General features: G+C 62.6%; 50 protein-coding genes (2 of these 50 only partly in view). 15 read left to right on the top strand and 35 right to left on the bottom strand.

Annotation, left to right across the window (positions count from 1 at the left end; genetic code table 11):
• Positions 1-1,180: the 3' portion of an MFS transporter gene (locus DNK10_RS19650; RefSeq protein ID WP_131192727.1), read on the top strand. The gene continues 47 nt to the left of window position 1, outside the view; the window shows 1,180 of its 1,227 coding nt (coding positions 48-1,227); the start codon falls outside the window, past its left edge; the stop codon is at positions 1,178-1,180.
• Positions 1,181-1,333: 153 nt separating this feature from the next.
• Here DNK10_RS19650 and DNK10_RS19645 read toward each other — a convergent pair whose 3' ends face one another.
• The 4 genes from DNK10_RS19645 to DNK10_RS19630 all read right to left on the bottom strand — a co-directional run bounded on the left by DNK10_RS19645 (position 1,334) and on the right by DNK10_RS19630 (position 4,994).
• Positions 1,334-2,776 (bottom strand): aminotransferase-like domain-containing protein, encoded by a 1,443-nt coding sequence (locus tag DNK10_RS19645; protein ID WP_131180406.1) that lies wholly within the window; start codon positions 2,774-2,776, stop codon positions 1,334-1,336.
• Between the two features lie 227 nt (positions 2,777-3,003).
• Positions 3,004-3,813: an OmpA family protein gene (locus DNK10_RS19640; RefSeq protein WP_131192726.1), complete on the bottom strand. Its 810-nt coding sequence runs from the start codon at positions 3,811-3,813 to the stop codon at positions 3,004-3,006.
• Positions 3,810-4,082: a DUF4398 domain-containing protein gene (locus tag DNK10_RS19635; protein WP_165496017.1), complete on the bottom strand. Its 273-nt coding sequence runs from the start codon at positions 4,080-4,082 to the stop codon at positions 3,810-3,812. Before DNK10_RS19635 ends, DNK10_RS19640 begins: the two co-directional genes overlap by 4 nt.
• A gap of 90 nt (positions 4,083-4,172) precedes the next feature.
• Entirely contained in the window at positions 4,173-4,994 is an 822-nt protein-coding gene (locus DNK10_RS19630) for a substrate-binding periplasmic protein (protein WP_131180409.1), read from the bottom strand.
• 99 nt (positions 4,995-5,093) lie between these two features.
• Between DNK10_RS19630 and DNK10_RS19625 the strand changes: the two genes are divergently transcribed.
• Positions 5,094-6,047, top strand: coding sequence for an alpha/beta fold hydrolase (locus tag DNK10_RS19625; RefSeq protein WP_131192724.1), 954 nt, complete (start codon positions 5,094-5,096; stop codon positions 6,045-6,047).
• 90 nt (positions 6,048-6,137) lie between these two features.
• Here DNK10_RS19625 and DNK10_RS19620 read toward each other — a convergent pair whose 3' ends face one another.
• Both DNK10_RS19620 and DNK10_RS19615 read right to left on the bottom strand, forming a co-directional pair.
• The gene (locus tag DNK10_RS19620) at positions 6,138-6,623 is read right to left on the bottom strand and encodes a PaaI family thioesterase (RefSeq protein WP_131192723.1); all 486 of its coding nucleotides are present in this window, start codon (positions 6,621-6,623) and stop codon (positions 6,138-6,140) included.
• A gap of 59 nt (positions 6,624-6,682) precedes the next feature.
• On the bottom strand, positions 6,683-7,429 hold the full coding sequence (locus DNK10_RS19615; protein ID WP_131192722.1) for a sulfite exporter TauE/SafE family protein: 747 nt from the start codon (positions 7,427-7,429) through the stop codon (positions 6,683-6,685).
• Between the two features lie 88 nt (positions 7,430-7,517).
• On the opposite strand from DNK10_RS19615, the gene DNK10_RS19610 reads away from it, so the two are divergent.
• Positions 7,518-8,420: a LysR family transcriptional regulator gene (locus tag DNK10_RS19610; protein WP_131192721.1), complete on the top strand. Its 903-nt coding sequence runs from the start codon at positions 7,518-7,520 to the stop codon at positions 8,418-8,420.
• Between the two features lie 165 nt (positions 8,421-8,585).
• Here DNK10_RS19610 and DNK10_RS19605 read toward each other — a convergent pair whose 3' ends face one another.
• Positions 8,586-9,515 (bottom strand): electron transfer flavoprotein subunit alpha/FixB family protein, encoded by a 930-nt coding sequence (locus DNK10_RS19605; protein WP_131192720.1) that lies wholly within the window; start codon positions 9,513-9,515, stop codon positions 8,586-8,588.
• Complete coding sequence (locus tag DNK10_RS19600; RefSeq protein WP_131192719.1) at positions 9,516-10,265, bottom strand: electron transfer flavoprotein subunit beta/FixA family protein; 750 nt, start codon at positions 10,263-10,265, stop codon at positions 9,516-9,518.
• 320 nt (positions 10,266-10,585) lie between these two features.
• Here DNK10_RS19600 and DNK10_RS19595 point away from each other — a divergent pair, with 320 nt between their 5' ends.
• Positions 10,586-12,250 (top strand): electron transfer flavoprotein-ubiquinone oxidoreductase, encoded by a 1,665-nt coding sequence (locus DNK10_RS19595; RefSeq protein ID WP_131192718.1) that lies wholly within the window; start codon positions 10,586-10,588, stop codon positions 12,248-12,250.
• Positions 12,251-12,304: 54 nt separating this feature from the next.
• Here the strand turns inward: DNK10_RS19595 and DNK10_RS19590 are convergent, their stop codons facing one another.
• From DNK10_RS19590 to DNK10_RS19580, 3 genes are all read right to left on the bottom strand, one after another.
• Entirely contained in the window at positions 12,305-12,871 is a 567-nt protein-coding gene (locus tag DNK10_RS19590) for a DUF1285 domain-containing protein (protein ID WP_131192717.1), read from the bottom strand.
• 52 nt (positions 12,872-12,923) lie between these two features.
• Complete coding sequence (locus DNK10_RS19585; RefSeq protein ID WP_131192716.1) at positions 12,924-13,529, bottom strand: DUF4823 domain-containing protein; 606 nt, start codon at positions 13,527-13,529, stop codon at positions 12,924-12,926.
• Positions 13,530-13,635: 106 nt separating this feature from the next.
• The gene (locus DNK10_RS19580; protein ID WP_131180419.1) at positions 13,636-14,274 is read right to left on the bottom strand and encodes a TetR/AcrR family transcriptional regulator; all 639 of its coding nucleotides are present in this window, start codon (positions 14,272-14,274) and stop codon (positions 13,636-13,638) included.
• Positions 14,275-14,348: 74 nt separating this feature from the next.
• On the opposite strand from DNK10_RS19580, the gene DNK10_RS19575 reads away from it, so the two are divergent.
• Positions 14,349-15,482, top strand: coding sequence for an aminotransferase class V-fold PLP-dependent enzyme (locus DNK10_RS19575; RefSeq protein ID WP_131192715.1), 1,134 nt, complete (start codon positions 14,349-14,351; stop codon positions 15,480-15,482).
• A gap of 302 nt (positions 15,483-15,784) precedes the next feature.
• Here the strand turns inward: DNK10_RS19575 and DNK10_RS19570 are convergent, their stop codons facing one another.
• From DNK10_RS19570 to DNK10_RS19510, 13 genes are all read right to left on the bottom strand, one after another.
• Entirely contained in the window at positions 15,785-16,567 is a 783-nt protein-coding gene (locus tag DNK10_RS19570) for a TatD family hydrolase (protein WP_131192714.1), read from the bottom strand.
• Positions 16,568-16,649: 82 nt separating this feature from the next.
• Entirely contained in the window at positions 16,650-17,006 is a 357-nt protein-coding gene (locus DNK10_RS19565; RefSeq protein WP_131180422.1) for a PilZ domain-containing protein, read from the bottom strand.
• Between the two features lie 34 nt (positions 17,007-17,040).
• A complete protein-coding gene (locus tag DNK10_RS19560) occupies positions 17,041-18,027 on the bottom strand; it encodes a DNA polymerase III subunit delta' (RefSeq protein WP_131192713.1) in 987 nt (328 codons plus the stop codon).
• Entirely contained in the window at positions 18,020-18,652 is a 633-nt protein-coding gene (gene tmk, locus DNK10_RS19555) for a dTMP kinase (RefSeq protein ID WP_131192712.1), read from the bottom strand. Before tmk ends, DNK10_RS19560 begins: the two co-directional genes overlap by 8 nt.
• Positions 18,649-19,710 (bottom strand): endolytic transglycosylase MltG, encoded by a 1,062-nt coding sequence (gene mltG / locus DNK10_RS19550; RefSeq protein WP_131192711.1) that lies wholly within the window; start codon positions 19,708-19,710, stop codon positions 18,649-18,651. Before mltG ends, tmk begins: the two co-directional genes overlap by 4 nt.
• Positions 19,711-19,713: 3 nt before the next feature.
• Complete coding sequence (gene pabC, locus DNK10_RS19545) at positions 19,714-20,526, bottom strand: aminodeoxychorismate lyase (protein WP_131192710.1); 813 nt, start codon at positions 20,524-20,526, stop codon at positions 19,714-19,716.
• Positions 20,526-21,770 carry a beta-ketoacyl-ACP synthase II gene (gene fabF / locus DNK10_RS19540; RefSeq protein WP_131192709.1) on the bottom strand — a complete coding sequence of 415 codons (1,245 nt, stop codon included), beginning with the start codon at positions 21,768-21,770 and terminating at the stop codon, positions 20,526-20,528. The genes pabC and fabF overlap by 1 nt, the downstream gene beginning before the upstream one ends.
• 217 nt (positions 21,771-21,987) lie before the next feature.
• Positions 21,988-22,224 (bottom strand): acyl carrier protein, encoded by a 237-nt coding sequence (gene acpP, locus DNK10_RS19535; protein ID WP_003245177.1) that lies wholly within the window; start codon positions 22,222-22,224, stop codon positions 21,988-21,990.
• 191 nt (positions 22,225-22,415) lie between these two features.
• Positions 22,416-23,159, bottom strand: a complete 744-nt coding sequence (gene fabG / locus DNK10_RS19530; RefSeq protein WP_042556697.1) for a 3-oxoacyl-ACP reductase FabG — start codon at positions 23,157-23,159, stop codon at positions 22,416-22,418.
• 14 nt (positions 23,160-23,173) lie between these two features.
• The gene (fabD, locus tag DNK10_RS19525; protein ID WP_131192708.1) at positions 23,174-24,112 is read right to left on the bottom strand and encodes an ACP S-malonyltransferase; all 939 of its coding nucleotides are present in this window, start codon (positions 24,110-24,112) and stop codon (positions 23,174-23,176) included.
• 105 nt (positions 24,113-24,217) lie between these two features.
• Positions 24,218-25,228 carry a phosphate acyltransferase PlsX gene (gene plsX, locus DNK10_RS19520; protein ID WP_131180430.1) on the bottom strand — a complete coding sequence of 337 codons (1,011 nt, stop codon included), beginning with the start codon at positions 25,226-25,228 and terminating at the stop codon, positions 24,218-24,220.
• 3 nt (positions 25,229-25,231) lie between these two features.
• Positions 25,232-25,414 carry a 50S ribosomal protein L32 gene (gene rpmF, locus DNK10_RS19515; protein ID WP_025167420.1) on the bottom strand — a complete coding sequence of 61 codons (183 nt, stop codon included), beginning with the start codon at positions 25,412-25,414 and terminating at the stop codon, positions 25,232-25,234.
• 12 nt (positions 25,415-25,426) lie between these two features.
• Positions 25,427-25,954, bottom strand: coding sequence for a YceD family protein (locus tag DNK10_RS19510; protein ID WP_131180431.1), 528 nt, complete (start codon positions 25,952-25,954; stop codon positions 25,427-25,429).
• A 111-nt stretch (positions 25,955-26,065) separates the two neighbouring features.
• On the opposite strand from DNK10_RS19510, the gene DNK10_RS19505 reads away from it, so the two are divergent.
• The 4 genes from DNK10_RS19505 (at position 26,066) to DNK10_RS19490 (ending at position 30,420) form a co-directional block, all read left to right on the top strand.
• Entirely contained in the window at positions 26,066-26,644 is a 579-nt protein-coding gene (locus DNK10_RS19505) for a Maf family protein (RefSeq protein ID WP_131180432.1), read from the top strand.
• A gap of 275 nt (positions 26,645-26,919) precedes the next feature.
• Positions 26,920-27,864 carry an aliphatic sulfonate ABC transporter substrate-binding protein gene (locus DNK10_RS19500; RefSeq protein ID WP_425273872.1) on the top strand — a complete coding sequence of 315 codons (945 nt, stop codon included), beginning with the start codon at positions 26,920-26,922 and terminating at the stop codon, positions 27,862-27,864.
• Positions 27,865-27,963: 99 nt separating this feature from the next.
• On the top strand, positions 27,964-28,887 hold the full coding sequence (locus DNK10_RS19495; RefSeq protein ID WP_131192706.1) for a sulfurtransferase: 924 nt from the start codon (positions 27,964-27,966) through the stop codon (positions 28,885-28,887).
• A 231-nt stretch (positions 28,888-29,118) separates the two neighbouring features.
• Positions 29,119-30,420, top strand: a complete 1,302-nt coding sequence (locus DNK10_RS19490) for a YeeE/YedE family protein (protein WP_208738840.1) — start codon at positions 29,119-29,121, stop codon at positions 30,418-30,420.
• 529 nt (positions 30,421-30,949) lie between these two features.
• Here the strand turns inward: DNK10_RS19490 and recD are convergent.
• Genes recD through recC form a run of 3 tightly spaced genes read right to left on the bottom strand, consistent with a single transcriptional unit; the run spans position 30,950 to position 40,064 of the window.
• Entirely contained in the window at positions 30,950-32,974 is a 2,025-nt protein-coding gene (recD, locus tag DNK10_RS19485; RefSeq protein ID WP_131192704.1) for an exodeoxyribonuclease V subunit alpha, read from the bottom strand.
• Positions 32,971-36,621 (bottom strand): exodeoxyribonuclease V subunit beta, encoded by a 3,651-nt coding sequence (recB, locus tag DNK10_RS19480; protein WP_131192703.1) that lies wholly within the window; start codon positions 36,619-36,621, stop codon positions 32,971-32,973. Before recB ends, recD begins: the two co-directional genes overlap by 4 nt.
• Positions 36,618-40,064: an exodeoxyribonuclease V subunit gamma gene (gene recC, locus DNK10_RS19475; protein ID WP_131192702.1), complete on the bottom strand. Its 3,447-nt coding sequence runs from the start codon at positions 40,062-40,064 to the stop codon at positions 36,618-36,620. Before recC ends, recB begins: the two co-directional genes overlap by 4 nt.
• A gap of 454 nt (positions 40,065-40,518) precedes the next feature.
• Here recC and DNK10_RS19470 point away from each other — a divergent pair, with 454 nt between their 5' ends.
• Positions 40,519-40,794, top strand: a complete 276-nt coding sequence (locus tag DNK10_RS19470; RefSeq protein WP_131192701.1) for a 2-hydroxyacyl-CoA dehydratase — start codon at positions 40,519-40,521, stop codon at positions 40,792-40,794.
• Positions 40,787-41,065, top strand: a complete 279-nt coding sequence (locus tag DNK10_RS19465; protein WP_131192700.1) for a LasR-specific antiactivator QslA — start codon at positions 40,787-40,789, stop codon at positions 41,063-41,065. Before DNK10_RS19470 ends, DNK10_RS19465 begins: the two co-directional genes overlap by 8 nt.
• Before the next feature lie 378 nt (positions 41,066-41,443).
• Here DNK10_RS19465 and DNK10_RS19460 read toward each other — a convergent pair whose 3' ends face one another.
• From DNK10_RS19460 to DNK10_RS19425, 8 genes are all read right to left on the bottom strand, one after another.
• The gene (locus DNK10_RS19460) at positions 41,444-42,220 is read right to left on the bottom strand and encodes a hypothetical protein (protein ID WP_131192699.1); all 777 of its coding nucleotides are present in this window, start codon (positions 42,218-42,220) and stop codon (positions 41,444-41,446) included.
• Positions 42,221-42,598: 378 nt separating this feature from the next.
• Complete coding sequence (locus tag DNK10_RS19455; RefSeq protein ID WP_208738839.1) at positions 42,599-43,627, bottom strand: alpha/beta hydrolase; 1,029 nt, start codon at positions 43,625-43,627, stop codon at positions 42,599-42,601.
• Positions 43,618-45,009, bottom strand: coding sequence for an MmgE/PrpD family protein (locus DNK10_RS19450; RefSeq protein ID WP_131192698.1), 1,392 nt, complete (start codon positions 45,007-45,009; stop codon positions 43,618-43,620). The genes DNK10_RS19455 and DNK10_RS19450 overlap by 10 nt, the downstream gene beginning before the upstream one ends.
• Positions 45,010-45,172: 163 nt before the next feature.
• Positions 45,173-45,481 carry a DUF4387 domain-containing protein gene (locus DNK10_RS19445; protein WP_131180441.1) on the bottom strand — a complete coding sequence of 103 codons (309 nt, stop codon included), beginning with the start codon at positions 45,479-45,481 and terminating at the stop codon, positions 45,173-45,175.
• Positions 45,474-46,877 carry an acyclic terpene utilization AtuA family protein gene (locus tag DNK10_RS19440; RefSeq protein WP_244216288.1) on the bottom strand — a complete coding sequence of 468 codons (1,404 nt, stop codon included), beginning with the start codon at positions 46,875-46,877 and terminating at the stop codon, positions 45,474-45,476. The genes DNK10_RS19445 and DNK10_RS19440 overlap by 8 nt, the downstream gene beginning before the upstream one ends.
• 89 nt (positions 46,878-46,966) lie before the next feature.
• Entirely contained in the window at positions 46,967-47,962 is a 996-nt protein-coding gene (locus tag DNK10_RS19435; protein ID WP_131192696.1) for a phosphoglycerate dehydrogenase, read from the bottom strand.
• 44 nt (positions 47,963-48,006) lie between these two features.
• The gene (locus DNK10_RS19430) at positions 48,007-49,407 is read right to left on the bottom strand and encodes an OprD family outer membrane porin (protein WP_131192695.1); all 1,401 of its coding nucleotides are present in this window, start codon (positions 49,405-49,407) and stop codon (positions 48,007-48,009) included.
• Positions 49,408-49,499: 92 nt separating this feature from the next.
• Complete coding sequence (locus DNK10_RS19425) at positions 49,500-50,792, bottom strand: CitMHS family transporter (protein WP_131180444.1); 1,293 nt, start codon at positions 50,790-50,792, stop codon at positions 49,500-49,502.
• A 186-nt stretch (positions 50,793-50,978) separates the two neighbouring features.
• Here DNK10_RS19425 and DNK10_RS19420 point away from each other — a divergent pair, with 186 nt between their 5' ends.
• The 4 genes from DNK10_RS19420 to DNK10_RS19405 all read left to right on the top strand — a co-directional run.
• Entirely contained in the window at positions 50,979-52,166 is a 1,188-nt protein-coding gene (locus DNK10_RS19420) for a citrate synthase (protein WP_131192694.1), read from the top strand.
• Between the two features lie 380 nt (positions 52,167-52,546).
• Entirely contained in the window at positions 52,547-53,629 is a 1,083-nt protein-coding gene (locus tag DNK10_RS19415) for an AbrB family transcriptional regulator (protein ID WP_131180447.1), read from the top strand.
• A 300-nt stretch (positions 53,630-53,929) separates the two neighbouring features.
• Positions 53,930-56,902, top strand: coding sequence for a xanthine dehydrogenase family protein molybdopterin-binding subunit (locus DNK10_RS19410; RefSeq protein WP_131192693.1), 2,973 nt, complete (start codon positions 53,930-53,932; stop codon positions 56,900-56,902).
• Positions 56,899-57,671, top strand: partial view of an FAD binding domain-containing protein gene (locus DNK10_RS19405; protein ID WP_131192692.1) — the 5' portion only. Its footprint extends 55 nt past the window's final position; 773 of the gene's 828 nt are visible here — the first part of the coding sequence; the start codon lies at positions 56,899-56,901; its stop codon lies beyond the right edge, outside the window. Before DNK10_RS19410 ends, DNK10_RS19405 begins: the two co-directional genes overlap by 4 nt.

Below are 57,671 nucleotides of genomic sequence, written 5' to 3'. Positions count from 1 at the left end.
TGACCAGGCCAGTCCTCTGGTCATGCGCGTGATCGGCGCCTGCGCCCTGGCGCACCTGATCAATGACCTGATTCAGGCAGTACTGCCTTCGATCTACCCGATACTCAAGGCCAATTACGGGCTGACCTTCACCCAGGTCGGGCTGATTACCCTGGTGTTCCAGCTCACCGCTTCGCTATTGCAGCCCTGGGTTGGTTATCACACCGATCGCCATCCCAAACCCTGGCTGCTGCCTGCCGGTTCGCTGTGCACCCTGGTGGGCATTCTGCTGCTCGCCTTCGTCGGCAGCTTTCCGGCAATTCTGCTGGCCTCGGCTCTGGTCGGCATTGGTTCCTCGACCTTCCATCCGGAGGCCTCGCGGATTGCACGGCTTGCCTCGGGCGGCCGCTTCGGCCTGGCGCAGTCGACCTTTCAGGTTGGTGGCAACACGGGGAGCGCCTTCGGCCCGTTACTGGCAGCGGCCATCGTCATTCCATACGGCCAGGGCCATGTGGCCTGGTTCGGCCTGTTCGCGGTATTCGCGATACTGGTGCTCTATGGCCTGAGCCGCTGGTACCGCAATCACCTCAACCTGTTCAGGCTCAAACAGGGTGGCCAGGCCACTCATGGGCTGTCGAAACGGCGGGTAACTGCAGCCTTGGTGGTGTTGGCGCTGCTGGTCTTTTCCAAGTACTTCTACATGGCCGGCTTCACCAGCTTCTTCACCTTCTACCTGATCGAGAAGTTCGGCGTCTCCATCGCCAATTCTCAGATGTACCTGTTCCTGTTTCTCGGCTCGGTCGCTGCGGGTACTTTCTTCGGCGGGCCGATTGGCGATAAGGTCGGGCGCAAGAAAGTGATCTGGTTTTCCATTCTCGGCGCGGCTCCCTTCACCCTGGCGCTGCCCTACGTCGACCTGTTCTGGACCGGCGTACTGAGCATGATCATCGGCTTCATTCTCGCCTCGGCCTTTTCGGCCATCGTGGTCTTCGCCCAGGAGCTGATGCCCGGCAACGTCGGCATGATCGCGGGCCTGTTCTTCGGCCTGATGTTCGGATTCGGCGGTATTGGCGGCGCATTCCTGGGCTATCTGGCGGATATCCACGGCATCGAATACGTATTTTTCCTGTGTTCGTTCCTGCCGTTACTGGGAATCCTGACGATCCTGCTGCCTTCTACCCGGGCGAATAGCGGCGCATGAAACTGTTTCATCGGACATGCGCAGGGTATCGCTCGCGATCTCGGCAGACGCAATCGCCGGATCGCGACGCTCGATAAAGAGGTGGCTGTCGTCTGCCTCCTGGCGGAGCCGGACGACGGCTATATCATCGCACGGCAGGCTCGCTGCAGAGCCCTAGAACCCGCTGGTTGCCGCCTCCTGACAGAGCTGGCTGGCCAGCATGCCCAGGGTCATCAGCGCGCGCTCCGCTTCGCGGTTCCACGGAATGCCGCAGTTGAGGCGCACACAGTGGTTGAACTGCTCGGTGTTACTGAAGATCAGCCCCGGCGCAATGCTGATGCCCTGCTGCAAGGCGCTGACGTGCAGATCCTTGGTATTGACCCGCGCCGGCAGGCTGACCCAGAGAATGAAGCCTCCATTGGGCCGGGTGATCTGCGTGCCTTCGGGAAAATACTGCTGCACTGCCAACTGAAAGGCGCTGAGGTTCTTGCGGTACTCCTGGCGGATATGCCGCAGATGGCGGTCATAACCACCATTCTCCAGATACGCCGCCACGGCCATCTGGGTGACGCTGCACGCCGAGTGGGTGGTGAACATCTGCAGGCGCTGGACTTCGTCTTGATACTTTCCGGCGATGATCCAGCCGATCCGCACGCCAGGCGACAGGGTCTTGGAAAAGCTCGAGCAGTACACCACGCGTCCTTCCAGATCCCCAGCCTTGAGTGCCTTGGTACGCCCCTGCTCGAACATCAGCTCGCCATAGATATCGTCCTCGACGATCTGGATGTCGAAGTCGCTGGCCAGGCGCAGCAGCTGTTTCTGCCGAGCCTCGGGAATGGTACCGCCCAGTGGATTGCTCAAACGCGCGGTCAACACCAGTGCCTTGATGGGCCACTGGCTGGCAGCCAGTTGCAGGGCTTCGACACTGATGCCAGTGGTGGGATCACTGGGGATCTCGATGACCTTGAGGCCAAGCAGATCAGCCAGTTGCAGCAAGCCGTAATAGGTCGGCGACTCGGTGGCGATCAGGTCGCCCGGACGCGTCAGCACGCGCAGACACATCTGCAGCGCGTCCACACAGCCGTGAGTGATCACCACCTCCGAAGGGTCGACCAGCACGCCAGCGTCGCGCATACGGATCGCCACCTGCCGGCGCAGCGGCTCGAAACCCGGGCTGAACATGTAGCTGAAGGCCCGCGGGCTCTGGAAGCGGGTAACCTTGGCCAACTGCTGGTGCAGCGCTCGAACCGGGAGGTAGTCGACATGAGGCACTGCCGCGCCGAGCGGAAATACGCCCTCGCGACGCGCTTCGCCGAGCACCTGGTTGATGATGCTGCTGCGCGTCACCAGGCCGGGTCGTTCGACTCGGGCGATATCCGGGGTATCGGCGGTCAGCGCGGGCGTCTGATGGACGTAGAAGCCGGACTGCGGTCGCGCACGGATCAGGCCGAGATCCTCCAGGTTGGCGTAGGCTTGCAGCACCGTGGCATGGCTAACGCTGAGCTGGGCACTCATTTTGCGCACCGAAGGCACCCGCTCGCCCGGCTGATAAACGCCACGGCGGATATCGTCCGCCAACTGCTGAGCGATGCGCTGATAGAGCAACAGATTGGTCATGGCCGCCTCATCCCGGTACTGAACCATAACAGTAGCCCAACTAAATGTTTCTGTACCGGTACAGCCCTGAAATATCTCGACGATACAGCCGTTCGTCAGGCAAGAAAAAATTTCCGGGAGAGATTCTTGACGTCGCTTGCGACGGTTAGAAGGGCGGCCGCCAGGGATGGCAGACCATAAAACCCCCGCCCTGCAATGCAGTAGCGGGGGGTTCCTGGTCGACAGGCTTAGCGAGTGGCGCCCAGGCGCCCCTGCTCATCGGAAAACACGATCTCGACCCGGCGGTTCTGTGCCCGCCCCTTGGCCGAGGCGTTTTCCGCCACGGGGAAGCTTTCGCCAAAGCCCTGTACCTCGATGCGCTTGGCATCGATACCCAGGTCGGTCAGCGCATCGGCTACGGTCTGGGCGCGGGCCCTGGACAGTTGCAGATTTTCCTCGCGCCCGCCGCTGCTGTCGCTGTAACCCTCGATACGCACGATGCGACGCGGGTTCAGTTGCAGAAACTGCACCAGCTTCAACACGGTGCGGTTGGCGCTGGTCTTGAGCCGTACTTCACCGGCATCGAACAGCACATCACCCAGGGTCATCACCAATCCGCGATCCGTCTGCGCGGTCGCCAGGCTGACGATCCGCTCCTCGAGCCAGGCGTTCTGTTCCTGCACACTGATCAGCTTGGCTTCACGCAACGCCAATTGCAGGCGCTGACGCTCGAGTTCCAATCTGGCCGCACGTTCCTGATCCAGCGCGAGCTGAGCGTGCTCACGGGCGATCTCGCTGTAGCGTTGACTCAGGTAGGCGTAATGGGCCACATCGTCGGCGCTGCCCCAGTAGCCTGACAACCGTTCGGCACGCCCCAGAGACTCGCCGGCACGGATTACGTCCTTGGGCGCACTTCGCAGCACCTGGGGATCTTCCTTGACCGACTGGTAGCTGGCACGGGCAGCCTCCAGCGCGGCATTGTGCTCATCGTTGAGCCCGGCACAAGCCGTCAGGCAGACACCCATCAGCGCCACGGCGCCTACACGCAGGGGGCTCATGGCATTGCTCCAAGCTGATCGCGCAGTCGTTCGATATGACGATTCAATTCCACCAATTGCGCCTGACTACGCAGAGTCAGCACGCGGGCCTCGGCCAGACGCGCATCCAGCTCGGCCTGCTCGGCCTGAATACGCGCGGCACGATACGACTCCTCGTCCATGGCCGTGCGCGCCTGGGCGAGCTTGTCTTCGGCTTGGCTCAGTTCGGCGACAGTTTCGTCCATTGCGACGGTGCGAGCCTGCTCGACCATCTGTTCGGTCAGGCGCATCTGTTCGGAAGGAGCCGGATCGCTGGCACAGCCCTGAAGCAACAGCAGCGCCAGAGCGGCGCCGGTATATCGATAGATCACAGATATGTCCTACTCACTGGCGGCCGGTTGCGGCTGTTGTTCATTCCAGCGCTGCAAGTTGCGTTGCAGAAGGGTTTGCGGCACGCCGGTGGCGGTGAATTCTGTCATTTTCTTGGCCAGCTGTCCGCGCAGCCAGGCATCGTTGCAGGCCGAGTTGTGCGACAACGCCAAGTGCAGCCCTTCACTGGAAATCGGCGGGTCGAGCACCTGCAGATCGTCCTGCAAACCCAGGGTCGAGGCCAGCGCCTGCCCCGGGTAGCGCTCATAGAGCACGTAATCGGTACGGCCCAGAAGCAGCTTCTGGAAAGCCTGGGTCAAGCTGGAAACGCCTTCGAGGGTGAGGTTGGTCTTGGCATAGGCATCGAACGTCTGCCCGAAGCTGTTGTTGACCAGGGTATCGCCAGTGCGCCCCTGCAGATCCGCCCAACCGGCATACGGAAAATCACTGCCCTTTCGCACCCAGACCACGCTTGGCGTCGATAGATAGGCCGGGTGAATAAAGTCCATGCTCTCCAGGCGCGGCACTGTCAGAAAGGCACCGGCCAGCATGTCGATACGCCCGGTACGCACGTCTTCCTGAGCCCGCGACCATGGCCCGGCGTAGACGACTTCGATACCGACACCGAGCTCCTCGGAAACCGCCTTGAGCAGGTCGACGGTAGCACCTATCAGCTGCCCCGGGTTTTGCGGGTCACGCCACAGGTACGGCGGGTACTCGGGATTCCCGGTCGCGATCAGCCGCTCGCACTTGCCGGCGGCCTGCGTACCACTCGCCAACATCAATCCAGCAAGCAACCACAGACCTGACCTGACTAAACCTCGCTCAAGCATTGACACTCTCTCGATTCAAATACCGGCCAGCCCTCCATCGGAGGAAGATTCATGACATGCTAGCTCATACGATCTGGATAATCAGCGACAAGACGCAGCATGAAGAAAATGATTCTCGCCGTATTAGTCCTGCTGGCCATCGCCGCGGCGTCGATTCTTTATCTGTCGCCAGCGGCACAATTGGCGGGTTACCAGCACGTTGAGCAATGGCGCGCCGGGCTGCATGAACGCCGCGCCAACGTGAACGACCTGGATATCAGCTATTACGAGGGCGGCCCGCAAAACGCCGAGACCGTGCTGCTGGTTCACGGTTTCGGTGCCGATAAAAGCACCTGGCTGTGGTTCGCCCGGGAGCTTACCGAGCGCTACCACGTCATTGCCGTGGATCTGCCCGGTTTCGGCGCCAGCGACAGGCCCCACGGCAGTTACGATGTCGGTACCCAGAGCGAGCGCCTGGCAGCGTTCATCGATGCGCTATCGATAAGGCGGCTGCACCTGGTCGGCCACTCCATGGGCGGGCATATCGCAGCGCTCTACGCGGCTCGCTACCCGCAGCAGGTCGTCAGCCTCGCCCTGATGGCCAATGCCGGCATCACGGCACCGCAACGCAGCGCTTTCTTTCAGCGTATGGAAGAGCAAGGCGACAATCCCCTGCTGGTGGAAAGCCCGCCACAGTTCGATCAGTTACTCGACTGGCTGTTCGTTGCGCCGCCACAACTTCCAGAGCGCCTCCACCAGTACCTGGCGCAACGCGCCGTCGACGACGGCGCGCATCAGCGGCAGATTTTCGACCATCTGCAACAACGCTATCTGCCCCTGGAACCCGAATTACCACGAATCAACGCACCGACGCTGCTGCTCTGGGGGGATCAGGATCGCATCCTGGACGTATCCAGCGTCGAGGTGATGAAACCGCTGCTGGCCGATGTCAGCGTGGTGATCATGAAAGGCTGTGGCCACACGCCGATGTTCGAATGTCCGGAGGAAACCGCCGGGCACTACCGGCAGTTCATCGATGCCCAGGGGTTACCAACGTCGGGCAACGCTCAGTAGCCTGTAACGCCCGCAGCCTGACCACACCCAGCACCTCGAAGGAATCACCCTCCGGCAAGCCGAGCTGTGCGTTACCAAACGGTGCGTCGCTCATCGCCCGTGCGCACTGTCGCCACGCAGGGTCATCACCGCACTGGCAATGTTCGCAACCACCTTGCCGTCCTCTGTCCGCACCTCGCAGCGGTAATGGCTGATCATCCGGCCTCGGTGTTCAGCCCAGGCATGGGCTTGCAGGCGTGCCTGCCAGACCGGACGAAGAAAGGTGGCCTTCAGGTCGATACTGGTGAAACTCTCGCCCTCCACCATCAGCGTGGAGTGAGCCGTACCGATGGCAGCATCCGCCAGCTCACAGAGCAGCCCACCATGCACGGTACCTTGCTGATTGCCATGGCGTAGCGCATCGGCTTCCACCTCCACCACCGCCATGGCTTCGTCGATCGCCATGATGCGAAACCCAAGCAGCTGCGAGATCGCCGTGGGATAGCGCATGTGGGTGGTGTGCTCCACCTCGAGCGAGCCATCGAGCTGGCGGCGCAGGTACTCCAGCACGGGAATTGGGCGAACGGTACGCATCATGCCAGCTCCTGTTTCGGCTACACCTCTGGCGACGATAGAGGATCGATTCGCCCCGGGCTTCAAAAGAAAGGTCTCGAGATAAGTTCGAGCCCCAGCACCATCAGAAACCATAGAAAGAACAGACGGAAATGCCTGGTGCTGAGTCGGGTACGAATCGCCTGCCCCAACCACATACCCAGCAATGCCGGCACCACGGCCAGCGAAGACAGCCCCAGTTGATCCACGCGAAAGGCTCCCTGCAGTAGCAAGCCGCCAGCCAACGCCAGGGTGGAAACCGTGAAAGACAGGCCGAGCGCCTGCACCAACTCGTCCTTGCCCAGGCGCAAGGCCTGCAGATAGGGAACCGCCGGCATCACGAACACACCGGTGGCCCCCGTGATCAGCCCGGTGACGATGCCCACCAGGGGCGACAGCCTCGCTTCCCATCGCGCAGGCACCGACACGACCGGAGACACCAGGGCATAGCTGGCGTAGGCCAGCAGCGCGCACCCCAGCCCGAACGCAGACCAGGACGGATCGACCCGCACCAGCAATGCCGTGCTGCTCAAGGTGCCCACCAGGATACCCAGCGCCATCGGCCACAAGCGGCGGAACAAACTCGCCGTCGCCGGCCCCGCCAGGCACTGCCAGACATTGGTGACCAGCGATGGAATCACTAGCAGGGCCGCTGCCGCTACCGGCGACATGAGCGTCACCAGCAGGCCCATGGCGACGGTGGGCAGACCCATGCCGGTCACGCCCTTGACCATTCCGGCCACGAGGAAGATCAGTATCAGCGGCAACAACAGGGATAAGGATTCAGTCATGCAGCCATTTGGCCCGTGAACCTGCCTTGCCACAATCTGGATGTTTCATCGTATCCTTCGGTTTTACCGAAGGCTATGGAGTGCTGACATGCGCCCGGATCTGGCAGACCTGCGTCTGTTCATCTGCGTAGTAGAAGCCGGCAGCATCACCCGGGGCGCAGCCCTGGCCAACCTGGCGCTAGCCTCGGCAAGCGAGCGCCTGCGCAATCTGGAGCGCGATGCAGGTGTGCCATTGCTGCTGCGTCTGCCGCGGGGCGTAACACCGACCGAAGCCGGCGAGGCCCTGGCTCACCATGCGCGCCTGATCCTCAACCAGCAGTCGCTGCTCCAGGGTGAATTACGCGATTTCGCCAGCGGAGCACGCGGCACGCTCCACCTGTATGCCAACACCGCTGCACTGACCGATTTTCTGCCGCCCCGGCTGGCCCCATGGCTGGCCCAGCGCAAGGGCCTGCACCTCGAACTCAAGGAGCGCACCAGCACCGACATCGTCAGACTCATCTGCAACGGCCTTGCCGAGGCAGGCATCGTGTCCGACGCAATAGAGGCGCATGGCCTGAACATGCAGCCCGTGGCCAAGGATCATCTGGTACTGATCGTGCCGGCCGGGCACCGCCTGGCCGGTCATGGCGCGCTGCGTCTGGCCGACGTGCTCGACGAGCCCTTTGTCGGACTCGCTGCGGGCAATGCGCTGCAGGATCACATCATCGATCACGCTCGCTCGGCGGGTCGCGGGCTGACACTGCGCATCCGTATGAAAACCTTCGAAGGCTTGTGCCAGATGGTGGCCCATGGCGTCGGCCTGGGCATCGTCCCCCAGGGCATCGCCAACCGCTACCGACGGCGCCACGGCTACCGGATAGTGGCCCTGAGCGATGGTTGGGCACGCCGCCAGCTCTGTCTGTGCTTCAGTCAATGGCAGGCGTTGTCCACTCCCATGCGCAGCCTGCTCCTGCACCTTGGTGCCGATCCAGAGAACGATCAGGTCTGACCGAGGGCAATTTTTGGCGGCGCTCGCGACGGCTCGCAGGCAATAAAAAATGGCCGGGAGCCATTTTTAACGTCGCCTGCGACGACCCAAAGGGTGGCCGCCAGGGATGGCAGGCCATAAAAAACCCGCTCAAGCGAGCGGGTTTTCGTGGCTGCAGACGCTGGATCAGACCAGCTTTTCCAGCTCCGGTACAGCTTCGAACAGATCGGCTACCAGGCCATAGTCGGCAACCTGGAAGATCGGCGCTTCTTCATCCTTGTTGATCGCGACGATCACCTTGGAGTCCTTCATACCAGCCAGGTGCTGGATGGCACCGCTGATGCCGACCGCGATGTACAGCTGCGGCGCGACGATCTTGCCGGTCTGGCCGACCTGCATGTCGTTCGGCACGAAACCGGCGTCGACCGCGGCACGCGAGGCACCGACCGCTGCGCCGAGCTTGTCGGCCAGGGTGTACAGGTGCTTGAAGTTGTCGCCGTTCTGCATGCCGCGACCACCGGAAACCACGATCTTGGCAGCGGTCAGTTCCGGACGATCGGACTTGGCCAGCTCTTCACCGACGAACGCCGACTTGCCGGCATCGCCGCCCGCCGAAACGTTTTCGATGGCAGCCGAGCCGCCTTCGGCCGCCACGGCGTCGAAACCGGTGGCACGCACGGTGATCACTTTCACTGCAGCGGAAGACTGCACGGTAGCGATGGCGTTACCGGCATAGATCGGACGCTTGAAGGTGTCCGGGCTCTCGACGGAGACGATCTCGGAGATCTGGTCGACATCCAGCTGCGCAGCGACGCGCGGCAGGATGTTCTTGCCGTTGCTGGTAGCGGCCGCCAGGATGTGGCTGTATGCCTTGCCCAGCTCGACCACCAGCGGTGCGACGTTTTCCGGCAGTTGGTGGGCGAAAGCGGCATTGTCGGCGACCAGCACCTTGGTGACGCCAGCGATCTTGGCGGCAGCTTCAGCGGCAGCGCCAACTCCTTGGCCGGCGACCAGCACGTGGATGTCACCACCGATGGCTTGGGCGGCAGCGACGGTGTTGAGGGTGGCTGGTGCCAGCGCGGAATTGGTGTGTTCAGCGATAACCAGGATAGTCATTTAGATCACCTTCGCTTCGGTTTTCAGTTTCTCGACCAGTTCGGCAACCGACTTGACCTTGATACCCGCACCGCGTGCAGCTGGAGCTTCGACCTTGATGGTCTTGACGGTGGAGGCAGTGGAAACGCCCAACGCGTCAGGGGTCAGGGTTTCCAGCGGCTTCTTCTTGGCCTTCATGATGTTCGGCAGCGAGGCATAACGCGGCTCGTTCAGGCGCAGGTCGGTGGTGACGATGGCCGGCAGATTCAGCGCGACGGTTTGCAGACCGCCGTCGATCTCGCGGGTGACGTTGACCTTGTCGCCGCTGACTTCCACCTTGGAGGCGAAGGTGCCCTGGGCGTAACCAGTCAGCGCAGCCAGCATCTGGCCGGTCTGGTTGTTGTCGCTGTCGATGGCCTGCTTGCCCAGAATGACAAGCTGCGGCTGCTCCTTGTCGACCACTGCCTTGAGCAGCTTGGCGACCGCCAGGGAGTTCAGCTCTTCGGCCGACTCGACCAGAACGGCGCGATCGGCGCCCAGTGCCAGGGCGGTACGCAGTTGCTCCTGCGCCTGGGTCGGGCCGATCGACACGACCACGATTTCGCTGGCGACGCCCTTCTCTTTCAGGCGCACGGCTTCTTCAACGGCGATCTCGCAGAAAGGGTTCATCGACATCTTGACGTTGGCAAGATCGACGCCGCTGTTGTCCGGCTTGACGCGAACCTTGACGTTGTAATCGACCACTCGTTTGACAGCTACAAGAACCTTCATGGATTCCTCGTTACTCTCCGGTGAATAGGAATGTCGCCAGAAGCGAGCATGCGGGTGATGCAGACAAGCAGAACGCAAACACCATAGCCCAGGCGGCGAGCGCAAAACCGCCCGTATCTTGACCGTACCACCTGGCTCGGTCAATACGCTTTGGCTGCGAGCCATTCGTGTTGTAGTCGGATTCTAGCAGGCCTACAGAAAATTCAAACAAACGTTTGTATTGGCCGTAATCCAGGCTGGCTATATACTGCGCCAGCGTGCTTTGGGAAGGATGCCGGCCCGCCATGAAAAATTAGAGAGCCTTGATGAGGAGATAGCCCGTGGAACGCGAATTTATGGAGTTCGACGTCGTCATCGTCGGCGCCGGCCCTGCCGGCCTGTCCGCCGCTTGCCGTCTGAAGCAGAAGGCCGCCGAGGCTGGCCAGGAAATCAGCGTTTGCGTGGTCGAGAAAGGCTCCGAAGTGGGTGCCCACATCCTTTCCGGCGCTGTTTTCGAACCGCGAGCCCTGGACGAACTGTTCCCCGACTGGAAGGAACTGGGTGCGCCGCTGAATACGCCGGTCAAAGGCGACGACATCTATGTTCTTAGAGATGCCGACAGCTCCGTCAAGGTTCCGGGCTTCTTCGTGCCCAAGACCATGCACAATGAAGGCAACTATATCATCTCCCTCGGCAATCTGTGCCGCTGGCTGGCCCAGCAGGCCGAGAATCTCGGCGTGGAAATCTACCCGGGCTTCGCCGCCCAGGAAGCGCTGATCGATGAAAGTGGCGTGGTGCGCGGTATCGTCACCGGCGATCTGGGCGTCGACCGCGAAGGCAATCCCAAGGAAGGCTACTTCACCCCCGGCATGGAGCTGCGTGCCAAGTACACGCTGTTCGCCGAGGGTTGCCGTGGCCATATCGGCAAGCAACTGATCAAGAAGTATCAGCTCGATGACGAAGCCGACGCCCAGCACTATGGCATCGGTATCAAGGAAATCTGGGACATCGATCCAAGCAAGCACCAACAGGGCCTGGTGGTGCATACCGCCGGCTGGCCGCTGGACGTCTTCGGCACGGAAAACACCGGCGGTTCCTTCCTCTATCACCTGGAGAACAACCAGGTAGTGGTCGGCCTGATCGTCGATCTGTCCTACGCCAACCCACATCTGTCTCCGTTCGACGAGTTCCAGCGTCTCAAGCACCACCCGGTGTTCAAGCAGCACCTGGAAGGCGGCAAGCGTGTCGCCTACGGCGCTCGCGCCATCACCAAGGGCGGCCTCAACTCACTGCCGAAGATGGTATTCCCCGGTGGCGCGCTGATCGGCTGTGAGCTCGGCACCCTGAACTTCGCCAAGATCAAAGGCAGCCACACTGCCATGAAGTCCGGCATGCTGGCCGCTGAAGCCATCGCCGAAGCCCTGGCCGCTGGCCGTGAGGGTGGTGATGAGCTGGGCAGTTATGTCGAGGCCTTCAAAGCCAGCTGGCTGTACGACGAACTGCTGCGCAGCCGCAACTTCGGCGCGGCGATCCACAAGTACGGTGCCGTGGTCGGTGGCGGCATCAACTGGGTCGACCAGAACCTGTTTGGCGGCAAGCTGCCCTTCACCCTGCACGACAACAAACCGGACTATGCCTGCCTGAAGCCTGCGGCAGAGAGCAGGAAGATCGATTATCCGAAACCGGACGGCAAGCTCAGCTTCGACAAACTGAGTTCGGTGTTTCTCTCCAACACCAACCATGAGGAAGAGCAGCCCTGCCACCTCAAGCTGGCCGACCCGAGCATTCCGATCGACAAGAACCTGCCGCTGTACGATGAGCCGGCGCAGCGCTATTGCCCGGCCGGCGTGTATGAAGTGGTCGCCAACGACGACGGCAGCAAGCGCTTCCAGATCAACGCGCAGAACTGCGTGCACTGCAAGACCTGCGACATCAAGGATCCAGCCCAGAACATCACCTGGGTGGCGCCGGAGGGAACTGGCGGCCCCAACTACCCCAACATGTAAGTGTTGAACGCGTAAGTACTGAAAAGGCTCCCTCGGGAGCCTTTTTCATGGACGCTATTCGAGCGGCCCGATGGGAAAGAAAACCCTGCTGCTCCATACGCCGAGCCAGGTCTGGCCATCGATCTCGCGGGTTTGCGCCAGTTCGACCAGTTGATAGAAGACGTTGCGATGAATCAGCGCTTCCAGGTTGGCCCGAACGTGGATGTAGGGCGACGGTTCCTGGGTCTGCGCATCCAGCTCGACGCGCAAGAGGTGCTCGTCACCCGCCTCGACCTCGTCACCGACGTTGGTGACGAAACGCAGCACCTGTTCCTCGCCCTGCCCTGCCGCCTGTACAGATACAGCCACGAAAGGCGCGTCCTCGACCTTGATGCCAACCTTCTCCACGGGCGTGACCAGAAAGTAGTCCTCGCCATCGCGGCGAATGATCGTCGAGAACAACCGCACCATGGCCGGTCGGCCGATAGGCGTGCCCATGTAGAACCATGAGCCGTCACGGGCGATACGCATATCGATATCGCCGCAGAAATCGGGATTCCACAGATGCACCGGCGGCATGCCCTTGCTGCCCGCTGGCGGAATCTGCGCCAGCAGATCACCAGCCTTGTCGCTTTCGCTCATTACCTTTCCTCACGCCCACTCAAGCCCTGCGGAGCACCAGGTGGCAGTGCCCTCAACGGCTAAATCCCAGAAGTGTACGCGCATAATCCTCGAGCGGCGCCCTGATCAGATCCTCGGGCCTGGCATCGTAGAACGTCAGGAATCCGCCACGGCTGCGAATCCGCGCCGAGTCCACCAAGTAGCGGGTGTTGGTTTCGATCAGCATCAGTTGCAACACGCTGCGGTCGGTTCCGAGCCGGTCGAAGGCCTCCTCATCCTCCCACTCCGCCATGGTGCCGATGCGGTCGTCGGCGTAGGCGAAGCGAGTGTAGAGCAGGTAATGGGCACCAGCGGCACGCGCCTCACCGAGTGCTTCTTCCAGGCCGATGGGCGCCTTGGCCCGACGCACCATGGGGAAGTATTCGACGAAGCCCCGGAACGCTTCCTCGGCCACCACATTGGGCCTCGGATAGGCGTGCTTGCCGCTTGGCACGAAGTGGCCCTGGGCGATATAGATGAACGAATCGCCCTGCAGCCGCCAGGACGCCGAGCGTCGTACCTTGCTGTGATCCAGCACGCCCGCATCACGCAGGTGATAGGTGACGCCATCGGCCATGTCGCTGACATTCATGCAGCCAGCCAGGCTCAGCAACACGGCCGCGACGAACAGATTACGCATGTGAACTCTCCCGACACCGGCGACGGAAAACCGGCGAATGACTGTTCCAAGCAGGTTTCGCGCCAGGCGCCCACTCACGGCCCGAATGGGGCCGCGAATCAGCGGCTCAGGTGGGAGGCGTCTCGCTATCGCGCTTGCGCTTGTTGCCCATGCGCACGCCGATATCCATCAGAAACTGGAAGAAGCCTTCCTGATCTTCCAGCACGTTGCTCCAGAACGGCGAGTGATAGAGCGCCACGGCCCCATGCACCAGCGCCCAGGCGGCGCAGTAATGGAAGTACGGCGGTACGTCCTCGAGCTTGCCTTCGGCGATGCGACCCTTGATCAGTTGGGTGAGACGCTCGAAGTTGGAGGCGCGGATGCTATGCAGGTGCTCGACCAGATCGGGTACCTGATTACCCTTGACCACCTTCTCTTCCAGGCGATCGAACAGCCGGTAACGCTGCGGGTCACGCATGCGGAATTCGAAATAGGCTCGCGACAGCGCTTCCTTGTCACGGTCGATATCGGACGAATGCAGCAATTCGTTCAGATCACGCTCGTAGTCGAGCATCAGCCGCAGGTAGATTTCCGCCTTCGACTTGAAATGCTTGTAGATGGTGCCTTTGCCGATACCCACGGCGTCGGCGATCATCTCCACGGTCACGCTGTCCTCACCCTGCTCGAGGAAGAGTTTCAGGGCGATGTCGAGAATCTCCTGCTCGCGGCGGCGAAACTCACGGATCTTGCGGGGTTCTTTCTGCATAAGGAAATGACAAGGTCGAAATTCAAGTCCGGTATTATGCCTAACTAACGCCAAATTGCACGGATCACGCGCTCATGAATGCCATCATCGACGAGTTTCCCCAACCGGCCGATCTCTACTACCTGAACCACGCTGCAGTTGCCCCCTGGCCGGCACGCACCGCACGGGCCGTGGAGCGCTTCGCCCGAGAGAACATCACCACGGGTGCCCGCGACTATTCGCAATGGCTGGAAACAGAACGCCGCCTGCGCGAACGCCTGGCGCGCCTTCTGAATGCCTCATCGCGGGCCGATATCGCGCTGGTCAAGAACACCTCGGAAGCGCTGTCGTTCGTGGCCTTTGGCCTGGACTGGCGCGAAGGCGACCAGATCATCATCAGTGACGAGGAATTCCCCTCCAACAGAATCGTCTGGGAGGCCCTGCGCCCGCGAGGCGTGGAAGTGCTGCAGGTGAACCTGCAGGGCGGCGATGCCGAAGGCGCCCTGCTCGCTGCCTGCACGCCACGTACTCGGCTGATGGCGATCAGTGCAGTGCAATACGCCAGCGGCTTGCGTCTGGATCTCGAACGCCTCGGTACAGGTTGCGAGCAGCGCGGCGTCCTGCTGTGCGTCGATGCCATCCAGCAATTGGGCGCCTTGGGCATGGACGTGCAAAGCAGCCGCTGCGCCTTTGCCATGGCCGACGGCCACAAGTGGTTGCTCGGCCCAGAAGGCCTGGGCGTGTTCTATTGCCGACAGGATCTGCGTGAACGACTGACCTTGCACGAGTACGGCTGGCACATGCTCGAACACGCCGGCGACTATGACCGCGACGACTGGCAGCCCGCCCGCAGCGCCAGGCGCTTCGAATGCGGCAGCCCCAACATGCTCGGCGCCATGGCGCTGGAAGCGAGCCTGTCGCTGCTCGAAGAGGTCGGCATGCCGCAGGTCGAACAGGCCCTGCATGAGCGCGTGCAGTGGCTGCTCGACGGTCTGCAGGACATCGCTGGAGTACAACTGCGCAGCGTCATCGAGCGTGAGAAGCGCGCCGGTATCCTCACCTTTTCCCTGGACGGCTGGGACAATCGCGCCCTGCATGAGCGCCTGAAGGCCGAGCAGATCATCTGTGCTCAGCGCGGCGGCGGCATTCGCCTCTCACCGCATTTCTACACCGAGCCGCGAATCATCGAACATACACTGAGGCTGCTGCGGCAATTCGCCAGCGAATGAGCACTCAGCAGCGGGAAAAGTATTCCAAATCCGTTTAAAGCCGAGGATGGACGTCTGCCGCCCATGGCCAATACTTCTAGATACCGGTGCGGCATATCCCCCAAGTGTCGCAGCGGCCGGAGTGCCGAGGATCGCGCACTCCGCTTGACTCCTAATGGTCTTGACCCGGATTCCGCCCCGAAACCGGGTTTTTTTTGTGCCCCGCCATCCCTGGCGGGCACCCTGCGGGCCGTCGCAAGCGACGTCAAAAATCGCTCCCGGCGATTTTTGACCGCCGAATGCAGGTTGGGCTCAGCAGGCGCTCAGGCGACCCGAGCGAGAGGAAATAGCCGTTTGAAGTTCTCGCCGGTCTGCCGCGCCAGTTCTTCATAGCTGACGCCGCGTAGCACGGCCAGATACTCGGCGACATCACGCACGTACTCCGGCAGGTTGGGCTTGCCGCGGTGCGGGATAGGCGCCAGATACGGCGAGTCGGTCTCGACCAACAGGCGATCGGCCGGCACCTGGCGGGCGACCTCGCGCAGCGCATCGGCATTGCGGAAGGTGACGATACCGGACAGGGAAATGTAGAAACCGATATCCAGCGCTGCCTTGGCCATCTGCCAATCTTCGGTGAAGCAGTGCAGCACGCCGGCTTGCGGCAATGCCGCCTCGCGCAGCAGCGCCAGGGTATCGGCACGGGCTTCGCGGGTGTGCACGATTACCGGCTTGCCGGTGATCTGCGCAGCCTGCAGGTGCAGGCGAAAGGCTTCTTGCTGCAACTCGGCAGCTTCCGGCTCGTAGTGGTAATCCAGGCCCGTCTCGCCAATGGCGACCACGCCAGGGTGATCCAGCTCGGCAAGCAACCAGTCCAGTGCCGGTGCGCTACCCGGCTCGAGATCGAGCGGGTGGATACCAACCGAGCAATCGACGTCGGCGTAACGTTGCGCCAGGTCGCGAACAGTGGCCGCGTTATCGGCACTTACCCCGATACAGAGGAAATGGCCGACGCCGCGTGCGCGTGCGGCAGCCAGCGCTTCGTCCAGCGAACCGCCACGGGCGGCCAGGTCGAGGCGATCGAGGTGGCAGTGGGAATCTATAAGCATGGGGTAAAGCCTCAAGCGGCAAGCATCGAGCCGCAAGCAAGTCGCTACTTACTTGTCGCTCGCGGCTGGTAGCTTGCAGCGCTTACATCGTATGAGTGGGACGATCTGACTTGAGGGCGCCGGCCAGATAGGTTTCGATCTTGTTGCGTGCGGTGTTGTCACCCTCGTTGAACTGCACGCCCACGCCTGCAGCGCGGTTGCCCTGGGCACCTTTGGGGGTGATCCACACCACCCTGCCGGCGACCGGAATCTTTTCCGGCTCGTCCATCAGATTGAGGAGCATGAACACTTCATCGCCGAGCTTGTAGCTCTTGTTCGTGGGAATGAACAGGCCGCCGTTCTTGATGAAAGGCATGTAGGCGGCATAGAGCACAGATTTGTCCTTGATGGTCAGGGACAGAATGCCGTTACGGGGCCCCAGATTCGGTGGCAAGCTCATGCATGATTCCTGATGTCGTGACGTGGGCTCGATTCTAGCCCGGTCCAGGCAGGCTTGCCCACTGAACCAGTAAGGCTTCGAGAAGCAGCACACGGTTGAGGTTGGCCTTGCCCAGCACTTTCTGACGCTGTTGCAGCAGCCACTCCTGAATTTGCAGTACTTTGCCCTGCGGCGCCTTCTGGGCCAGGTATTGCACGACCTTGCCCATATCCGCCGGGCCAAGGCCCTGCTCGTCACGCGTCAGCTGATAACGCAGGATCAAATGCGCCCAGTCGCAGAACCAGTCGAACAGCAGCGGCAAGGGCACAACATTCCAGCTCTCGGTCAGCTGGCTGGCGGAAATCTGCTGCTTGTGCAGCTTCTTCACACCCTCGGCAACCAGAGCACGCTGTTCGCGCACGCCTTGTGCCTGCAGCCTGACCGCCGCGAGTGGCGATCCAGCAGCCAGGTACAGCAACTCGCGGACTTCCTGCTCGGAACTATCGGGCAGCGCCTCGCTCAGCCACTGCAGGCTCACCGCCTCGCTGGGCAAGGGGCAGGCCTGCTGCACGCAGCGGCTCTTGATGGTTGGCAGCAGGCGACTCGGCTGATGGCTGATCAACAACAGCACGGTGTCGCCCGATGGCTCCTCCAGGCTCTTGAGCAGCGCGTTGGCAGCATTCAGGTTCATTGCCTCGGTGGGCTCGATCAGGATCACCTTGCGCCCACCCAACTGAGCCGTCTGCACCACGAAGTTGACCAGCGCACGCACCTGATCGACCTTGATCGGCTTGTCGACCTCTTCCGGTTCGAGCACGTAGTTGTCCGGGTGACTGCCGGCAGCGAGCAGATGACAGGACTTGCACTGCCCGCAGGCCTGCAGCGCCACCGGCGATTTGCACAGCAGCAGTGCCATCAGGCGCTCGGCCAGAGCCCGCTTGCCGATGCCTGCGGGGCCGTGGAGCAGATAGGCATGGGCATGCTGGGTACGCCCGGCCAGTTGCTGCCAGAGCGAGGCCTGCCAAGGATAGACATTAGCCACGCTGCAGCTCCAACAATTGCGGCAGCAGCCCATCCAGATCACGCTGCACGGCTTCGAGCGACTGGGCGGCATCGAGAATGCGGTAGCGCACCGGCTCGGCATTGGCACGTTGCAGGTAGGTGGCGCGCACCGCTTCGAAGAAGTCGCGACCTTCCTGTTCGAAACGATCCAGGCGACCGCGTGCGGCAGCTCGCGACAGACCGACTTCCACCGGCAGATCGAACACCAGGGTCAGATCCGGGCGCAACGTCCCCTGAACGAAGTGTTCCAGCAGCGCGATGCGCTCGACATCAAGGCCGCGACCACCGCCCTGATAGGCATAGGTTGCATCGGTAAAACGGTCGCAGAGAACCACGGCGCCACGCTGCAGCGCCGGCACGATCACCCGAGCGAGATGCTGGGCGCGCGCCGCGAACACCAGCAGCAGTTCGGTATCGCTGGCCATGGGCTCTTCGCTGGGCGCCAGAAGCAGTTCGCGCACTCGCTCGGCCAGCGGCGTGCCACCGGGTTCGCGAGTCAGCAGCACATCGATCCCCTGCTCGCGCAGCCGCGCCGCCAGGTACTCCCGATTGGTGCTCTTACCTGCGCCTTCGGGGCCTTCCAGGGTGATAAACAAACCGCTCACTGGTTGTCCTCATTGTTCCGGGGGATGGGCGCCGGGCTGGAACGATAGTCCGTACGGCGCTTCAACTGATATTCGCGGACGGCACGGTTATGCGCGTCGAGGGTTTCCGAAAAGACGTGGCTGCCATCGCCGCGGGCGACGAAATACAGGGTCTTGCCGGGCTGCGGATGCAGCGCCGCGTGGATCGCCTCACGGCCGACCAACGCGATGGGCGTCGGCGGCATACCGTCGATGGTGTAGGTGTTGTAGGGCGTCGGTTCGCGCAAGTGGGAGCGGGTGATGCGCCCCTGATAGCGCTCGCCAAGTCCGAAGATCACTGTCGGGTCGGTCTGCAGGCGCATGCCGATCGCCAGGCGCCGTACGAACACACCGGCGATCTCGCCGCGCTCCTCGGGCACGCCGGTTTCCTTCTCGATCATCGAGGCCATGATCAGGGCCTCGTAGGAATCCTTGTACGGCAGGGATTCGGCGCGTTTCTGCCACTCTTCGTCGAGCACCACCTGCAGGCGCTTATGGGCCTGCCTGAGCAGATCCAGGTCGCTCATGCCGCGCACATAGCGATAGGTATCGGGGAAGAAACGGCCTTCAGGATTGACGCCAGGCTGCCCCAGCCTGGCCATGATCTCGGCGTCGCTGAGCTCGCTCAGGGTCAGCTCGAGCTTGTCCTGGCGCGCCAGGGCCGCCCGCACCTGGCGAAAGCTCCAACCCTCGACCAGGGTCAGGCTGTATTGCACCACTTCGCCGCGGCGCCACAGATCGAGCAGATCGCGCACCCGCAGGTCGGGCGTCAGGCGGTACTCACCGCTGTGCAGCGGCTGCCCCTGCAGGTTGAAGCGCCAGTACAGGCGCAACCACAGCGCGCCATCGATCACGCCGTCCGCCTCCAGGCGGTTGAGCACGCCACCAGGCGTGGCACCAGCCGGCACCTCGATCAGGCGCTCCTCACTGAGCACCAGAGGCTGCTCGAGGGCGCGGTGCTGTTGCCAGGCGACAAAACCCAGGGTGAGGCCGGCCAGCACCACGGCAATTTCCAGCACTAACAGCAATTTGCGAATCACGAATCAGCAGTCCAGTAGATGACGGGCAATGGCCTGCAGTTTACGGGTGAGCGGCCCGACCGACCAGTGACGGCCCTGCAACTCACGAACCGGCCATACACCGTACAGGCTGTTGCAGAGAAAGACTTCGTCTGCGGCCAGCAGCTCGTCCAATTCGATATCGCGCACCTGGCAGGCGATACCCAAGGCTTGCGCCTGTTCCAGCAGCTCCGCGCGCATCACCCCGGCCACGCCGCAGCGCGACAGCTCAGGCGTTGACAGCACACCATCACGAACCGAAAACAGATTGCTGAACACGCCTTCGACCACCCGCCCCGACACATCGCGCATCAATCCTTCGGCGTGCTCGGCGTCCTGCCACTCGGCACGGGCCAGCACTTGCTCCAGGCGATTGAGATGCTTGAGACCGGCGAGCAGCGGTTGCTCGGCCAGGCGTGTTTCACAGGGGAACAGGCGGATGCCGGTTTCGCCATGCTGCGGCGGGTAAGCCGGCATGGCGCCAGCCTGAAGAATGCGCCGCGGCGCCCCGACCGACGGCGCGTAACCTCGCTGGCCATCACCGCGGGTGACGATCAGCTTGGCAACGCCCTGCCCCAGCTCGGCGCAGAAAGCCAGCAACTCGCTGCGCAGTTGAGCCGCATCCAGACCGATACGCAGCCGAGCACAACCCGCGGTTACCCGCGCCAGGTGGCGCTCGAGCAGCACGGGCCGGCCGCCCTGCACCGCCATGGTTTCGAACAGGCCGTCACCGTAGGCCAGGCCGCGATCCACGAGGGGCAGCGACGTGGCCAGCCGGCCATCGACCCAGGTGAGCATCAACCAGCGTACCGGCGAAATACCAGCGAGCCGTTGGTACCACCGAATCCGAAGGAGTTGGACAGTGCCACCTCGATCGGCATTTTGCGCGCTTCGTGCGGCACGAAATCCAGGTCACACCCTTCGTCCGGCTCGTCCAGGTTGATGGTCGGCGGCGCCACCTGATCACGCAGCGCCAGCACGCTGAAGATCGCCTCCACCGCCCCTGCAGCACCCAGCAGGTGGCCGGTCATCGATTTGGTCGAGCTGACCGCGAGGGCATGAGCGTGATCGCCGAATACCGCCTTGATCGCCGCCACTTCGGCCTTGTCGCCAGCCGACGTCGATGTGCCGTGGGCATTGATGTACTGCACCTCCGACGGCTCGATGCCGGCATCGCGCAGCGCGTTGGTCATGCAGCGGGCTGCACCGGCACCGTCTTCGGGTGGCGAGGTCATGTGGAACGCATCGCCACTCATGCCGAAACCGATCAGCTCGGCGTAGATGGTGGCGCCACGCGCCTTGGCGTGCTCCAGCTCTTCGAGCACCAGCGCACCGGCACCATCGGACAGCACGAAGCCGTCACGGCCTTTGTCCCACGGGCGGCTCGCCTTGGCTGGCTCGTCATTGCGGGTGGACATGGCGCGCGCCGCGCCGAAGCCGCCCAGGCCCAGACCGCAGGCCGCCATCTCAGCGCCACCGGCGATCATCACGTCAGCCTCGCCATAGGCGATGTTGCGAGCGGCCATGCCGATACAGTGAGTACCGGTGGTGCATGCGGTGGCGATGGCGTAGTTGGGCCCCTGCAGACCGAGGTGGATCGACAGGAAACCGGAAATCATGTTGATGATCGAGCCCGGCACGAAGAACGGCGAAATACGCCGTGGCCCCTGATCAAACAGCGACTTGCAGTTGTTCTCGATGTTGGTCAGGCCGCCGATGCCGGAGCCCATGGCCACACCGATACGATCACGGTTGGCATCCGTGACTTCCAGGCCGGAATCACGGGCCGCCTGAAAGCAGGCAGCCAGGCCGTACTGAATGAATAGGTCGAGCTTGCGCGCCTCTTTGGCGGACAGATACGGCTCGACATCGAAATTCTTTACCGAGCCACCAATGCGGGTGGAATAGGCGGAAAGATCCATGTGTTCGATCAGACCGATGCCACTGCGGCCGGCCAGAATGCCCTGCCAGCTGCTCGGCACATCGTTACCCAGTGGCGACAACATGCCCATACCGGTAACCACGACGCGTCTACGCGACACAGCAATCTCCTCTTATCAGGTTTTTCGACGCCTTGATGCACCTGGCAAGCCATTGCCCAGGCAGATTGATCATCCGGCGATTGACTCGAGGTGTAATTTCACCCGAGCAGACAGACGCCGTCGGCGCGTCTCTTACATCTCTACAGCGAACCGTCAAAGAAAAGCCGCACGCCTTTGCAGACGTGCGGCTTTTCCGATTCGGGAAGCGACGAACTGCTTATTGCGCGTGCGCAGTAACGTAGTCGATTGCTTCCTGAACAGTGGTGATCTTCTCGGCTTGCTCGTCCGGGATCTCGGTCTCGAATTCTTCTTCGAGAGCCATCACCAGCTCAACGGTGTCAAGAGAGTCGGCACCCAGGTCTTCAACGAAGGAAGCGCTGTTGGTTACTTCTTCTTCCTTCACGCCCAGTTGCTCGGCAACGATTTTCTTGACGCGTTCTTCGATGGTGCTCACGTGTTGTCACTCCTATTGGACAAATCCAGCCAGCTGGTTGTGCCGGCAAGTGTATAGAAAGGGTTTTCGGCTTTTCAAGCTGAAAGCCAATGGCGCCCACGGAAATACGTCAACGGTCTCATTTTCAAACCTGCGATTTTGCCACGAAGTTTGAATGGATCGAAGACGTTCGCCGACGGCAGCACCCATATTCAGCTCATGTACATCCCACCGTTCACAGGGATAGTAGCCCCTGTGACGTAAGCTGCACCATCGGAAGCGAGGAAAGAAACCACGTTAGCGATCTCTTGCGCCTGCCCCAGACGGCCCAGCGGAATCTGTGTCAGCAGCGCTTCACGCTGTGCTTCCGGCAATTCACGGGTCATATCGGTATCGATGAAACCCGGTGCCACGGCATTCACGGTAATCGAACGCGAACCGACCTCTCGGGCCAGCGCACGACCGAAACCTTCGAGACCAGCCTTGGCCGCGGCGTAATTCACCTGGCCGGCGTTGCCCATGGCACCCACCACCGAACCGATGTTGATGATACGCCCGAAACGCGCCTTGGTCATGCCGCGCAGCACAGCCTTCGACAAACGATAAAGGCTGTTGAGGTTGGTATCGATGACGTCATACCACTCATCGTCTTTCATGCGCAGCATCAGGTTGTCGCGGGTGATACCGGCATTGTTGACCAGAACCAGCACCTGACCGAAATCCTTCTGGATCTTCTCCAGGGTGGCGGCGACGGACTCATCGTTGCTCACGTTGAGCATCAGGCCAGTGCCTTCGATGCCGTTTTCCTTGAGGGTGGCGGCGATGCGCTCGGCACCTGCCTCGGACGTAGCGGTACCGATGACCACGGCACCCTGACGACCCAGCTCCAGGGCGATGGCCTGACCAATGCCGCGGCTCGCGCCAGTGACCAGTGCAACCTTACCTTGCAGACTCATAGCATTCTCCTTGTTCAGACCAGTGCGGCGCGTGCAGCGGCAAAGGCCTCGGGGGTGTCGAGGTTGTGCGTGTTGACGCCCTTGACACAGCGCTTGTTCAGACCCGAGAGCACTTTGCCCGGGCCGCATTCGACCAGATCGGTAACGCCCTGCTCGCCAAGGCGAACCATCGACTCGACCCAGCGCACCGGGCTGTAAAGCTGAGCCAGCAGATCGCGCTTGAGGGTGTCCAGATCAGCCACCACATCGGCGCTGACGTTCTGCACCAGCGGAATCTGCGGTGCTTGCCAGGCAATGGCCGCGACGGACTCGGCGAAGCGCTCGGCAGCCGGGCGCATCAGTTCGCAGTGCGACGGCACGCTGACCGGCAACGGCAGCGCACGCTTGGCACCACGTGCCTTGCACGCCTCCACGGCGCGCGCGACGGCAGCGGCGGAACCGGCGATAACCACCTGCCCCGGCGCGTTGTAGTTAACCGCACTGACCACTTCCCCCTGGGCGGCTTCGGCGCAGGCAGCCCGCACATCGGCATCTTCCAGACCGAGAATCGCTGCCATGCCGCCCTGCCCGGCCGGTACGGCCTGCTGCATCAGCTGGCCACGCAGCTCGACCAGCTTCACCGCTTCGGCGAAACCGATGGAGCCGGCGGCGACCAGAGCGCTGTACTCACCCAGGCTGTGCCCGGCAACGAACGCCGGTCGCGCGCCGCCTTCGGCCAGCCACAGACGCCACAGGGCGATGGAGGCAGCCAGAATGGCGGGCTGGGTCTTGTCGGTCTGGTTGAGCTGCTCTTCCGGGCCTTGCTGGGTCAATGCCCACAGGTCATAACCCAGGGCGCTCGAAGCTTCGCCGAAGGTATCGAGGATCAGCGCGTGCTCTGCGCCGTGTCCGGCCAACATGGTCAGCGCTTGCGAGCCCTGACCGGGAAAGACGAATGCGAGGGATGCAGACATGTAACGGTTCCCTTAGTGATCTTCTCGTCGAAAAATTACGCTCACCATCGGCAAGCGCTCGAAAACTGACATTTTGGATGGTTGCCCATCCATAACAGTCACATATTACGGGAGTAGGTGCTTAATTCGACCACTCAGTCGCTGCGGCAAATTCTCCTGCACATCGGTCATCGCACGACGAATGGCGCTCTTTATACCATCCGGCCCGGCACTGCCGTGACTCTTCACCACGATGCCCTGCAAGCCGAGAAAACTCGCGCCATTGTGCCGCGCCGGCGCCAGCTCGCTACGCAAACGGCGCAGCAGCGGCAAAGCCAGCAGGCCCGTGATGCGCCCCAGCAGCGTGCTCCGGAACAGCGATTCGAGCCGCGACACGATCATGGCCACCAGACCCTCGCTGGACTTGAGCAGGACATTGCCGACGAAACCATCGCACACCAGCACATCGGCATCACCGCGGTACAAACCATCGCCCTCGACGAAGCCGATGTAGTTGAGGCCCTCGATGCCCTCGAGCAGCGCAGCTGCCTGCTTGACCTGCTGATTGCCCTTGGTCTCTTCGCTGCCGACGTTCAGCAGACCGACACGCGGCGCCGAGGTGCCCTGCACCTCGGCGGCCACTGCGCCCATGATCGCGAACTGGCACAGCCGCTCGGCCGTGCAGTCGACGTTGGCGCCGAGATCCAGCAAATGGCAGACGCCATTACGACTCGGAATGGCCGCGATCATCGCCGGCCGGTCGATGCCCGGCAGGGTCTTCAGCACATGCCGCGACAGAGCCATCAGCGCACCGGTGTTGCCGGCACTGACGCAGGCGTGAGCCCGTCCGTCGCGCACCACTTCGAGCGCCACACGCATGGAGGAATCCGGCTTGCCGCGCAGGGCCTGGCCTGGACGCTCGCCCATATCGATGGACTCGGCAGCATGCTCGATTCGCAGGCGCGAGTGATCGACACCGGGAATTCCAGCGATCAGGGTTTCGATAAGGGAGGCTTGGCCGACGAGAACCAGGTGCAACGAGGGGAATTCAGCCAGGCAGGCGATGCTGGCCGGAACAATGCAGTGGGGACCGAAGTCCCCACCCATTGCATCAATCGCGATGATCGGAGCGGACAAGATTTACTCGTCAGCGCCCTTGTCGATCACTTTGCGACCACGGTAAACACCTTCCGGCGATACGTGGTGGCGCAGGTGAACTTCACCGGTGCTCTTCTCAACGGACAGAGCGTTACCCTCGAGCGCGTCATGCGAACGACGCATGTCACGGGCGGAACGGGATTTTTTGTTCTGCTGAACAGCCATACTAGTAAACTCCTAAACGTTTGGGTCACGCTTTAACTGTGCCAATACACTGAACGGGTTGGACCGCGTCACCCCGTCCTCGCTCGATTCGGGCTCATCAAGACCCGCCGGCTGCTGGCAATCTTTCGGGTCATGTACCGGCACGATGGGCAAGGCGAGCAACAGCTCATCCTCGATCAAGGCCAGCAGATCCAGAGGATCTTCACCCATTTCCAGTACGTCATAGCCTTGCGGCACGGACTGGGTATTCGCGCCTTCCTTCACCACAGCGTAATCACACTCGCTGAGGATCGGTAAGGTGACCTGATCCAGACAACGCTGGCAAACCATCTTGACTTCGACCTCGAGCTGGCTGTGTATGACCACAGCATGGCGCTCGTCACGCTCGAAAGAAAACTTCGCGCGCACGCTACCGCCATTATCGGCAAGAGGATCGCAGAGCCTCGACAAATCAGCGAGCGGTAACTCACCCTGAAGGGTGGCACCACGGTCGGCGAGTTTGCGTGGATCGACGTGAGGTGGAATCGGGCCATTTGACATAGGCGCCGCATTCTATGGATGCAACCGTGCGCTGTCAAAGGAAATTCCGCCTGTCCAGCCCCTTTGCCGACGGCTAGAATTCTGCGTCCGTCCCGCACAAGGTCAACGCCGATGTCCCTCCTGGTTCTCGCCTCCAGTTCTCCCTATCGCCGTGAACTGCTGACCCGGCTGCGCCAGCCCTTCCAGTGGGCCGCGCCAAGCATCGACGAGTCCCATCGGCCCGACGAATCCGCCGAGGTTCTGGTACGCCGCCTGGCCCAGGAGAAAGCACAGGCGCTGGCCGAGCGCTTCGCGGGGCACCTGATCATCGGCTCCGACCAGGTCGCCGTGCTCGACGGGCAGATTCTCGGTAAACCCCACGATTATAAACGTGCCCACGCACAACTCAGTGCAGCCAGCGGCAAAAGCGTCACCTTTCTTACCGGTCTGGCCCTGCTCGATAGCCGCAGTGGCAGCTGTCAGGTCGACTGCATTCCTTATACGGTACATTTTCGCCCCCTGAGTGCCGAGCAGATCGAGCGCTACCTGCGGGCCGAGGAACCTTATGATTGCGCCGGCAGTTTCAAGGCCGAGGGATTGGGGATCAGCCTGTTTCGCAGCACCGAGGGCAGTGACGTCAACAGTCTGATCGGCCTGCCGCTGATCCGTCTGGTCGACATGCTGCAAGTGGCCGGCGTGCAGGTGCCCTGAAACGGTTTTTTACAACTGGTAAAACTTCCTGCCGCAACGCTTTTCTCCCCTCCATGAATGCCGGCATTGCTCCAGCTCAAGGCTTTCCGAGCAGGGCGGATGCTCGAGCCCGTGTACCTCAGCGCTTTTATCTAAGCTAATTCTTTTAAATTATTGGCTTCGTATTTTTTAGATCGCCTAGTTTGCCTCTACCGGATCACCGGACACCCTGCTGAACCCAGACAGTCCCGTGGCCCGCCTCATCGATGGCTGGCACACCATTGATGAGGCTTACCATGTCACTGCTCCGCCCCGCCCTGATCGCCGCCAGCCTGCTGCTCGCACTGCCCCAGGCCCATGCCGAACCCCTGCGCATCGGTTACCAGAAATCCTCGACCCTGATCAGTATTCTGAAAACCCAGGGCACGCTGGAAAAGGCTCTGGCCGACCAGGACATACAGATCAGCTGGCACGAATTCCCCAATGGCCAGCCCCTGCTGGAATCGCTGAACGTCGGCAATATCGACCTGTCGGCGGATGTCGCCGATACCGTGCCGGTGTTCGCTCAAGCGGCCGGCGCCGAGCTGACCTACTTCGCCCAGGAAGCACCCTCACCCGCTGCCCAGGCCGTCATCGTCCGGGAAGACTCGTCGATCCGCAGCCTGGCCGACCTCAAGGGCAAGAAGATCGCCGTCACCAAGGCCGCCGGCAGCCATTACCTGCTGATCGCCGCCCTGGCCAAAGCCGGCCTCAAGTTCAGCGACATCCAACCCGCCTACCTCACGCCCGCCGACGGCCGCGCCGCCTTCGAGAACAAGCGCGTCGACGCCTGGGTGACCTGGGAGCCCTTCCTCAGCGGTGCCCAGCAACAACTGCCGACCCGCACCCTGGCCGATGGCGAAGGCCTGGCCGACTACCAACGCTATTACCTGACCAGCACCCGTTTCGCCAAGGCCAAGCCCGAGGTACTGGAAACCGTATTCGCCGAACTGGAAAAGACTGGCGAATGGGTACGCAGCAACCCGCGTGAAGCCGCCGAATTGCTTGGCCCGCTGTGGGGCAACCTGGATCCGTCCATCGTCGAGAAAGCCAACGCACGCCGCAGCTACCAGGTGCGCGCGGTGCAGCCAGGCAGCCTGCAGGAACAGCAGAAGATCGCCGACGCCTTCTACAAGGAAGGCCTGCTGCCCGCGCCGGTCGATGCCGTGGATGTCGCCACCTGGGCGCCAGAGAAACGCTGACGCCAGGGGCGCATGACAGGGAGGGCCAGGACGATCAATAAAAACTGCCGAAGACATCGACCCAACAACGCCATTGCATCAGATGAAAAGGAGCCTCACATGCACATTCGTTCCCTGTTCGGCGCCGGCGTGATCGCCGTCGCCAGCCTGTTGTCCGCGCCCACCTGGGCCGCCAGCGAATTTCTGGTCACCACCGACTGGCTGGAAAAGAACCTCGACAATCCCAAGGTGCGCATCATCGAAGTCAGCGTGGTGCCCGGCGTTTATGAACGCGGGCATATCCCCGGCGCGGTCAACCTGGCCTGGCACAGCGACCTGGTCGACCCGGTGAAACGTGACATCGCCAGCCAGGAAGACCTGCAGAACCTGCTGCGCAAGGCCGGCGTATCAGACGACACCACCACCATTCTCTATGGCGACAACAACAACTGGTTCGCCGCCTGGGGCGCCTGGGTGTTCGATGTCTACGGCGTGGAAAACGTCAAGCTGCTCGACGGCGGGCGGGTCAAGTGGGAAGCGGAAAATCGCACCCTGAGCAACCGCGCCAGCAGCCCGGGCAACGGCAATGTCACGCTCAAGGCCGCCAACAAGGATCTGCGCGCCTTCCTGCCGGATGTACTGGCCGCCGCGGAAAAACGCAGCGACGAGCAACTGGTGGATATTCGCTCGGCCGATGAATACAACGGCAAAGTCTTCGCCCCGCAAGGCGTGCAGGAACTGGCCGTACGCGCCGGCCACATACCGGGCGCCGTGAACGTGCCCTGGGGCCAGGCGGTCGCCGCCGACGGCACCTTCAAATCCGCCGAAGAGCTGAAGAAAGTCTATGCAGCCGTGGGCATCGACGGCAGCAAGCCGATCATCACCTACTGCCGCATCGGCGAGCGCTCCAGCCACACCTGGTTCGCCCTGAAGAAGATCCTCGGCTACGACGTCCGTAACTACGATGGTTCCTGGACCGAATACGGCAATGCCGTTGGCGTACCGGTAGTCAACGTCGCCGGGACGGTCTGGGGCGGCAAATAACCTTCAAGCCACAGCGTTTCACGGGGCGGACGCACCAGGCATGGCGTCCGCCCTTTTTTGTGAGGCCACTGCCTCGGGTATCGCTTCGCCCCACGCCGCTCTACAAACCACGCCCCTGTAGCCTGGGTTGAGCGAAGCGATACTCAGGGTTTGCCCCGAAGCAGCGCTAACCTCTTCAACCTTCACGTACCGATTCCAGCCAACGGACGACCGTCAATGGAGCAGCCTTCCATGCTCACCTTGCGCACCGGCAGCGCCACCCTGATCTTTTTCGCCCTGGCCATAGCAGCCTGGCTGCTGGCCACGCCGAGCAACGAAGGGCGAGCCCTGAGCTTTTCGCTGCTGGCCGGCGGCCTGTTCGGCGTGCTGCTGCAGCGTTCGCGGTTCTGCTTCTTCTGCGTCAGCCGCGACTTCATCGAGCGACGCGACCCGCGCGGACTGCTCGGCATTCTCGCCGCCCTGGCGGTCGGCACCCTGGGTTATCACGCGGCTTTCGGCGCCTTTCTGCCCGACCCGGCAAGCGGCCGCCTGCCACCGGATGCCCATATCGGCCCGCTGAGCTGGGTACTGGCACTGGGCGCCACCCTGTTCGGTCTGGGCATGGCGATTTCCGGATCGTGCATCAGCGCCCATCTTTATCGCCTGGGAGAAGGTGCGCTGGCCTCGGTGATCGCACTGATCGGTGCACTGATCGGCTTCTTCCTCGGCTTCCTGTGCTGGAACACCCTGTACCTGGCCAGAATCCAGGAGGCGCCGGTGATCTGGCTGCCGACGCAGTTCGGTTACGGCGGCTCACTGCTGCTGCAACTCGCGGTACTCGGCGGCCTGGCTCACCTGCTGCTGCGTTACCGCAAGCACGATGAACCCGGTCAACCGGCTAACAGGTCGTTGAAAAACGTAAGCGAGGCAGCCAGCGCAAGGCAAAAACAGGCGAAAAAGCGGAGTGTACAAGCGGTACATGAGCATTTTGAGCCTGTTTTTAACGCCGCGATGGCAACGCAGGTAGTTTTTCAACGACCTGCTAACAGTCTGCGCCAATTACTATTCGGCGCGCGCTGGCCGACCTGGGTTGGCGGTGCGCTGATAGGAACCTTGGCCCTGGCCGCCTACCTGCGTGTTGGCCCATTGGGAGTAACCGCCGAACTCGGTAGTCTGTCGCGCACCGCCGCCAATGGCCTGGGCTGGCTGCCCGAGCGCCTGGAAGGGCTGGATGGCTTTTCCGGCTGCGCCACGGTGGTGAAAGAAACCCTGCTGTCGAACAATGGCCTGTTCATACTCGGCCTGGTCTTCGCCGCCTGGGCCAGCGCCCTCCTCGCAGGTGACTGCGCGCCCCGCTGGCCCAACGCCCGGGAAGCCCTGCGCAACCTGGTCGGCGGCATCCTCCTTGGCTGGGGCGGCATGCTCGCCCTGGGCTGCACCGTCGGCACCCTGCTCTCCGGCATCATGGCCGGCGCCGCCTCCGGCTGGCTGTTCGCCGTATTCTGCTTCATCGGCCTGATCGCCGGGCTTCGCCTGCGCAGGGTGATTGGCTAACGACAAAACCGCGATCGTGAAATCCCGTAGGGTGGGTCACGCTTCACCGACCCACCAGGCCATTCAATGCCGATGGTGGCTGGCGAACATCGATACGCCTTTGAACTGCGCTCCGAGCGGGGATCGTAATGGTGGATGAAAAGAGCGTCAGCTACGCGCCCCGATCCACCCTACGGTCTCAACCACGGGCTACCGCATCTCGTAGGGTGGGTCACGCTTCACCTGCGCGGCCCGACCGACCCACCAAACCATTCAATGCCGATGGTGGCTGACGAACATCGATACGCCTTTGAACTGCGCTCCGAGCAGGGATCGCAATGGTGGATGAAAAGAGCGTCATCCACCCTACGAGATAGATCGTAGGGTGGGTCACGCTTCACCGACCCACCAGGCCATTCAATGCCGATGGTGGCTGGCGAACATCGATACGCCTTTGAACTGCGCTCCGGGCGGGGATCGCAATGGTGGATGAAAAGAGCGTCAGCTACGCGCCCCGATCCACCCTACAGGGCCATTCACCACTGGCGTGCTATGTGCTCAACCGCTCCCACAACCCGCTGCGGCGTTCGACGCGGCGCTGGATGGCGGCTTCGAACACGCCGGCGCGGCTTTCGACGAGGCTGAAGCAATGCCGTGCGCGGGTGATGCCGGTGTAGACCAGCTCCTTGGTCAGCACCGGGTTGAGGTTGTCCGGCAACACCAGGGCGCAGTGGGAGAACTCCGAGCCCTGGGATTTGTGCACGGTCATGGCGAATACGGTTTCCACGGCGCCCAGGCGGCTGGGCAGGATCGAGCGCAGGTCACCCGAACCGTCGTTGCGCGGGAACACCACGCGCAGCGCCGAGCGCAACGGGCCGCCCACCTCCAGCGCGGGCTCGGGCAAGCGCAGGGCGATACCGATATCGCCATTCATCAAACCCAGGCCGTAGTCGTTGCGCGTGACCAATACCGGGCGGCCTTCGTACCATCCCTGCTCCTGCTCGATCAGCCCACGCTGCAGCAGCGCATGGACGATGCGTCCGTTGAGCGCCTCGACACCCCAGGGCCCCTTGCGCACGGCACACAGCAGTTGAAAACGATCGAACGCCGCCAGCACCCTGGCGGCCCAGGCATCCCAAAGCGCTTCACCGTCCGCCAGACCTGGCCGCTGCTCACGGAGGATGTTCAGGTAATCGGCATAGCCCACCGGGCGCTGTTCGCCGCCCGGCAGACCGTCCAGCAGCAAGCGCTCGAAGGCACGATCCTGCTCGCCCGCCAGGCGCAGCTGGTGCAGATCCGTGCCACCGCTCGCCAGCACCTCACGGGCCTCCATGACCGCGCCGCGGTTGACCGCCAGCGCCAGACGGCCGATACCGGAGCCACCGGCGAAGCGCCGGGAATGGCGGAGCATGACGATATGCTGCGACAGCGCCCGCTCACCCGGTTGCAGCTGCGCATCGCCAATCCGCTCGCCAGTCTGCCGCGCCAGCCACTCGCTGGTAGCCTGGCTGTAGCCACCCGCCTCGGCATCGCGGCACAGATCCCCCAGCACCGCCCCCGCCTCCACCGACGCCAGCTGATCCTTGTCGCCCAGCAGGATCAGCCGCGCGTGCATCGGCAGGGCATCAAGCAGATTGGCCATCATTTCCAGGTCGATCATCGAGGCTTCGTCGACCACCAGCACGTCCAGTGGCAGCGGGTTGGCGGCGTGATGACGGAAGTGTCGGCTGTCCGGGCGGCTGCCCAGCAGACGGTGCAGGGTGGTGACCGTCTTGGGGATCTGCTCGCGCACCGTTTCGCTGACGGGCAGCGTCGCCACCTGCGCACCGATGGACTCGGTCAGCCGCGCCGCCGCCTTGCCGGTAGGCGCCGCCAGGCTCAGGCGCAACGGCGCGCCCTGATCCAGCGCAGCCGCCTGCAGCAGCGCCAGCAGGCGTACCACGGTGGTGGTCTTGCCGGTGCCGGGGCCGCCGGTGATCAGGGTGAAACGCCCCCGCGCCGCCAGGGCGCAGGCCAGTTTCTGCCAGTCGGTCAGGCGCTGGCCATCCAGCTCCAGCGGCTCGGGAAACAACACCGCCAGGCGTTCGACCAGATCGGCCGGTGCATCCGCTTCGGCCTGCAAGCGCTCGCCGATATCCGAGGCGACGCTGCGCTCGTAATCCCAGTAACGGCGCAGATACAGGCAGGTACCGCGCAGCACCAGCGGCGCGACCTCATCCTCGGCGTCACGCAGCAGCGCACTGTTGACGCAGGCCGCCAGCCAGGCATCCGGGCTCAACCCGGCCAGCACTTCGGAAGGCAGCAGGCTGACGCCCTCGGCGTCCTCGCCCTCCGGCGGCAGCGACAGCGCCGAATCCGGGTCGGCCAGGGTAGTCTGCAGATCGAGGCACACGTGCCCCTGGCCCAGTTGATGGCTGGCCAGCGCCGCCGCCAGCAGCAGCAGGGGTGACGCCTCGGGGTCGAGTTCGGCGAAGAAATGCGCCAGAGTACGATCCAGCTCGCGCAGCCAGCCGCGCTCGCTCCAGGCGGCCAGCAGGGCGAACAGACCTTCGCGGTTGTCGAGCATCGGCGTCATGCCAGTACCTCCACGGACTCGCCGAGAAACAGCGCATCCAGTTTTTCGATCAGCGCCCGCTGCGGTCGTGCCAGGTACTGCCCGGCCCCTGGTGCGCGCAGGAACAGGTACAACGCACCGCCCAGGTGCCTGTCGTAGTCGTAATCGGCCAGGCGCAGCCGCAAGTGGCGATGCAGGGCCAGCACGTAAAGCACGTACTGCAGATCGTAGCGGTGGCTGGCCACGGCCGCGCTCATGGCCTCCCCCGTGTAGGCCTGCTCGTCGGCGCCCAGCCAGTTGGACTTGTAGTCGACCACGTAGTAACGGCCCTCATGCTCGAACACCAGGTCGATAAAGCCCTTGAACATGCCGTTCAGGGTATCGGGGCTCAACAGCGGACGCGCCACGCCGGGCATCTCGAAGCGCTGCACCAGCGCATCCAGGCGCAGCACGTCGACCCGCCGGGCCTCGAACCAGAACTCCAGCTCCGCCTGGTACTCGCCCAGGGTCGCCAGGCTCACCGACTGGCCATTGCCGAGCGCCATGGGTTGCACCAGCAGGCCTTGCAGCCACAGCCACAGCGGCTCGATCCAGGTTTCCAGGCCGCGCCGCTGGCAACGCCGCGCCAGGTGCTCGCGCAGTACATCCGGCGCCGCCGCCATGGCCGCGAAGCCTTCCGCCGCGGCGATCTCCAGCAGGCCATGGAGGAAGGTGCCGGGGTTAGGCCCACGCGGAAAACGGTGCAGGCCCTGGGCGGAAACCGGGATCTGTTCCAGCGCCAGTGCCGGACGCTCGTCATCGCTGGCGATCTGGATAGCCGAGCTGTCCGGAGACAGGTCGTCATGGCGATCCACCGGGTGGCGCCCCACCGAGCTGACCTCGCCCTCTTGCATGCGCAACGCACTGTAGGAAGCGATCCACCAATGCTCGGCGGCGCGGCGTAGCGGCGTGCGCCACTGCGGTTCGAAGGCGTCGGCGTCCTGCGCGCTGTACTGCTGCTCGCTGGCGACCGGTGCGGGCAGCGCCACGCAACGGGGTGGATCGGCCAGCGGGCTCAGCCAGTCGATCAGTTGCGCGCTCTGCGCCAGAGGCTGCCCACCGCCCAGCAGATAACCAAGGGCGCACTGGTGCAGGCGCGAAGTCTTGCCGGTACCGATCTTCAGGTCTGCGATACCCAGCCAGCAGGCGTGCTGCGCCCGGGTCAACGCCACGTAGAGCAGGCGCAGATCCTCACCGAGGCGCTCCTGTTCGGCCTGGGCCAGGCTGGCCTCGTCGGCCTTGAGCAACAGGCGACGGCGCTCGCCGTCATGCATCTGCACGGGTTTCTTGTCGTCGAGCGGGCGGAAGGAACAGATGAAGGGCAGGAACACCAGCGGATATTCCAGGCCCTTGGATTTGTGGATGGTCACCACGCGCACCAGGGCATCGTCGCTCTCCAGGCGCAGCACCTGCTCCTCGGCGGCCTGACCGCGCCCGGCCAGGGACTCGCCCAGGTGGCGGATCAGCGCCAGTTCGCCGTCCAGCTCGGCAGCCGCCTGTTGCAGCAGTTCAGCCAGGTGCAGCAGGTTGGTCAGAATCCGCTCGCCGTCAGGGCGACTCATCAGCCGTTGCGGCAGACCGAAATCCTGCAGCAACTGGCGCAGCATAGGCAGCACGCCCTGGCGCTGCCAGCGCTGGCGATAACCGCGAAACTGCATGACGCGCGCCTCCCAGAAGCGCTCGTCGAGGTTCAGTTGTTCCAGCTCGGTCAGGCTCAGGCCCAGGGTCGAACTGGCCAGCGCCGCGCGCAGCGGGCGATCCTGATCGGGCTCGGCGCAGGCGCGCAGCCACAGCAGCAGGTCATGGGCCTCCACGGTGGCGAACACCGAATCCTTGTCCGACAGGTACACGCTGCGCACGCCCCGCGCCGCCAGCTCGCCGCGAATCGCCTGGGCCTCCTTGAAGTCGCGCACCAGCACGGCGATATCGCTGGGCCGCAGGGACGTCAGCTCGTCGCCCTTGAGAAAGCCGGCGCGCTGCTGCTGGCCAAGCCCCAGCAGGCGCACGATCTCTGCCGCGGCGCTGCCGGCCAGGGCGTCCAGATAACGGCCCTTGGCGAGCGCTTCGTCGCTGTGCAGGTGCCAGAGATTGAGGGCCGGCTGCGCCTCGCCCTCGACCGTCCAGACTTCCTTGCGCCCCTGGGCGCCGACTGCAATGAACGGCAGATCGTCACGCAGCAGAAAGGCACCCTGCCCGTCCTCGCGGAACTCGGCCAACTGGAACAGCCCATTGACCGCCTCGACCATGGGCTCGCTGGAGCGGAAGTTGGTATCGAGGTTGTAATGCCGCCCGGCGGTGGCACGGCGTGCACGCAGGTAGGTGTGGATGTCCGCGCCGCGGAAGGAATAGATGGCCTGCTTGGGGTCGCCGATCATAAACAGGCCACAATCCGATCTATTGGCTTCAACTTGGTAGAGCGTGTCAAAAATGCGGTACTGCAGCGGATCGGTATCCTGGAATTCGTCGATCAGCGCCACCGGGAATTGCTGGCGAATCACCTCGGCCAGGCGCGGGCCGCTGTCGCCCTGCAGAGCGTCGTCCAGGCGGCTGAGCATGTCGTCGAAGCCCATCTCGGCGCGCTGGCGTTTCTCGCGATCGAAGCGCTGGCGAATCCAGGCGGCGGCGTGGCGCAGCGCGGCATCGCCCGGTGCGGGCAGCCCGTCGAGCTGCGCCTTGAGAGTGGCCATGGCATCCAGTGCCGGATGCGCGGGCGGCGCCCCGACCTTCCAGGCCTCGGCCAGGCCGTCCGGAGTCAGCCGCGTGAAGCCGGTGCCGATATCCAGTACTTCGTCATCACCCAGCGCCCAGGCGCGCAGCTTGTCGAACCAGGGTGTGTAGAAGCGCGCCTGCAGCTTTCTGGCATCGACCTGCTTCTCGGCTGCCGCCTGGTCGAGCAGGCCCTGCAGCGCGTCGGCCCAGGCTGCCCAGGGTTGCTTGAGGGCGATCAGCGCACGCTGACGCGCCTGCAGGGTGCCATCCAGCAGATCGCCGAGCGCCAGGGCGGCGCCGTCGTCGTCCTCGCCGAGCAGCGGGCGGATGCGCATACCCAGCTCGTCCGGCGCGCCCCAGTTCTCCGCCACCCACTCGAGAGCCAGGCCCTGCAGCGGGTAGCAGTGCTGGCGCCAGTAGTCGCGCACCACTTCGGCGAGCAGCTCGCTGTGGTCGGTTTCCAGGGTCTGGCTGAACAGGCTACCGCTGTCGAAGGCGTGCTCGCGCAGCATGCGTTGGCACCAACCATGGATGGTGGAGACCGCCGCCTCGTCCATCCACTGCGCGGCCAGTTCCAGGCGCCGGGCGCATTCGGGCCATTCGCCGGACGCGAAATCCGCCTTCAGGGTCGCCAGCAAGGCGTCGCCCTCGGCATCGCCGCGAAACACCGTGGCCGCCTCTACCAGGCGCGCCCGAATGCGGTCGCGCAGTTCCCGGGTGGCGGCATCGGTGAAGGTCACCACCAGAATCTGCGGCGGCAGCAGCGGCTCGCGGAAGGCGGCTTCACCGCCATGCTGGAGGATCAGGCGCAGGTACAGCGCCGAGATGGTGTAGGTCTTGCCGGTACCGGCGCTGGCCTCGATCAAGCGGCTGCCGTGCAGCGGAAAACGCAGCGCCAGAGGGCGTGTAGGCTGGCTCATGGCTGGTCGTCCTTGAGTTCGGCAATGTCTGCATCGAGCAGCGATTTGTAGAGCAAGGCGCCCCAATGCGGGAACTGGCCGTCACCCAGCAGCGCGTCGAAATCCGGGTATTGGCGAGCCAGGCTGGCGCTCTGCTGCACCTCGCCGGTGGTCTTGTGGCCGTCGCCTTCGTAGACCTTGCGCGCGGCGTCCTCGGCTTTGTCCGCATCCTTCTCGGCGGCAGCGAACCAGGCCGCAGCGGTCTTGATCGCCACCGGCAGCGGTGCCTGCATACCCTCGGCGTAGGCTTCCAGCCACTGGCGCAGGATGCGCTCGCCCTCGGTCTGAGCCAGCGGCTCGAAGGCCAGGCGCACGTCTTCGGCGACCAGCAGCGTGGTGAGCGGATGCCCGCAGGCAGCGGCCACCACATGGCTGACCCAAGGCCTGAGCAGACGGTGCCACTTCAGCGAACGATCCTTGCGCTTCAGGCCACCCGGCTGCAGCTCCAGGCGCGCCAGGGCGTCGCCGGCGCTGCGCAGTTCGCCGAGCCAGTCCTCCAGCTCCAGACCGGCATGGGCGAAGCTCAGGCGGATCGGCGACGGCAGGCGATCGGGCCACCTCGCTAGCAGGGCTTCGTAGCCACGCAGTTGCTCCGGCATCGGCTCGAGCAATTGCGCGCGCAGGCGATCACCGAAACCGGCCACCGGCAGCAGACCGCTGCGCTGGATGCGCCGCGCGGCCTTTGCCAGCGCCGCATCGACACCCTGATGCTCTTCCAGCGCCAGGGCTGCGGCCTGCAGCAGTTCCTGCTGAATCTGATGGCGCTGCAAGCCATCGAGGGCGAAGGGTTCGGCATCCAGCTCGGCCTGCTCGGCTTCGTCCAGATGCACCTTGAGGCGCACGGTGAAAAAATGCTTCACCGGGTCGCGCAGGAAGCGCTGCAGTTTTTCCAGGTTGAACGCGGCATCCGCCAGATAAGCGCCCAGAGGCTGTTCGCCTGGTTGCGCCACAGGCGCGCGGTGCGAGGCGGCCCACTCGTGCACATAGCTGAACAGCGGCCCGCTCCCGGAAAAATAGCGGCGGCTGAAGGGTTGCAGTGGGTGTTCGGTGGTCAGGGCGTGGAGCAGATCGCCGTCGTCCGCCAGGCGCCAGGCGCTGGCCAGGTGATCACGCAATTGGCCGATCAGTACAGAAGGCGGGCGCTCGGTATTGTCGCGAATGCTACGCCCCACCCAGCTGATATACAGGCGCTCGCGCACCGCCAGCAGTGCTTCGAGCAGCAGGTAGCGATCGTCTTCGCGGCGCGAGCGATCCCCGGGGCGGTAGTCGCCGCCCATCAGGTCGAAGTCCAGCGGCGCCTGGCTGCGTGGGTAATCGCCGTCGTTCATGCCCAGCAGGCACAGGTGACGAAACGGAATGGCGCGCATCGGCATCAGCGTGCACACGTTCACCGCCCCGGCGAGGAAGCGTTGGCTGAGGCCGCCCTGATCCAGCCCGCCCAACCAGGCCTCGCGTACCACGGCCAGCGGCAGGGCTTCTTCCAGGGTTGCCGCATCACAGAGTTCCAGCCAGCCTTCCAGGGCATCCTGGGCCTGGTTGCGCAACACCTCGTCGCGCTCGTCCTGAGGCAGGAAGAAGTCCTCCAGCAGGGCCCGCAGGCGCTCGCCCCAGGTCACCGGCAGCAGCGTTTCGGCCAGGCTGTCGCAATGGATTTCCAGTACATCCAGCAGGCGCGTCAACGGGCCGATCAGCGCGGCATCCAGACCGCCGATCTCGTCATAGGGTTCGATCCCCGCACGCGCGCCAGCACCGCCCACGGCGTAACCGAGCAGCATGCGGCGCAGGCCGAAGCGCCAGCTGTTCTGCTCCAGCCCGGCGCCCAGACCAAGACTTTCGCGTTGCTGCGCATCCAACCCCCAGCGCACACCGGCGCCTTCCAGCCAGCGGCGCAAGACCGGCAACTGGTCTTCGGCAATCGCGAAACGCGCGCGCACCGCGGCCACATCCAGCAGGTCGAGAATCTCGCTGACGCTGAAGCGGCTGTCCGGCAGGCGCAGCAGATGCTCCAGGGCGATCACCAGCGGCTCTTTGCCGCGCAGGCCCTGATCCGCCAGGGTGAAGGGAATGAAGCGCGGATCGTCGCTGGCGAACTGGCCGAACACCGCGCGGATATGCGCTGCATAGGTGTTCACGTCCGGCACCATGACGATGATGTCCCGCGGGCGCAGCGTCGGATCCTCGCTGAACGCCGCCAGCAGATGATCGTGCAGCACCTCCACCTCGCGCTGGGCGCTGTGGGCGACGTGAAAGCGCAGCGAATGATCGTGCTGTGGGTCGACCGCCGGCCAGTGAGTGCGGCTCTCCTCCACCGGGCGCAGGTCGAGAATGTCGTTCTGCAACTGCCCCAGCAGCCGCTCTTCGCCCATCGCGCTGAACAGATCGATGCGCTCGAACTGCTCACGGTAGCGCTGCGGCTCGTCGTACTGATCCAGCAGGTTGATGTAGTCGCGCCCCTGCTTGCCCCAGGATGCCAGCAGCGGCTGGCCGTGCTGATGCAGTTCCACGGCGTCGAACAGCCCCAGTTGGCCGGCTTGCCCCGCCTGCCCGCTCGCCTTGCGCTTGTGCCGACGGTACTCGTGGCGCAGCAGATCCTTGTCTTCGACGATATCGCCCCAGTGGTGCTGGGACGGGTTGTGCACGTAGAGCATCACCTGGCTGAAGCGCGCCATGGCGGCCAGCGCTTCCAGCATCTGCGCCGGCAGCGAGGAGATGCCGAACACGGTCACCCGGCGGGGCAAACCACGCGGCGGCGTATCCAGCTCCGCCAGTTTGGCGACGAAGCGCGGATGCACGCCGGCACGGCTCTGGGCCAGGTGCTCGTCGCCGACATCCGCCAGCAGAGTACGCCACAACAAGGGTTGCCACAGCGCGGCTTCGTCCAGCTCGCGCACACCGCCGCGGGCCGTGCGCAACTGATCGCGGCCCTCGGCCCAATCCGCCAGCCAGTCGGCGCGGTACACCTGGTACTGGTCGAACAGATCGGCCAGGCGCTCGGCCAACTGATGGCGCTTGCGCAAGTCGGCATCGTCCGCCAGGAAACGCCGCAACGGCGCGAAACAGGGTTCGCTCAACAGGCTCGGCAGCAGGCGCATCAACCGCCAGGTCAGCGGCGCCTTGTCCAGCGGCGACTGCTGGGGAATCGCCTCGCTGCCCAGCACGCTGCGATAGGCCTGCCAGAGAAACCGCGCCGGCAGGCTTACGTCCGTGGCCGCGGCGATGCCGCACCCCTCCTGCTCGGCCAGCGCCAGCTTGAGCCACTGGGCGATGCCGTTGCTCTGCACCAGCAGCACCTCGTTCTCCAGCGGCCGCAACGGATACCGGCGCATCCACTCCACCGCCAACGCCCTCAGTTCCTCGAGGCGATTGCCATGGATCACGATCAGACCGGGGTTCAGCGCCGACATGGATGGGGTTCCTGGGTGTGCAAATTCAGAGGGCGAATGATGACAGAGGGAGACGACTGCGTGTGACGTAAGCAGGTAATTGATTGGCGAGTTGCGAGGTTGCCATCGCTGATCCTGCGAGCTAGAGTGCGCCGGTCGCGGTCTATCCCGCGGCCGGGCGTCAGAACCCGACAAAACCAGGAACGCACTAGCGCTATGAGCCTAGTGAGCACGTTGGTGCTCGCTATTGCGTCTTTATGGCAGGCCGTGCGGGGCAGGCTTCGGCCTGGCCGGTTCCCTTGGTTTCCGGTTTCTGACCCCCGTACGGTCTGCCACCCAAATCGAGTCAGAATGATCGGCGGCAGCTCCTTAATCAAACCAGGGAGCATAAGGAAAATGCGCCATCCAGCTTTTACGCCAGGGCACCACCCTGCTCGCCCATACGGCCTACTGACCTCCATCCTGGAGGTGCCCCATGGCTAATCTACTCGGCCGTGTACTCAACTTCCCCAAACGCCCAAGCCCTATTTCGGGCACCAACTTCCAGCCTCGCAACGCCCAAGCCGACGCAGAGCTGCGTGCTGCGCTTTTAGGCGAGTTGCTCAAAGAGCTCGCCCAAAAAGAACGAGAACGACCGAACTCGTTAAGGGTAAGGCTGACCTGCGTGGTAGCACAGGAACTGCTCAACGAACTGACAGTGCTCTATCGCCGCGCGCTGTCGGAAACGCGGGGAGGGAACGACCATGGCTAGAGGCTCGACCACTACCCTGCCCTCCAACGATGGCCATCCAGGCCTGACAATCACTTGGGCAAAGGATTGCCGACCAGCCTTCAATCAAAGCGTGCGCGCCGCACAGGCCTGGCTAGACAACACAGGTGGAGGCTGGCTCTGGAGCAGACTGATTGCAGAACGCGAGCTGTGCCAAAGCGCAATAGAAAAGCGCGCCTTCGAAGTCGGATTTCTGAGCCGCATCCATCAACGACTGGACGTGCTGAAAAAGAGTCGACCGGATAGTTCCTGATCGAGTACTTAGAGCCTGCTCATGTTCTTTCGACGAGATCCCACGTGCAATGACAGCAAAGTGGCGGAAGCGGCCTTTCGTAGGGTGGACGACGCTTCACCCGTCCACCGCTCTGTGATCGCAATGGTGGATGAAAAGAGCGTCATCCACCCTACGTCTGCTTACGCCTTATTGCCGACGATCTATAGGAATACGAGCTCCTGCTATGCACACAAAGATCGTGAACAGGTTCTTTAGAGCAGAACGCTTTTGCAAATGCCCTGCAGCAAGCCAGATAACACCCACCCAGCAAAAACAAAAAGCCTGATCAGGCTCTAGGGAAATGCATGTGGAGACAGGCCACGAATGGCACGAAATAATCGTGGTCTATCCCTCCGGTTAGCCCCCGTCCTTGCGCGTGGTTCGCTCATTGCTGAGCCGTGCGCGGCGGAAGTTCCAGCCCAGGAACAGCCGCGAGGCCAGGTTTTCGCGGCTGTGCGGTTCGCCGTAATGCAGCAATACAGTGGAGCGCAGCGCTTTCGGGTCACAGGGCTCATTGGCGTGAAGTGAACGGTAGCCCCAGAAAAAATAGGCATTGCCCGGCACGATCTTGATCTTCACGGGTTTGAGCCAGTCGCGTTTGACGGCGAAGGTGATCAGCTTCTGGGTCAGCGTATTCTGCATGACCGCCTTTTCCAGAATGTTGAAATACAGATTCGAACGGATATTGCGCAGGTTGGGGAAGAAGATGAAATCCCCGCAGTAGCGCCCCTCGGTGGGCGTAACGAGCGGGATCAGCGCAGTCAGCGCTGCGGCGTCGTAGTGGAAATAATAGGACTCGCGCTTGCCGGTCTTGCCCTGCAGGCAACGCAAGGCCGGGAAGATATCCGGGGAGCGCGGTGGCTGGCCGACCCCGGCTTGGTAGATCTGCTGGAACAGATCCATCACCTGGGGCGAGACGCTCATCTCCTCGAAGATGCTGCCCTTCACCGCGTCCTGGCCCTGCAAGGCGAAATACTCGTGGTCATGCCGTGCCACCTCGTGATTCACATGCTTGCGGGCTGCTTCCAGTTGCTCTTCGGTCAGGAAACCCTTGATAACGGAGTAACCCTCTCGCTCCATTTCGTCGACGATACGAGGCACCACCTGTGGGTCGGCTTTCAGAAAGTTGGCCATCTGTGTCGCTTCCTTATCTGGTGGTTCGACAGTCAGACTAATAATCGGCAGGCTCATTCAGAGTTCTTATCAAGGCTTCCCAGCCAAACCAGACTCGCATGTGTAGCGGCCGCAATGCCGCGCTTCGCCATGCTGCCGAGGCATTTCTGACGAACGGAATACTGGCCATGGGATGGCCACTCGGGCCGGCGCATATCCCGCCGGGTGCGATTCGCGCAGATCCAGGTCATCGATGCAGGGATTGGTCTTTGCCACACATTTCAAAAGTAGCAGCCAGGGCCATTACGTGGAAAAAGGGGATTCATTGGCCGGCTTTCCTGGCCGGAAAATGAATCTGCCCCTTTCCTTTAGCCGACCTGAACGCAGTACAGCTCGGCACTAGGGCCGTGGTTCCGTCCGTCCGCCAGCGCCAGGCAGGTTGTTCAGCAGCGACCTGGAAAGCACAGCACCTTCGTCCCGGATCAGATCGCGTACCACCTGGGCCCACTCATTGAAACGAAGCACCCCATGAATGATTCCAGGGGCGACGGTCAGGTGCGCCTCCACGCCGGCGGCCTCCAGCTTGCGCTGCAGCGCTCGGTTGTCATCCAGAAGCGGATCCAGGTCACCCACCACCAGCCGGGTGGTTGGCAACCCATGCAGATCCGCATGCAGAGGCTGAACCCGCCAGTCGGCCTGGTCGTGCTGTAGGTAGCTCTGCCAATAGCCGCGCATCGAATCGGCAGAAAGCCCGTAGCCAGCAAAATTGCTGCAGCGTCTCCACGACTCCGACGTGGTGTCTTTCGAATACACCCCATAGAACAGCAGCAGATGATCCAGCGCCTTCACGCCGTACTCACGTAGCGCGAGCGTCGCTCCCAGCGCCAGGTTGGCGCCAGCTGAGTCGCCGCCGAATGCGAACCGACCGATTTCGAAACCGGCGACCGTACCCATGTCGATCACCTGCTTCGCGACAGCGACAACCTCCTCGAATGCCGCCGGGAATGGATGTTCCGGCGCCAATGCGTAGTCCACAGAAAGGATCGCCACACCGCTTTCGCGCACCAATTGTCTGAGCGGAGCGTCCCACCCCGGCAGTGAGCCATACCGGAAACCGCCGCCATGGCAATAGAACATCAAACCGGGTGGGTCGCTGCCGTCAGGCCAGTAAAGCTTGCAGGGCACCCGGCGCCCATTTGCCATGAAATCGAGCAGACGCTCGCACTCCAGCGGTACGCTGCTCGCCGCCAGGTATGAGGTCATGCGCTGCAGATAATCCCGGATGCTTGCTACATCGCCGTCAGCGGGCGGCGTCAGCCCGGCGTCACGCAAGCGTGAGACGACCCTGGTGACGTCCGGGTGAACCGCAGGCGCTGTCGTCTCGGCCTGCCCGGAATTGGCATTTTCATCGCAGTTGCTCATGGGCATGCGTCCTTCGCTGCGCGCGCCATCGCTGCGAACAGTGCGTCGTATCCGATTTGCTGATCGAGGGTCGAAACGAAAGCAAGAACACCCTGCTGCGCTCCCTTGCCGAGGTGTGGAGCAGCCATCTTGCGGAACTTGTTCTCGAAGTCCGCTTCGGTCATGGGCGTCTCGACTGACCCAGGCCCGGTAATGACCTCGCTGACGAGCTCCTCACCGGATCTCAATTTCACGATGACCCGATTGGCCAAATGGTTTGGAAAAAGCTGGGTAAGCACCGGATCCTCGGTAACCGTGGTTCTCTCCATAAGCCTGGTAACCAGTGGATCGGTTATCTTCTCGAGCGAATAGGATTCGATAGAAATATCCGCATCGATCAATGCCCGCGCCACGTTGTAAGGCAAGCTGTGGTCGGCGGTTTCTCGAGTACGAGGCCGCCATTTATCCACACCATCGGCCAGCACACGCTTGTTGAACTCGGATGTTTCGATACGAATGGAGTCGACCGCGGATATGTCGCCTATGCGTTGACTGAGTTCAATGCCCGCCCATACGGCGGTGTGCAGCTCTCCGTTGGTGGGGAAGGTCTTGGTAAGGGAGCGCCTGATGGCAAAATCGTCATTGATGAGCGAGCCGAAGCTGGCCACATCGAGCGAAAAATCCCCGGTGACCTGTTTGTGAAAGCCCATTTCGCCTTCGAATATGGGCGATGGCCCGGTCATCCCGTGCCGTGCCATCTGCGCGGAGAATATTGCATTGCGGGCCGCGTTCGCCGCCGAACAGCCTTTCCAGTCGGACAGGGTTCCGGAGCGCACCTGGCGCATCGCAAGATGACCGCCCAACGATATATTGATCGCCTGCTCGATTTGCTGCTCTGTCAGCTTCATCAGCTTGGCAGCCGCCACGGCCATCGAGACATTGATGTAATTCACATGATCCCAGCCCTTCCTGTTCAAGCTGGCGGCATCCTGCAAGCGCATCTGAATTTCGTAGGCGAGCAAAATGGCAGCAATCAGCTCGCGTCCCCCCGCCTTTTCCGCCTGAGCAACGGCCAGGCAGGCGGGAATGTTGTCACTCGGATGCCCCGGTTCGAGTCCCATGTAGCCATCGTTGTAATCGAGAAAGCGCACCATGACGCCATTGGCAAAGGCAGCGCATTCAGGCGTGGTTTTCAGAAACGTACCGAAAACGCCCGCCTCCCCACTGCGCACGGAAGCGGCATAGGCGACGCTGGCCTGAACGGGATCCGCGCCATAGGCGCCCACTATGCAGGCAAGGCTGTCCAGCACCCGATTACGCACAGTGGTGGTCAGATCGTCCGGGTAACCGGTGATGGGAAACTCATACGCGTACCTGGCGATACGCTTCGCTAGGGTGATATCCCCCATGATGCCCTCTCGATTCAAAGCGGGCCGGAAATTGCCCGCGAAACAGGTTGATCTACTTGCACGCGCTCACCCTCTTGCCAGGGGCGGATTCCCGGCACGGCAGCCCCCTCTGGCGGGCTGCGCTTTGCACCGGTAACCCGCACAACGAGAGGTGAATCCCTGTCTAATCGACAGCGACATCCAGCAGCCGGACGTACTGTTGCCCGGCATGCATATCCCGCTCGACCATTCCGCCCTGCGGGGTCTGCCTGGGATAGGAGATCTTGATCATCTCCAGCTGGGCGACCGGGATGCGTTTTACGAAGGCAGGGTCGGCCCCGTACAGCTTGGCGAACCCCTCGGTCGAGAGGGCTTCACTGTCGTGGTAACGGTCGAAACTTTCGCGGCTGTCGAAAAAGATGTCGAAGGTGATCCAGAACGGGCCCGCCTGCTTCGACCTGATGTAGCGAGTCACTTCGCGCAATTTAGGCATGGTTCTTCTCCTGGGTATGGTTGGCTTCAGCCGGGTTCAGCCACTCGGTGCTGACCAGCTCGAAGGGATCGTTCAGCTGCACCACATGGTTCAACTTGAACTCGTATATCTGGCCACGCGGAATATCGGCGGGTGTGAAAGCGAAACCGTAAGAAGGCAGTTCCTTGCCCATGATGCTGGGATAATGGAAAAAGTACGGATTGCAGGCGTGGGCGATGGTATTGGCCATCTCCTGGGTGGCGGCGGTCGACACGAACAGGATTCCCACTTCAGGAGGGGTTGCCGTGCCTGCCGATGGCCTGAGCCCGGTAACGGCGTTCCAGCCGTACATGCGCAGCGAGATATGGAACTCGCCGAGCTCCTGGGCAGGAATGCACTGACGCGTACGTGCATACAGGGCTTCCAGCAAGCGATCATGGAACCCATCGATATCGGCGAGCACATCCGGATCCTGCACGCCCACCAGCATGATCGTCTGGTACTGGCCCGCAGCCGCGCCCTCCAGTTTCATGGTGTAGGGTTTGGCATCCCAGCGTGAGCCCGTCACCCTGACCACTCGCTCATCGAGCAGCCGATACTCGGCCTCTGCCACGTCGAGTACGCCACCGGGTTCGGTGAGGCGGAACGGGTCGCTGTTCTCATACAACATATGCCCGGAGACGCTTTGGGGCGTGCAGCGGTTGCCGGGGTTCAGCGGCTCCACCTCGAAACCGTCGCGGTCTATGCTGAGCAATACTCCGGATCCGGCAGTGGGGTTTTCGGTGCATTGCGCCCCGCACTCGGCGATCTTCCCGGCATGCCAGGAGGGGCCCCAGGGTGCCCCCTTCCAGATCGGAAAAGCGGCGATCACCGCAGTATCGGTGGCCCTGCCGGCCAGAATGATGTCAGCACCACCTTCGAGAGCGGCCACGAAGGGCTCCACGCCAAGGGCAGCGACGATATGCTCGCAAGAGTCGATCGTGGCGTCGTCCAGCGCCTGCGAAGGTGCAAGCGGGGTGATGCGGCCCTGCGCGTTCAGTCTTTTGATCGTCTCCTTGTCCTGTTCGCAATGGATCAGTGCGACCTTCGGCGCGATATCCAATTCACCAGCCACCTCCAGCACGATGTCGCGTGTCCAGGCCAGATTGAGGTCACCGCCGGCCTGCCCGGAAGTGCCGATGATGATGGGAATCCCCGTATCCGCGTGGGCCTTCATCAGGATCAACAGATCGCGTTTGACCGCTCCCCGATTGTTCTTCGATTTGCCCAGGGCCAGGTAGGCCGCACCGCTATCGGTAGAGCCCGCATCGGTGGCGATCGCCTGTGCGCCACGCGCCAGCCCGTAGGCGATCTCCTCCTCACGCACGCCAGCGCCCAGGGAGCCGCAGGGCACTATTACTTTGATCGTATCTTTCATGGTGTCTGTCATTGAGGTTTCTCTCTTTCTCGCTTGATGGGGCACGCGCTTGCGCGCTCCGGAAAAGTCCGGTTCGCTAGAAGATGGATTCACGAAAGCGATTGCGTAGGCTCAGCGACCAGGCATCCTCGCGGAGGCTGCGTGCCGGCGAGCAGCGCCACGACGCAACTCGCCGCAATGGCATTGGTGCGTTGCAACGCTTCGTGGGTCGAGGCTCCCGAATGCGGCGTTGCCACCACATTGGGAAGGCGCACCAGCTCCTTGGTCACCTCTGCCAGGCTTGGATCCGACTCGCTTTCGAATACATCGAGCCCTGCCCCGGCAAGTCGTCCTTCTTTCAGCGCAGCCAGCAGCGCACGGTCGTCAACCAATCCACCGCGCGCGGTGTTGATCAGAAAAGCGCTGCTTTTCATCAACGTCAGTCGGCGCGCGTCGATCAGGTGCCTGTTGTCGGGTTTCAACGGCGCATGAACGGACACGAAATCACTGCGCTGCAGCAGCGTCTCGAGGTCGACGTACTCGATGCCCGCATCCGCAATGGCGGGCTGCGGAGTCGCCACCAGGATGGTCGTATCGAATGCTCGCAAGCGCTTGATCACCTGCCGGGCGATACGGCCTAGCCCGACTATTCCGACTGTCTTGGCATAAAGGTCGTGGCCGATCAGGATCGAACCGGGCCCATCGAGGAGCTGTTGCTGAGACTCTCGAAGGCGATGGGCAACAGCGAGCATCAGCGCCAGCGTGTGGTCGGCAACGCTCTCTTCATTGCCGCCAGCGGCGATGGTCACGAACTTACCGGCGTCTACCGCCGCGTCGAGATCAATCCGTTCGTAGCCCACGCCTCTACGCGCCAAGACCTTGAGCCGGGGCAGCGACTGCAGCAGACTCAGCGTCACCCTGGCATGGCCGACTATCCAGGCATCGGCATGCGCCAGGAGCGAGATCAACTCCTCCTCCGTGGCATTGGCATCCGTTCTGCCGTCGGCAAACTCGGCAACCACAACCTCGCAATCATGGGCTTCCAGAAAGCGGATCGTTGAATCATCAATAAACTTGGGCGTTATCACCACGGACTTTCTTTTCATTGATCAGCACCACTATTGAACTTGAGCCTGAAAGGCCGTCGAGGTTAGAAGGCGTAATCGACATACATCCTGAGTTCCTTTCCGTTCACCACGTTATTTGGCTGGGCCGACACCAGGGCAACGAAGTCCTGGTCAATCCAGTAACGGGTATAAATGACTCCCACTGACAAACCCTGGTAATCGGGCTCTTCGAAGCGGTAATTCAGGCGATATTCGGTCTGGCTTTCGCGAACATCGGTGGTCATTCCGGAAAACGGGTTGGTCGCATCGAAGCGACCCCGTTTGAACAAGGCCATCACGTTGAAGCCATCCAGCGAAAGTCCGGCGATGGATTTGCCGTCGAACTCGTATTTAGCGGCTATCTGCCAGGTTCGTTCATCGTCGTTATTGAAGTCGTTACCCGAACGCGTCCAGGCATCCATCAAACCATCGACGTTTTCACCGTGATCGAAGAACGCGTAACCCAGTCTTCCATTGCTCAATTCGGCGCGGGTCTTGGAATAGGAAAGGCCGACGCTCCACCGATCGACTTGCATTCCAAGATTGAGATTCAGCCAACTTGCCTTGTCGTCATAACCCGCCGTACCGTCGAGCCAGTCGCGCTCCCAGATGCTGCCGTCGCTGCGGAAATCGTAATACTGGGTCTCGAAGATCACACCGCCGCGCTCTCCGAGCGGCGCACGCAGTGTCATGGCATAACTGGTATTGCGATTGAAATCCTTGGCAACGCCCTGGGCGAATTTCAATGCGAAGAGTTTGGCGTCATAGCCGATACTGAAGGTCTGGATATCGTCTACTTCAAATCCACTGTTACTGACAATGCGTTCGAAGTCTTCCCTGTCTCGCGGAGACACTCTATTGAAGTACGCGGCATCGACGTTCAATACGCCCGGCAACGGGCCGATATCCAGGCCATTGACCTGAATCTGCCCCCTCGCCCCCTGGAGACTGCCCGGCACGGCTCTGGTGTCGAGCGTCACCACCGTACCGGCATCGAACCGCCCGCGGCCCGCCTGAAGCAGGGCGAACCAGTTGTCACCGACATGGCGCAACTTGAGGTTCGCCTGGCCCAACTTCGCGAACCCTTCGCTGTCGCCCGAGGTGTCGTCGAAGAGATCGCGATTTTCCGGCCGCGCATCGAGCTTCGCCACACCGTAAAGCGAGGCATCGAAGCCGATGCTGTCGCGCCAATAGCCGGAGTTATAGTCCGCCACTAAACCAAGCGCCGTACCACCAAGGCGATCACCGAACGGAAAACTACCGAAGTTATCCTCGATGAGGCCATTTTCGATCCGCGTATCGATATGTACGGCGCGCAGGTAGAGATTGAACTTACCCTCGTTATTGGTTCTGTTGTAATCATGGATATTGGAAGCGAACGCCTTGGCCTGCGCCCCCATTACCAACAACGAAGCCACCAGAAACATCGTCTTTTTATTGTTCACGTCCTGTTCCTTATATTTATTGTTCACGCAGGAGTTCACTGCAGTTGGCAATCAATCGCCGGCCGCATACAACATTGGTTCACCATGAATGGTTAGGAAATCGCCCCGCTCAGGAAGGCGCCGAGGATGAATACCAGGGACGCCCCGACCGCTGGCAACAATGCAAACTTCTGAAGTTCGCCAACTTCTCGCTTGAGCAAGCCGCTTATTACATAAATGGCAGCGATCAGCGGGCTGAGCGCATGGACGGGCTGGCCGAGCATTGAAGCCCGCGCGATATGAATGGGGTCTACACCATATTCCGCACCGGCTGCCGCCAAGATGGGGACAATGCCGAAGAAATAGGCATCATTGGACATGAAGAAGGTAAAAGGCAGCGAGGCGAAGGCCGTGATCAACGCCATATAACTGCCTGCCGCATCCGGAATGATCGAGACAAATGACTGGGACATTGCGTCCACCATGCCCGAGCCGGTAAGAATGCCCGTGAATACACCAGCAGCGAAGATGAGGGTCGCAACCGTAACGGCGTTTTCGGCGTGTGCGGCAATACGTTTCTTCTGCTCGGACAACTGCGGATAGTTGATAACCAGCGCCAAGGCGAAAGTAACCACCATGACCACCGGCAACGGCGCCAACCCGGTTCCCATGGCACCCGCCATTCCAAGCATAAGAAACAGATTGATCCAAACGAGCTTCGGGCGTTGATGGCTACTACCCACCTCAGGCATCTTCACGTCCGCATCAGCCACCAGCATGTCTTTTCCTGGCTCCCAGCCCAGCCGCTTTCGCTCTCTCAGGCCCAGCCACCACGCCACGCCCGTGGCGTAGACAAGGCCCAAAAGGGCAGCCGGTATCAGGCCGACGAAAACGTCCATCACGTCCAGGTGCAGGGCACTGGCTACGCGAGCAGTAGGACCGCCCCAGGGAATGATATTGATCATGGTGTTGGTCAGCAGGATGAGCAACGCAATGATCAGCGGGTTCATTCCAATGCGCAGGTAAACGGGCAGGAATGCCGTCATCACGATCAGTACAGTGCTGGTTCCGTCGCCATCGAGCGAGGTCACCGCACTTAGAAATGCGGTCGCCAGGCTTATGCGCAAGGGATCATGCCCAGCAAAGCGCGTGATCACTCTGACCAGCGGCTCGAACAGCCCAGCGTCATACATGATCGAGAAAAGAAGTATCGCAAATACCAGCATGATCGCGATCGGCGCGACCTGTCGCATGCCATCCATGATCATGCCGCCCATACCACTGCCCAAGCCGGCGATTAACCCAAACACCACCGGAACGAGAATGAGCGCCACGACCGCCGACAATCGTCTGGTCATGATCAACACCATGAACGTAATGACCATCGCGAAACCAATCCAAGCCATTTCATTGTCCTTTCTTATTTTTAGAGGTAGGTGACCTGTTCAGCGATCACGGCACAACGGTACACATTGACGTTTTTTTCGTAAATCTTGATTTTAAACATGCATATTTACTGAATTAATACATGCATGTTATAAGCGCCAATACCTGAAACCCGGGATCTGGTTCACCAGCGGGAGCGGCTTTCCATGAGCGACGAACACCTGTACCTGACGGCCGAGCAGGCGGCTGGCCGCCTCGGCGTGAATCTGCCGACCCTCTACGCCTACGTCAGCCGCAAGAACATCCGCTCCGTGAAAGTCGACGGGTCGCGCAAACGGCGCTACTGGGCAGCGGATATCGAAAGGCTGGCTAAGGGCGAACGGCGGGCCAAGGTCGCCGAACAACCCGAGCTCGACCTGGGCATCCAGAGCAGTGCCATAACCCTGCTGACGGACAATGGCGTCTACTACCGAGGCGTGAGCGCCACCGAGCTGGCCGACAGCGCGACCGTCGAACAGGCCGCGGAACTCATCTGGCAGTCACCGGGCGCCTTCTCGAAAGCACTCCCCACGATGCCCGCCAGCACGCAGGCGCTGCTCGAGCTGTACCGGCACATGAGCGTGTCGGAAAAGGCCATCGCGCTTTTTCCGCTGGTCGAACACGAAAACCCGCGCGCCTTCGACCTCTCCCCTGATGCCTATGCCCGCACGGGTGCCGACGTGGTGCGTATCCTGGCGTCGCTCATTACCGGCCAGGGCGTTCCCAGTACACAACCATTGCACGAGTTCCTCAGCGCAGGGTTGGGAGTGGATCCGGCGTACCGGGATCTGCTCCGGCGCCTGCTGGTGCTGTTCATCGACCACGAATTCGACCACTGCACCTACAGCGTCCGTGCTGCAGCGCGAACGGGAGTGACGCCCTACTACGCGGCGATCGCAGGGCTTACCACCTATCAGGGCAGGCGAACCGCCTACAGCAGGCATCAGGCAGCCAACCGGCTGCTGACCGAGATATGCACCGCCAGGAACCCCACCCCGACGATACTGCAGTACTTCAGCCAGAGCGGTGAGATCCCGGGATTCAACCACTCCACCCACAAGATGGTGGATCCGCGCGTGGGCAACCTCATGAGCGCACTGGTGGAAGTGTTCGACGCCGACCCGGAGTTCCAGAACCTGCAGAAAGCCGCAGAGGTGGTCGACGAGCTGGTGGGCAAACCGCCGGAGTTCGTTCTGCTTGCCAGCTTCGTGGGAAGAAAATGCAACCTCGTCGGCGAGGAACTGGCATTGGCCGGCATAGCCCGCGCAATCGGCTGGATCGCCCATGCCAGTGAACAGTGCCAGTTGCCGGTAGCCCGTCAGCGAGCCAACTACACCGGCAAACTACCGGGCTGAACGACGCGCACGCCCGTTCACCAGGATCCTTCAGCCAATCGAATAGCGCCAGCAGAGCGCCTGAGCGGCCCCGGCCAGGCACTCTGCTGGCCGGCGTTACCGCCACAGCCGCGCGCGCATCACTGCCGCCAGCGCTCATATTGACGATCTGCGTACAGATTTACGACTCGTCAACCAGTGGCATACATTCTCGCCAGCTCACGGGCCAGCCCGGTGCAAGAGGCGCCAGCCTGCCCCGCCCTTCTCCTGATCAGCATCAACGAGGCTGCGCTGTCGCTGGCACGATGAAATGCCTGCGATGCCCGGCTCACTGCCGAGGAGCGAAGAACCGAACCGCTGCTTTCAACGATGACTGACGAGGAGCGCCCTTGGGCTCAATCATGACAACACGAGGCACCGCCAGGCTCACCGGATGGCTGATACTGATTCTTTTGTCGGCCGGCTCCGCTGCCTTGCTGCATCGGCAGCACGTACCGGCGGCCTTCATGCTCGGCCCCATGCTTGCCGCAGTGGCCATGGCCCTGAGCGGTGCCGGCCTGCGCCTGCACAGGAATTTCTCGCTCGGCGCCCAGAGCGTTCTAGGCTGCTTGATCGCCGCCTTCGTCACCCCGAGCCTGCTCGCGGTATACCTCGAACACTGGTTCGAGCTGACCGCGATCAACCTCGCGACCATGACGGTCATCGTGCTGGTGAGCGTGGTCATCGCACGATACCGCTGGCTGCCCGACACCACCGCCATCTGGGGGCTGTTCCCGGGTGCCGCCTCCGCCATGGTGCTGCTGGCCGACACACACCATTCAGACCCACGGGTGGTGGCGATGATGCAGTACACGCGCATCGTGCTGGTTTCCGTGGCGTCCATCTCCATGGCCGCCTTGCTTGGCGATACCGGCAAAGCCGCCGAAGCGGCAAGCGGCCCGCTGCGGCTCGCCTGGAATCTGCCCACCGACTACCACCCCACCCTCGCCGCACTCGGCCTGGCGCTCTGTGGCTACTGCGCAAGCAAGCTGACCCGCATCGGCGCCCTGGCGCTACTGCTGCCAGCGTTCGCCGGCACCGCCCTGCAGGCCGCGGGCATCGTGGTGATCGATGTCCCGGCCTATCTCTTCATCCCGGCCTTCGCCATGACGGGCTGGTACGTGGGCCTGACCTTCACTCGCAACGCACTCAGGCATTGCCTGGGCCTGTTGCCGATCATGCTGGCTGCGATTGCCGTGATCATTCTCGTCTGCGGCCTGTTCTCCCTCGTACTGGCCAGGCTGATCCCAGGCATCGACCTGCTCACCGCCTACCTGGCACTGAGCCCAGGGGGTATCGAAACCATCGTCATCATCGCCAGAGACGCCAGCGTATTTCTACCGCTGATCCTGGCCTCACAGTTCCTGCGCCTGCTCATGGTGCTATCCCTCGGGCCCTTTGTTGCCAGAACAGTGGCTGGCTGGCAACAAAGGCGCCAGCCGTAAGGGTGCTGAGGTGACGCGCAACGTGCGTGTTACCTCACCTTCCGTACTCATGCAGGTGCTTGGCCTGGCGACCGCCGGGCACTCCCTACAGCGCTGAAGTACGCCGCTATGGCGGACTACGATGACAACGCTGATGAGCTTTGCGGATCCACCAACGTACGGCTGGATCAGACGCTAAGGCAAATTCCAATACCCAGGAGCAAAAACGCGGATCGCCCGGCAAGGTAACCGCCCGCTCGTCTTCATAGACTCTCGCCATAGCCGTAGCCGTCGCGCTAACAACAAGAACGCGAGAGTCGAATGAATGCCTACCAGCCGGACATGAAGGCCAAGCTTGGCACCCGCCAGCAACGTGTCGAGGACGCTGCGCTACTGCAGGGTCTCGGACGCTATGCGGATGACGTGGCAGTACCGCCGGGTACGCTACACGCTGCCATCGTCCGCTCACCTCATGCCCATGCACGCCTGGTATCGATCGATACCGACGCTGCCATCGCACTACCCGGCGTACGTGGTGTGCTCACGGGTGAAGACGTCAAACGCTGGGCCAATCCGTTTCCCGTCGGCGTCCGCGCGCCGATGGAGCACTGGTGCCTGGCAGTGGAAAAGGTGCGCTACGTCGGCGAGCCCGTCTGCGTCGTGATCGCCGAGGATCGCTACCTCGCCGAAGACGCGCTCGATGCCGTGAAGGTGGAGTACGAGCCGCTACTCCCCGTCATCGATCCGGAAGCCGCCGCGACGGAAGACGCGCCAGTCCTTCACGAAGCCGTTGGCGCCAATGTGGTCAACGAGCGGCGCTTTCGCTATGGGGATCCCGAATCCGCCTTTGCCAATGCCGCGCACCAGGTTTCGATCAAGGTGCACTTCCCGCGCAACTCATGCACGCCCATCGAGTGCTACGTCGTGCTCGCTCAATACCAGCGGGCTACCGGCACCTACGACATTCTTTCCAATTTCCAGGGCCCCTTCGCGCTGCACTCGGTGATGGCACGTGGGCTTAACGTCCCAGGCAACAGGCTCCGTTTGCGCACGCCGCCAGACTCCGGTGGCAGCTTCGGCATCAAGCAAGGCGTGTTCCCCTATGTCGTGCTGATGGGGCTCGCTGCGCGCAAGGTCGGCGCTCCGGTGAAATGGGTGGAGGATCGGCTGGAACACCTGCAGGCGTCATCCAGTGCCACCAACCGGGTCTGCGAGATCGAGGCCGCGGTTGACGGCGACGGACGTGTCCAGGCCCTTCGCTACGATCAGATCGATGACTGCGGCGCGTACCTCCGGGCACCAGAGCCCGCCACCTTCTATCGCATGCATGGCAACCTGACCGGCGCCTACGCCATCGACCACCTGGCCGTTCGCAACCGGGTGGTGCTGACCAACAAGATGCCGACCGGCCTGAACCGGGGCTTTGGTGGCGGACAGGTGTATTTCGCGCTGGAACGACTGATGCAGCGTATCGCGGTCGAGCTTGATCTCGACCCGCTGGAGGTCATACGCCGCAACCTGGTTCCCAGTGGAAGCTTTCCCTATCGGGCGGCGGCCGGCGCCTTGCTGGACTCTGGCGACTACCCCGCAGCCGTAGACCTGGCCGTGCGCGAGGGGCAACTGCAGGAGTTGCTGAAGCGCCGCGAAGAGGCCCGCGCAGCAGGCCGCCTCTATGGCATCGGCTACACCGCTGCCGTCGAGCCTTCGATCTCCAACATGGGCTATATCACCACAGCCATGACGCCCGAGGAACGCCGCAAGGCAGGGCCGAAGAACGGCGCCGTGAGTAGCGCGACGGTCGCCGTCGGGCCGCTCGGCGATGTCAGTGTGCATATTTCCTCCACGCCACAGGGACAGGGGCACCAGACGGTCGTCGCGCAGGTCGTCGCCGATGTGCTTGGCGTCGCGTTGGAACAGGTCAGCGTCAACGTCGAACTGGATACCGGCAAGGACGCCTGGTCGATCGCGTCCGGCAACTATTCCAGTCGGTTCGCCGGCGCGGTGGCCGGTACCGTGCACAACGCGGCTGTCCGTATCCGCGAACGCATGGCCGGCATCGCCGCCGCCATGTGGAAGGTGGAGCCGGAACAGATTCGTTTTGCCGGTGGCAAGGTCTTCGTCGACAACGGCCCCACCCAACCCTTCCATCGAATCGCGGGCGCCACCCACTGGTCGCCGGGCTTGTTACCGGCAACCGAGCCCGGCGCCTTGCGGGAAACCGCCTTCTGGTCGCCACCGGAACTGACCGCTCCCGACGATGACGACCGCATAAACAGCTCGCTGTGCTACGGCTTCATCTTCGATATCTGCGCCGTGGACATCGACCGGGTGACCGGTGAGGTACACATCGACCGCTACATAACCTGCCACGACGCCGGGCGCATCCTCAATCCGATGCTGGTCGACGGACAGATTCGCGGGGCGTTCACCCAGGGGCTCGGCGTAGCGTTGATGGAAGAGTTCGCCTACGGCGAGGACGGCAGCTTCCTCTCCGGCACCCTGGCCGACTACCTCATCCCGACCGCGCCGGAAGCCGTCGAGCCACTGATCCTGCACATGGAGACACCATCGCCGTTCACGCCGCTTGGCGCGAAGGGAGTCGGCGAAGGTAACAATATGAGCACCCCGGTATGCATCGCCAACGCGGTTGCGGATGCGCTCGGTGTTGGTGACATTCGCCTGCCGCTCACGCCAGCCAAAGTGCGCGCGATGATCGGCCTGGAGGAGCCACCCGCGCCCGAAGGTCTCGAACAGGCGAATCCGCCCCGTGCCGCGGGTAGCCCGTCGCTACAGGCCCGCGACAGCGTCGAGATTCCCGCCGCACCGCAGCAGGTATATGACGCAATCCTCGACCCGCAGACGCTGAAGGCGATTATTCCCGGCTGCCATGCCCTGGAACTGGAAGGCGAGAACCGCTACCGCGCGGATGTGAGCGTCGGGGTCGGAATGATCAAGGCGCGCTTCGCCGCCCGGGTGGCGCTTGACGACCTCGACCCACCGCACGCCCTGCGCCTGTCTGGCAGCGGCAACAGTCCGATGGGCTCGGCCAGCGGCAATGCCCTGATCACCCTGGTCGAGCTGGACAACGGCCACACACGGCTCGAGTACGCCTACGAAGCCGCGGTCAGCGGCAAGGTTGCCGCGGTAGGCGGACGCATGCTGCAGAGCGCCTCGCGCGCGATCATCGGGCAGATCTTCGCCCGCCTCGCCCAACGCTTGACCGGCAAGCCAGTGGGCGGCAATGGGTTCTGGCAGCGCCTGCTCTCACTGATCGGCAGGGGGGGCGCCCGATGAAACCTTGCGCATTCGATTACCTGCGCGCGGACAGCTTGAGAGAAGTGCTGGAAGCCCTTCACGCTCACGGCGACAAGGCGCGCGTGCTGGCCGGCGGCCAATCGCTGATGGCCGTGCTCAACATGCGCCTGACGCAACCCGACGTGCTCATCGACATCAACGGAATACAAGCGCTGCAAGAGGTGAAATCGCACCGCGGCATGCTGGAAGTCGGTGCCGCCGTGCGCCAGGTGGAGCTACTGGATCGCCCGAGCCTTGCCGACGACGTGCCGCTACTGGCACAGGCGCTGCCCTGGGTCGGCCACTTCCAGACCCGCAATCGCGGCACCGTCTGCGGCTCGGTCGCCCACGCCGACCCCAGTGCGGAGATTCCGTTGTGCCTGGTCACGCTCGGCGGCGTGATAGTGCTCGAATCGCTGAAGGGCAAGCGTCGTGAAGTGCCAGCCGTGGATTTTTTCCTGGGGGTGCTCAGCACGGATCGCCGTCCGGACGAACTGGTAACGGCTGTTCGCTTTCCCTTGCGCGAGGAAGGCGTCGACTACCGCTTTCGCGAAGTCGCGATGCGCCACGGCGATTTCGCAATGGTCGCGCTCGCCGCTTGCATTCATCGCGACCACGCCGTGCTCGGTGTCGGCGGAGTCTCCGATCGACCGGTGCGGCGCCAACTTCCCCTCGGCCAGGATTTGCCCGAAGCACTCAACGCCCTTGCCTGGTCACTGGGTGCGCAGGACGACGTCCATGCCACCGCCGCCTACCGCCGCCAGATGGT

This window comes from Phytopseudomonas daroniae, from assembly GCF_004327275.1.
GTDB lineage: Bacteria > Pseudomonadota > Gammaproteobacteria > Pseudomonadales > Pseudomonadaceae > Aquipseudomonas > Aquipseudomonas daroniae.
Note: the sequence above shows the minus strand (reverse complement) of the source record. Positions and strands in the feature narration are given on the sequence as shown.

Excerpts from the sequence above, each read along its gene's own strand:
- DNK10_RS19575 (WP_131192715.1), top strand. The coding sequence starts at position 14,349 with ATGAATGCCATCATCGACGAGTTTCCCCAACCGGCCGATCTCTACTAC.
- DNK10_RS19435 (WP_131192696.1), bottom strand. The coding sequence starts at position 47,962 with ATGAAAAGAAAGTCCGTGGTGATAACGCCCAAGTTTATTGATGATTCA.
- DNK10_RS19465 (WP_131192700.1), top strand. The coding sequence starts at position 40,787 with ATGGCTAGAGGCTCGACCACTACCCTGCCCTCCAACGATGGCCATCCA.
- DNK10_RS19635 (WP_165496017.1), bottom strand. The coding sequence starts at position 4,082 with ATGCGCCTGACCGAACAGATGGTCGAGCAGGCTCGCACCGTCGCAATG.
- fabG (WP_042556697.1), bottom strand. The coding sequence starts at position 23,159 with ATGAGTCTGCAAGGTAAGGTTGCACTGGTCACTGGCGCGAGCCGCGGC.
- DNK10_RS19605 (WP_131192720.1), bottom strand. The coding sequence starts at position 9,515 with ATGACTATCCTGGTTATCGCTGAACACACCAATTCCGCGCTGGCACCA.
- DNK10_RS19580 (WP_131180419.1), bottom strand. The coding sequence starts at position 14,274 with ATGCAGAAAGAACCCCGCAAGATCCGTGAGTTTCGCCGCCGCGAGCAG.
- DNK10_RS19425 (WP_131180444.1), bottom strand. The coding sequence starts at position 50,792 with ATGGCTTGGATTGGTTTCGCGATGGTCATTACGTTCATGGTGTTGATC.
- pabC (WP_131192710.1), bottom strand. The coding sequence starts at position 20,526 with ATGCTCACCTGGGTCGATGGCCGGCTGGCCACGTCGCTGCCCCTCGTG.
- DNK10_RS19505 (WP_131180432.1), top strand. The coding sequence starts at position 26,066 with ATGTCCCTCCTGGTTCTCGCCTCCAGTTCTCCCTATCGCCGTGAACTG.
- DNK10_RS19440 (WP_244216288.1), bottom strand. The coding sequence starts at position 46,877 with ATGAAAGATACGATCAAAGTAATAGTGCCCTGCGGCTCCCTGGGCGCT.
- recC (WP_131192702.1), bottom strand. The coding sequence starts at position 40,064 with ATGTCGGCGCTGAACCCCGGTCTGATCGTGATCCATGGCAATCGCCTC.
- DNK10_RS19495 (WP_131192706.1), top strand. The coding sequence starts at position 27,964 with ATGCACATTCGTTCCCTGTTCGGCGCCGGCGTGATCGCCGTCGCCAGC.
- DNK10_RS19600 (WP_131192719.1), bottom strand. The coding sequence starts at position 10,265 with ATGAAGGTTCTTGTAGCTGTCAAACGAGTGGTCGATTACAACGTCAAG.
- DNK10_RS19620 (WP_131192723.1), bottom strand. The coding sequence starts at position 6,623 with ATGATGCGTACCGTTCGCCCAATTCCCGTGCTGGAGTACCTGCGCCGC.
- DNK10_RS19415 (WP_131180447.1), top strand. The coding sequence starts at position 52,547 with ATGACAACACGAGGCACCGCCAGGCTCACCGGATGGCTGATACTGATT.
- DNK10_RS19615 (WP_131192722.1), bottom strand. The coding sequence starts at position 7,429 with ATGACTGAATCCTTATCCCTGTTGTTGCCGCTGATACTGATCTTCCTC.
- DNK10_RS19610 (WP_131192721.1), top strand. The coding sequence starts at position 7,518 with ATGCGCCCGGATCTGGCAGACCTGCGTCTGTTCATCTGCGTAGTAGAA.
- DNK10_RS19410 (WP_131192693.1), top strand. The coding sequence starts at position 53,930 with ATGAATGCCTACCAGCCGGACATGAAGGCCAAGCTTGGCACCCGCCAG.
- DNK10_RS19455 (WP_208738839.1), bottom strand. The coding sequence starts at position 43,627 with ATGCCCATGAGCAACTGCGATGAAAATGCCAATTCCGGGCAGGCCGAG.
- DNK10_RS19500 (WP_425273872.1), top strand. The coding sequence starts at position 26,920 with ATGTCACTGCTCCGCCCCGCCCTGATCGCCGCCAGCCTGCTGCTCGCA.
- DNK10_RS19510 (WP_131180431.1), bottom strand. The coding sequence starts at position 25,954 with ATGTCAAATGGCCCGATTCCACCTCACGTCGATCCACGCAAACTCGCC.
- DNK10_RS19420 (WP_131192694.1), top strand. The coding sequence starts at position 50,979 with ATGAGCGACGAACACCTGTACCTGACGGCCGAGCAGGCGGCTGGCCGC.
- recB (WP_131192703.1), bottom strand. The coding sequence starts at position 36,621 with ATGAGCCAGCCTACACGCCCTCTGGCGCTGCGTTTTCCGCTGCACGGC.
- DNK10_RS19640 (WP_131192726.1), bottom strand. The coding sequence starts at position 3,813 with ATGAGCCCCCTGCGTGTAGGCGCCGTGGCGCTGATGGGTGTCTGCCTG.
- DNK10_RS19470 (WP_131192701.1), top strand. The coding sequence starts at position 40,519 with ATGGCTAATCTACTCGGCCGTGTACTCAACTTCCCCAAACGCCCAAGC.
- DNK10_RS19445 (WP_131180441.1), bottom strand. The coding sequence starts at position 45,481 with ATGCCTAAATTGCGCGAAGTGACTCGCTACATCAGGTCGAAGCAGGCG.
- DNK10_RS19460 (WP_131192699.1), bottom strand. The coding sequence starts at position 42,220 with ATGGCCAACTTTCTGAAAGCCGACCCACAGGTGGTGCCTCGTATCGTC.
- DNK10_RS19565 (WP_131180422.1), bottom strand. The coding sequence starts at position 17,006 with ATGAGCTTGCCACCGAATCTGGGGCCCCGTAACGGCATTCTGTCCCTG.
- DNK10_RS19625 (WP_131192724.1), top strand. The coding sequence starts at position 5,094 with ATGAAGAAAATGATTCTCGCCGTATTAGTCCTGCTGGCCATCGCCGCG.
- DNK10_RS19590 (WP_131192717.1), bottom strand. The coding sequence starts at position 12,871 with ATGAGCGAAAGCGACAAGGCTGGTGATCTGCTGGCGCAGATTCCGCCA.
- DNK10_RS19570 (WP_131192714.1), bottom strand. The coding sequence starts at position 16,567 with ATGCTTATAGATTCCCACTGCCACCTCGATCGCCTCGACCTGGCCGCC.
- DNK10_RS19630 (WP_131180409.1), bottom strand. The coding sequence starts at position 4,994 with ATGCTTGAGCGAGGTTTAGTCAGGTCAGGTCTGTGGTTGCTTGCTGGA.
- recD (WP_131192704.1), bottom strand. The coding sequence starts at position 32,974 with ATGACGCCGATGCTCGACAACCGCGAAGGTCTGTTCGCCCTGCTGGCC.
- DNK10_RS19490 (WP_208738840.1), top strand. The coding sequence starts at position 29,119 with ATGCTCACCTTGCGCACCGGCAGCGCCACCCTGATCTTTTTCGCCCTG.
- fabD (WP_131192708.1), bottom strand. The coding sequence starts at position 24,112 with ATGTCTGCATCCCTCGCATTCGTCTTTCCCGGTCAGGGCTCGCAAGCG.
- DNK10_RS19585 (WP_131192716.1), bottom strand. The coding sequence starts at position 13,529 with ATGCGTAATCTGTTCGTCGCGGCCGTGTTGCTGAGCCTGGCTGGCTGC.
- DNK10_RS19645 (WP_131180406.1), bottom strand. The coding sequence starts at position 2,776 with ATGACCAATCTGTTGCTCTATCAGCGCATCGCTCAGCAGTTGGCGGAC.
- DNK10_RS19450 (WP_131192698.1), bottom strand. The coding sequence starts at position 45,009 with ATGGGGGATATCACCCTAGCGAAGCGTATCGCCAGGTACGCGTATGAG.
- rpmF (WP_025167420.1), bottom strand. The coding sequence starts at position 25,414 with ATGGCTGTTCAGCAGAACAAAAAATCCCGTTCCGCCCGTGACATGCGT.